The sequence below is a fragment of the Pyxidicoccus fallax genome (assembly GCF_012933655.1).
Classification (GTDB): domain Bacteria; phylum Myxococcota; class Myxococcia; order Myxococcales; family Myxococcaceae; genus Myxococcus; species Myxococcus fallax.
Window position 1 is genome coordinate 57,672 of sequence record NZ_JABBJJ010000001.1, and the last position, 57,671, is coordinate 115,342.

Genomic DNA, 57,671 nt, shown 5'->3' on the forward strand with positions numbered 1-57,671 from the left:
ACCTCGTCACCGGGCTTGGGCGAACCCTGGTCACCGGCGGGGCGCTCCACGCATTGCGTCTCCTCCACCGGCGGCAGCACCGCCACCGTGCGCCACGAGGAGCCCAGCGGCTGCCGGAAGTGCCCCATGGCCAGCACGAAGCGCGCCTTCGGATCACGCTGCACCCAGCGCGTCACCTTGCGGCCCGGCGGCACCACGACCTCGGCCACCTGCAGCAGGTCCTCCTTCAGGAGCTCCTCGGGCTTGCCCCACAAATCCTTGAAGCCCGCGCGCTCCAGCCGGACGCTGTCCTTGAGCTGGACGATCTGCACCACCGTCGGCAGCGAGCGCCCGCGCGCGTCGGGATTGAGCTGCTCCGACGCATCCACCACGACTTGAAAGGGAGGAGGCGTCTCACACGCCTTGGGCACGCGCTTCGCGCAGCCAGCGCTCCCGCCGAGGACCAGCGCGAGCGCGGTGACCACACCCCACCGAAGACTCCGGACGGCTGTCCCCCCCGTCGCGGCGCCCGTGTGTCTTTGCGCCAACATCCACATTCCTTGGAAAGAGCGCCCGTAACGCCGAGCGGTTACGTGCAAAGCGTAAACTGCCAGACACGGCGGATGCGTTTCAAGCCACCCCCCATCACGCCTGCCTGGCTGGTCCTAGTTTTCCGAGATCTTCGAGCCCTTGATGATGACGTCACCGCTGGCGGTGACCTCAATCTTGGCGCCCTTGATGACGACGTCGCCGTTCTTCTTCACCTGCAGGGTGGCGGAGCCGACCTTGAGGGTGAACTGGTCCTGCGCGACGAGAGAGATTTCCTTCGCTGACAGGGTATAGGCGTCCTTGGCGGCGTGGTTGACCTTGCCGCCCACGCTGACGAGGAGGTCCTTTTCGACCTTGAGCGTGCGGGACTTGCCGACCTCTTCGGAGAGGTCACCACCGACCTGGAGGGTGCGTGAGCCCTTCACGGTCTCTGACTTCTTGGCGCCCACGACCTCGACCTTCGCCCCGCCGACCTGCTCCGCCTTCAGGCCACCGACGAGCTCGTTGAAGGCGGCGCCGACGGTGAGCGCGAGCGCGCCGCCGACGTTGACCATCTTCCCCAGGCCCACCGTCTCCGCGGAGGCCAGGGCCACGCTGAGGCTCTGGTTGCCGCTGACGCTGATGGACTGGTCTCCCGCCACGGCCTCGGTGTGATTGCCCGCCACGGTGGTGGAGCGGTTGCCGGTGACGGCCAGCGTCTGGTTGCCCTGGACGGTGCTGTCGTCGTTCTTCTTCACCTCGAGGGACTGGTTGCCCTCGATGGTGCGCGAGCGGTCCTTCTTGACGAGGAGCGTCTCGTTGCCGCGGACCTCCTGCGTCTTGTCGTTCTCGACGACGATGTTGAAGTCCTTCTGCGCGTGCAGATAGACGAGCTCGCTGCCGGCGGCGTCCTCGAAGCGCAGCTCGTTGGAGCCGTTGCCGCCGGGACTGGAGCTGGAGCGCAGGGTGCTCTGCGTCTTGCTGCCGGGCAGGTCGATGGGGGGCGGGTTCTGCCCGTTGTAGACGCTGCCGGTGACGATGGGCCGGTCCGGGTCGCCCTCGAGGAACTCGACGACGACTTCATGGCCGATGCGCGGCAGGTACAGCGCGCCCCAGCCCGGGCCCGCCCACGCCTGGCTGACGCGAATCCAGCACGAGCTCTTGTCGTTCTGCTTGCCCTCGCGGTCCCAATGGAACTGGACCTTGATGCGGCCGTGCTCGTCGGTATGGATTTCCTCGCCGGCGGGGCCCACCACCATGGCCGTCTGGGCGCCGGGAATCACCGGGCGGGGCGTCACGCGGGGCGGGCGGAAGGGCACGTCCGCGGGCTGGCAGAGGAACTCGTTGCGGTACTCCTCGCGGTTGCGCAGCGCGCCCTGCTCGATGCTGAGCACCTCGGACTGGTGGCCCACGTGCCGCACGGAGATGGGCAGGTACTTGCGGTTGAGTGCCTCGTCGGGGTGGTCGGCCAGCTCGAAGGTGTAGCCCACGCAGACGCGGCGGCTGTAGCTGGCGCCCGTCACCGTCTCCGCGCGGGCGCGCAGCTCCTCCAGCCGCACCTTGGCCAGGCTGCGGCCGGTGCCCGGCTCCTCGTAGCGGCCGGGGTAGTCATAGATTTCCAGCGCGGCCTCGCCGCCCTCGGCCTCCGAGCTGGTGCCGAGGTCCTGGGCGGGGCGCAGGAAGTTGTAGTCGCGCAGCGCGACGGCGCCGGGCTGCACCTCGGTGCGGGCCACCAGCTCGTGTACGTACTCCTGCGAGACGACCATGCCGCTGCGCTCGCGGAAGATGAGCTTGGGCTCGCCCTGCATGGCGGGGTTGGCCGAGGCGCCGTCACCCAGCACCATGGAGTGGGTGTCCTCACCGTGCTCGAAGAAGTAGAAGATGCCCTCCTCCTCCAGGAGGCGGGCGACGAAGTCCAGGTCCGACTCGCGGTACTGCACGCAGTACTCGCGGGTGGGGTAGTCGCCGTTGAGCGCGAGCCGGTGCTCCACCTTCGCCTCGTCCAGCACCTTGTGGACGATCTGCGGAACGGTCATCTCCTGGAAGATGCGGCTCTTGCGGCGGTGCCGGAGCGTCCAGAGCAGGGGAACGATGGTGGCGCGGTAGCGGCGGCGCTCGGGGCCGCTGCCCTCGTCCCAGCGGGACATGCGCGAGATGATGCCGGTGAAGAAGCGCGCGGTGCCGTCACCGAGCATGATGGTGAGGCGCGCGTCCTTGCCCAGGAGGGACTTCTCGTCCACCTCCACGTCGGGCCGCGCGGCCAGGGCCACCTCCACGGCGTAGGGCTGGGACAGCGTCTCCTCGCCGTCGAAGCCGAGCACCGCGAGCTCTCCGGAAGTGAAGGGCCCTGCCTGGAACTCGAACTCGGCCTGATTGGCGAGCAAGGCGGCGTTCGCGATCATCTTGAGTCCCCCAAAGCAAGGCCCCGCGAAAAGGACGGGGTCCGTGAGTGGTACGTGAGCATGCCACGAATTGGGCTATCAGGGAGGCCTGACACGAAATTTTCATCGGCACTGAGAAGCAGCCGGGCGAATTCGAAGGGGGGGACTGCCGGAAGGGGTGGGGTTTCGGTGTAGAGTGGAAAAGGGGGGCCGGCTTGAAACCGTGGGTAGCTCCGGGGTACCCAGACGGCTTCCACCCGGGGAGAATCATGAAGAGACGAGTGCTCCTGCACCGCGGGCTCGCGCTGGCGATGGCGCTGATGTCCTCGGCCGCCATGGCCCAGACGGTGCTTCCCAACTTCGAATTGGAGCGGTTGGAGCTGAACCCGGGTGCGGAGGGCTCCCTGCTCGTGGGCATGGGTGAGCTGCTACCCGCGGGCGACTACCGCGTCTCGCTGGTGGCGGCGTACGCGCACAGCCCGCTGCTGCTGGATTTGGACGGCGAGGTCTTCACCATCGTCGGCGGACGCGCGACGACGCACGCGGCGGTGGCCTACGCGCCCACGGATTGGCTGCAGGTGATGCTGCAGATTCCGCTGGCGTTCCAGACCACCGGGGACCTGGGAGACACGGGCTACGCCGCGCCTTCCTCCTTCGGATTGGGAACGCCCACGGCCGCGGCGCGGGTGGGGCTGATGACCCAGGACGAGCAGGGTGGCGTCGACCTGGCGATGGAGCTGGGGGCGGGGCTGCCGGTGGGCAGCGCGGCGATGCTGGCGCGGGACAACGGCATGCTCCGGCTGGCGCCGAAGCTGATGGTGGGCCGCCACTTCGGCTTCATCCGCGCGGGCCTGGAGGTGGGCTTCGTGCGGCGGCTGCGCCAGCGCATCACCCGCGAGGCCCAGGTCTCCCAGGACCAGATTGGCAACGAGGTGCGGGTGGGCGCGGCCATCGCCACCACGGGCCGGCGGATGCGCTGGGAGCTGAACGTGCGCGGCATGGTGCCGCTGACGGATCAGCCGGGCGCCGCGGAGCTGCTACCCGGGGTGCGCTACCTCGTGAATCCCTCCTTCGAGATGTTCGCGATGGCGGGCGTGGGCGTGGGCTCGGCGCCGGGCACGCCGCTGTTCCGGATGATGGTGGGCGGGGCCTTTGGTGACGCGACGCCGCGGCGTGGGCCGGGGGAGTCCTCGGTCAACTGCGAGCCGGGGCTGCCCCACACGCTCGAGGAATGTCCCGACATGGACGAGGACGGCGACGGCGTGCGCAACATCGCGGACCGGTGCCCCATGGTGCCCGGCGACGTGGCGCGCAAGGGCTGCTCCGCCCAGGACACGGATGCCGACGGCCTGGAGGACATGCTGGATGCCTGTCCGTTCGAGCCGGGCCTGGCGGCGAACCAGGGCTGCCCGCTGCGGGACGCGGACAAGGACGAGACGCCGGACGAGACGGACAGCTGCCCGAACGACCCGGGGCCGGCGGACAACCGGGGCTGCCCGGTGCGCGACACGGACAAGGACGGCATCGACAACGACAAGGACGAGTGCCCGAACGAGGCCGGTCCGGTCGAGCGCAATGGCTGCCCCGAGTCGGACACGGACAAGGACGGCGTGCCCAACCGCATCGACAGCTGCGCGACCGAGGCGGGCGACCCGAGCAACAAGGGCTGCCCCGGTCACGTGCAGCCGCTGGTGCAGATCGACGTCGGCGAGCTGAAGCTGACCAGCAAGGTGTTCTTCGTGCCGGACCAGGCCCGCATCGACCTTGCCCGCTCGCGCGACGTGCTGGACTGGGTGGCGCGCGTCATCAAGGAGCACCCGGAGATGCCGCTCGTCGTGGTGGGCGCGCACACGGACAACCGGGGCGTTCCGGACAACAACCGCCGGATGTCGCAGGCCCGCGCGGAAGCGGTGCGCCAGTACCTCATCAGCAAGGGCGTCCCCGCCGAGCGTCTGCAGGCGCAGGGCTACGGACAGGACCGCCCCATCGACACCAACATCACCTCCATCGGCCGTGAGAACAACCGCCGCGTGGAGTTCACCATCGTGGACCCGGAGCAGGAGAAGGCGGGTAGCCCCAAGCGCTAGCTGGGGGCCCCGGTCCAGGAGAGCGGATTTATGAGAGCGGTGCTCAAGAAGGCTCTGGTGTCCATGGGACTCGCCCTGGGAGCGGCCACGCTCGCGGTGGCCGCGCCCGACGTGTTCCATATTGGCGACGGACAGGATGGTAGCGACGAGCTGAGCAGCACGGATGTCATCAACGCCTATGCCCAGCTCATGTCCGTGAGCGCGGACGGCAAGGTGCTCGACGTCTCCACCAAGACGGGGTTCGCCGCAAACGACCTGGTCATGGTGATCCAGATGACGGGGCTGTCGCCGGCGCCAGCAGCTGGCAGCAGCCCGGTGACGCTGGGGGAGAGTGGGGTAGGCACCTGGGAGCTGGCGCGGGTGCAGACCGTGAGCACCACGGCGAATCAGCTCACCCTCACCGAGGGACTCGTCAATGCCTTCCCCGCCACGGGCGTCCAGGTCGTCAAGGTGCCTGAGTACCAGGACCTCACGATTCCAGCGGGCGTGACCATCGCACCTCCGGCCTGGAATGGCTCGGTTGGCGGCGTCCTGGCGTTCCTGGTCTCCGGCCAGTTCACCAATAACGGCGTGATTGATGCGACCGGGAAGGGGTTCCGCGGTGGGGCCTCTGGTGCGGGAGCCTCGGGTGGAGGCACGCATTGCACCGTGGAAGATGAGGCAGGTACGGGCCCCAAGAAGGGCGAGGGCGTCAGCAACTTTTCCGGCGGCACCGCCTATGGAGCCAACGAGGGACGCGGCAACCTGGCCAATGGCGGTGGCGCTGGTGTCTGTTCCTCTCGCGGAGGTGGCGGTGGTGGCAACGCGGGGCGGGGAGGGAACGGAAGAAGCTCCGAGTCGGCCGAGGCGGCACTCGGTGGCGCGGTCCTGACCTATTCGCAGCCTGGCAGGCTGGTGATGGGAGGTGGCGGTGGCGCCGGGCACGGGACCGCCAGCTCAGGTTCCAATGTCGGCGGTCCGGGCGGCGCTGGTGGCGGCATCGTCTTCATCCGCGCGGGACAGCTTGAGGGAACCGGCTCCATCCTGGCCTCGGGTTCGAGTGGTGAGGATGGCACCACCGGCAGTGGTGGCGGCGGTGGTGGCGCAGGCGGCTCCATCCAGGTGCGGATCGCCGGCTTCGCTGAGTGCAGCGCCATCCGGGCCGAAGGTGGACTGGGAGGAAACCAGGGCCCGGACGCGGGCAACACGACTGGTGGCCAGGGTGCCGGTGGCTCGGTGCTGTTCCAGGCCGGTCATGTGGTGGGCACCTGCGCGCTCTCCACGGATGCGGGCTCGGTCGCGGCGAGCGGCTCGACCACCGTGCTGGATGGCGGGCTCACCCAGCTCGCGCCGCCCGTGGTGACGTCGCCCGGGAGCGGCCAGCTCATCAACACCCTGACTCCCACCGTGCAGGGAACGGCGCCCGGTTCGTCCAACGTGGTGATCTATCTGGTGGACGGAGGCACGCTCTCGGGCGGGAGCCGGACGGCCAACGGTAACGCCCCGGCAGACGGAACCTTCGGCGTGCCGTTGACGCTGCCCGACTCCGGGACCTACGTCATCCAGGCGGCCGCCGAGCGTGATGGCGTGCAGAGCCTGAAGAGCCCGTTGACGACGTTCACCGTCGACGTGAACCGGCCGGTGGTCTCCATCCTGGGCCCTACCGGCACCCCGGGCCCCACCTCGACGCGGAACCCGATCGGGAGCTTCGGCTTCACGTCGACAGAGACGATGCGGCAGTACGAGTGCCAGCTCGCGCTTCGCGACGCGGGCATCACGGACGCCGGGTTCGCCGTGTGCCAGCCGTTGACCACGTTCGACGCGGGTAGCGCTGGAGGCCGCTTCACGGTGTGGGTCCGGGGAACGGACCTGGCCGGCAACACCAACAGCCCACTGGCGTTCCATGACTGGACCGTGGACACCCTCGCCCCGAACGCTCCGGTGATCACCTCGCCGGACGCGGGGGACTACCTCAAGTCGGATGCCTCGGTCCCCGTCGTGGGTCGGGCCGATACGGACAGCACCGTACTGGTCTACCTCGACGGCATCCCGAATCCGAGCGCAGTCGCGGTGCAGGCGGATGGCGGCTGGTCCCGCCTGCTGGACAACCCGGGCAACGGCTTCCACATCGTCACGGCCACGGCGTCCGACAACGTGGGCAACACCAGCGTGTTCTCCAACTCGGTGTTCTTCCTGGTGGATGGCACTGCCCCCAACGCGCCGGTGTTCGTCACCCCGGCGGCGGACGCCAGGCTCAACACCCGGGACGCGGGCATCACAGGACTGGCGGAGCCGGACAGCGTGGTCACCGTGCAGGTCCGCGAGTTCGGCTCCTCGACTGTGGTCGCCACCCGCTCGGGGACGGCGAATGCCCAGGGAAGCTGGGAGGTGGTTGCCGTCACGCCCCCCCAGGCGACTCCGCCTTCCGAGGGTGTGGAGTACGAGGCCACGGCGGTCGCCATGGACCGTGCAGGCAACCCCAGCGCGGTCTCGGCGGGGCGGCGCTTCCACGTGGACCTGGCGCCGCCGAGCATCACCCAGGTGACCGGCCCCGCGAACCCCACCAACGGCCTGGAGGCGCGGTTCACCTTCACGGCCTCCGAGCCGGTGCAGTCCTTCGAGTGCCAGCTCGGGAGCGCGGCCGCGGAGCCCTGCGCGACCCCGTACTCGCTCCAGCTCGCGTCTCCGGGAGACTACACCCTCATCGTGCGGGCCATCGACTTGGCCGGCAATCGGACCGTCGATGCCGGAGTGCGCAGCTACACCTGGACGGTGGACCGGGGGCCGCCCGACGCGCCCGACATCCGTACTCCCGACGCCGGGGTCTTCACGCGCGACACGCGGCCCGTCATCAGCGGCACCGCGGAGAGCGACAGTCGCGTCCAGGTCTATTTCAATGGCGCGCCCCTGCTGGCGGCGGATGCCGGCAGTGGTACCCCCGGCCCCTGGTCCGTCCAGCCCGCGACGCCGCTGAGCGAGGGCTTCTACCTGCTCACCGCGACGGCCACGGATCCCGCGGGCAACACCGGGCCATTCAGCTCGACCGTGTCCTTCACGGTGGACACCACGGCGCCCGGCACGCCCGTGGTGACGTCCCCCGCGAGGCAGGCACATGTGAACAGCGCGAGCCCCACGCTGACGGGAACGGCGGAGCCCCACTCCGTGGTCGCCGTGCGGTTGAACGGTCAGGATGCCGGAACCGTCACCGTGAGCGATGCCGGCACCTGGACGTTGCCGCTCGCCGGGCTGTCGAACACGGAGCAGAGCATCCGGGCGACGGCCACCGACCGGGCGGGCAACACGAGCCCCGAGACCGACCCCGCTCACGCATTCACCGTCGACATCCTGCCTCCGGGCATGCCGGCCTGGGCCTCGGGACTGGCCGGCTCGTACCTGGCGACGCGATCTCCTGTCCTTCGGGGCACAGCGTCCGAACCGGGGCTCGACATCCTCGTTTCGGTGAATGATGCCGGGGTGGGCACCGCGACGGTGGATGATGCCGGCACGTGGAGCATCTACGTGCCGGGGCCGCTCGCGGAGACGGAGCACTCGGCGAGCGCCGTGGCCCGGGACCGGGCTGGCAACCTGAGCGATGCCGGCGTCGTGCGGTTCAACGTGGACGTGCAGCCGCCGGACACGGAGATCCTCCGGGGCCCGCCTCAGGACACCAGCCTGGCCACGGTGGACTTCGACGTCCGCTCGTCGGACCCGGAGGTGTCTGAGTTCCAGTGCAGCAAGAACCGGGCGGCGTTCACCAACTGCAACGCGACGCTGAAGCCGGATGCCGGCACGGGCGTCTACTCCGTCACGATGTCGGGGTTCGAGGTGAGTGACGCGGGCGTGACGCCGCAGGAAGTGATGATCCGCGCCGTCGACAGGGCGATGAACGTGGACGACACACCCGACAGCTACTCGTGGCGAATGGTCTCGGGCACGCTGACGGTGGGTATCGGCCTCGAGCCGGATGAGTTCGTCAGCGGCACCGAGGTCGTGTACTCCTTCACCTCGCAGCGGCCGGGGGCGGGGTTCAGGGGCACGCTGACCAACGTCACCACGAGCGAGGTGACGAACTTCTTCACCGGCATGGGCGTCGATACCCAGGTGTTCAGCGGCCTGTTCGAAGGCGAGTACGAGCTGAGGGTCCGCGCGACGGACGGCACGAACGAGACCACGGAGCACACGGCCCGCCGGTTCACGGTGGACCGTACGGCGCCCCCGGCCGCGACTGACATCGAGCCGTTGGAGGGCGCGTTCGTGAAGGCGGGAGGCTCGTTCTCAGGGCGGGCCGAGCCCAGGGCCACGGTGGAGATCAGCATCCCGGGCACGCAGGGCGAGACGGTGCTGAAGGTTCCCGTGCAGAACAGCGGAAGCTGGTCGATCCCGTTCGGCGAGGTGATGGAGGAGGGGGTGAACACCGTCACCATCACCGTGGTTGACCGGGCGTCGAACCGCTCTGCCCTCTCGGTGGACCGGACCTTCACCTTCGACAAGACCTCGCCCCAGCTCACCCAGTTCACGATGCCGGCGGCCGTGACGTCGGACACCACGCCGGATTTCGTCGTCTCCGCTTCGGAGCCGGTGAACTTCGCCTGCACGCTGAACAGCGTGGCGGTTGACTGCGCTGCGCCGGACTGGACTGGCAATCACTCCTTCACGCTCTCGGCGGACAGGCCCCTGGGCGAAGCCATCCACTCGATGACCCTGACGCTGAGAGATCGAGCGGGCAATGAGAACATGACGCCCATCTTCTACTCGTGGCAGGTCGACTTCTCGCCGCCGACAGCGACCATCGAACAAGGACCCGTCGCGCATACCCGCGCGGAGTCCGCGACGTTCCGGTTCCGCACGACCGAGCCCCCCGGGACGTTCGTGTGCGAGCTCGACGGCAATGCGATTCCCTGCACCAGGGACCTGATGGTGCCGACCCCGGAGGAGCGCCGGTACACGCTGAGGGTGGCGGCGCGGGACCAGGCCCAGAACCTGGGTTCCTTCTCGGACCTCTACACGTGGGAGGTGGACCGGACCGCGCCCCAGGGCACCATCGTGGAATCTCCGGCGGAAGGTGCGCCGATCCGCAACGCGGCCGCGACGTTCTCCGGCCGGGCCGAGGCCAACAGCGTGGTGTCCGTGCTGGTGGATGACGTCAAGCTCCCGGGGGAGGCCGTCGCCGACGCGCAGGGGAAGTGGACGTTCGTCGCGCAGGAGCCGCTGCAGCTCGCGCAGGGGCTGCACGTGGTTCAGGCGCGTGCCACGGACGCGGCGAAGAACGACGGCCCGCCTTCGGAGGGGCGGACGTTCCTGTTCGATACGGAGGCACCGACGACGGTCATCGAGTCGGGCCCCGCGGAAGGGGAGCGGGTGCGCTCCGTGGCCGTCGCCTTCCGGTTCTCTTCCGAGCCGGACGCGACCTTCCAGTGCACCGTGGACGGCGCGGAGGTCGAATGCGGCCAGGACCTGAATATCAATACGTCCGAGGAGCGCTTCTACACCCTGAAGGTCCAGGCCGTGGACGTGGCGGGCAACGTGGATCCGGTTGGCGTGACGCGCAGGTGGCGCGTGTACCTGGGCAACGACCTGCGGACGCGGGGTGGCGGGTTGAGCTGCGCCAGCACCGCGGCCGGAGGGACGCCCGCCGTCTTCCTGGCCCTGGGAGTGCTCGCCCTGCTGGCAGCCCGGCGGCGCCGGTGAGCTCCGGGTGGGGCGCCTCCTTCGGGGATGGAGGCCGCCCCACCAACCGTTGTCGGAATGTGTGCTTGCGTCAGCGAGGGAGTTCGGCTACTTGTCTCCCCGCTTCCGGCCGTCTGCGCGATTAGCTCAGCTGGATAGAGCGTTGGCCTCCGGAGCCAAAGGCCAGAGGTTCGAATCCTCTATCGCGCGCAATGCAAAGCCCCGGAATCGTTGGGAGTTCCTCCCACCGGTTCCGGGGCTTCGCTGTTCCTGAGGTCTGGCTGTGAGCCGTGCGCGGCGGCCCCCCCCCCGGGCTGCTGCCCTTGTGAGCCAACCATTCGGTCCCGTATGCGGGGCCTCCGGTATCGCCGCCCCTGCAGAAGGGGCGGCATCACCGGAGGATTCCCCGATGAAGGCTGCTCCCCAGAAGGCCACTCCCCAGCACGTCGAGACGCAGCAGGTGCCCCAGCAGCTCATCCCGACGGTCCGCGACTGGGTGGGGTCGCCGACGGTTGACCTGGTCAATGTGATTGTCCTCATTGCCCTCGGACTGGTGGCGTTCGTGTGCTTCCTGCTCTACCGCGAGCTGTCGAGGCCACGCGGTTCGCGGCGCGGCCGGTGAAGGGGGGCGCCGGACGCACAACGACAAGAACTGACATCACCGGGTGATGAAGGTCAGGGGCGAATCCCAGGGGGACGAGGGGATACGCCCCGGGTCACGAAGGACAAACCCCTCGAATCCTCTCTCTCGCGCGTCCGCCTATCGCCCAGCGGTTCCACCCGGAAGTCCGGGCGCGAAATCCGAGCCTGCCTGCCCTTGTGCTTCACCTCTCGTGTTGGGTATTCGCCATGGCGCGCTGGTGGAGGAATTTCTGATGAGAGGTCGTTCAGGAGCTTTTTCGGTAGCCCTGGTCCTGTGGATGCTGGCCTGGGGATGCGGCGGTGGAAGTTCGCCGGACAACACGCCAGATCCGGTGCCTGACGCCGGGACGCGGGTGGATGCCGGCACGGGTGACGCCGGCACCGAAGATGCCGGTCCGACGCTCCAGACGCCAGGAGTCCCCACGGCGGTCACCGCCACCGCGGGCGATGGCCAGGCCACGGTGAGATGGACGGCGCCTGCGAACGGTGGCAGCCCCATCACCAGCTATACGGTCACCACGCTGTTCCTGGACTCGCAGCTCAAGACCCAGAACACCACCGAGACGCAGGTCACGGTGACGGGGCTGACCAACGGCATGCCCTATTCCTTCACGGTGAGCGCGACGAACGCGCTGGGCACCAGCGGCACGTCGCAGCCTTCGAATGTCGTGACGCCCCGGACGGTTCCAGCGGCTCCTACCGGAGTCACTGCCACGCCCGCCAACCGGAGCCTGGTGGTGACGTGGAGCGCCCCGGTCGAGACGGGCGGCAGCGTCATCACCGGCTACACCGTGACGGTGCAGCCCGGGAATCACTCGCAGGAGGTGTCCGCGAACGAGACCCGGGCCACCGTGACGGGGCTGACGAATGGGACGGAGTACACGGTCACCGTGGCGGCCAGGAACGAGGCCGGAGCGGGGCCGGCCTCCAGCCCTGTGTCCGCCACGCCGCTCGCGGTGCCTTCCGCGCCCACGGCCGTGCAGGCCACTCCGGGCAACAGGCAGGTGGCGCTCACGTGGAGCGCGCCCGCCGATGATGGCGGCAGTCCCCTGACGGGCTACACCATCCACGTGTCGGCTGGCGGAGTCCTCGTGCGCACCGAGTCCTCTACGACGACGAGCTTCACGGTGCTGGGGCTGATCAACGGCACCGCGTATTCCTTCCACGTGACGGCCACCAACGGCACCGGAGCCGGCCTGGCGTCCGAGCCCGTGTTCGCCACGCCCAGGACGGTGCCCGGCGCACCCACGCAGGTCCGGGCGACCGCGGGCAACAGGTCGGCGCTGGTCGAGTGGAGCGCGCCGGATGACAACGGCGGCAGTGACGTCACCGGCTATACGCTCACCGTCGAAGCAGGTGGCACCGTGGTGGAGACGCGGGAGACCTCCGCCACGAGCCTCACCGTGACGGGGCTGACCAACGGGACGACCTATCGCTTCACCGTGACGGCGACGAACGGCGTGGGGACGGGCGCGGCTTCCTCCCCCGTCTCCGCGGTGCCCCAGTCGCTCCCCGGCGCTCCGACGGGCCTGGCGGTGAGCCCTGGCAACACGCAGGTGTCGCTGACCTGGACGGCGCCCCAGGACAACGGTGGCAACCCCCTCACCGGCTACGTGGTGACGGTGCGCAGCGGCGGCGCGGTGGTGAGGACGCAGGACGCCACCACGACGAACGCCACGGTGACGGGCCTGACCAACGGCACGGCCTACAGCTTCACCGTGTCCGCCACGACGTCGGTCGGCACGGGCCTGCCCTCGGAGCCGGTGAGCGCCACGCCTCGCACCGTGCCGGGAGCGCCCACGCAGCTGCAGGCCACCGCGGGCGAGGGTCAGGTGACAGTGAGCTGGACGGCCCCCGCGAACGGTGGCAGCGCCATCACCGGCTACACCGTCCTGGCGCAGCCCGGTGACCGTACGGTCCAGGTGGCTGGGAACCAGACCCAGGCCACGGTGACGGGGCTGACGAATGGCACCGCGTACACCTTCACCGTGACCGCCACCAACGTGGCCGGCACGGGCGCCGCGTCCACCTCGGTGAGCGCCACGCCGCGCACGGTGCCGGCCGCGCCGACGAACCTGGAGGCCACCCCTGGCGCCGCCCAGGTGTCCCTCACCTGGTTCGCTCCGTCCAACAACGGCGGTAGCGCCGTGACGGGCTATGTGGTGACCGTGCGCAACGGCGGCACGGTGGTGGGCACGCAGACCTCCTCCACGAGGAGCGCCACGGTGACGGGGCTGACGAATGGCACCGCGTACACCTTCACCGTGGCCGCCACCAACGTGGCGGGCACGGGCGCGGCCTCCACTCCCGTGAACGCGACACCGCGCACGGTGCCGGCCGCGCCCTCGGGGCTGGCCGCGACTCCGGACAACGGCCAGGTGTCGCTGACGTGGGCGGCGCCCACGGACAACGGCGGCAGCCCCGTCACGGGGTACACCGTGACGGCGCGACAGGGGGCCACGGTGGTGGGCACGCAGACGTCCGCTACGACGAGCGCCACGGTGACGGGGCTGACCAACGGCACCGCGTACACCTTCACCGTGGCCGCCACCAACGTGGCGGGCACGGGCGCCGTGTCCACCTCGGTGAGCGCCACGCCGCGCACGGTGCCGCGTGAGCCGACGAACGTCGTGGCGACCGGGGGCAACCGGCAGGTGTCGCTGACGTGGAGCGCGCCCACGGACAATGGCGGCAGCCCGGTGACGGGCTACGTGGTGAGTATCCATCAGGGCACCACCGTGGTGAGGACGCAGTCGTTCACCACGACGAGCGCCACGGTGACGGGGCTGACCAACGGGGTGAACTACGACGTCACGGTCGCGGCCACCAACGCCGCCGGCACGGGCTGGGAGAGCCTGAAGGTCGCCTTCATTCCGCGGACCGTGCCGGGAGCGCCGGCCAACGTGGTGGCCTCTCCCGGCAATGGAGGCGTGACGCTGACGTGGAGCGAGCCCGCCGACACGGGGGGCAGCGGCATCGGCGGCTACACCGTACGCGTCCGCCAGGGCGGGTCGGTCCTCAGCACGCAGACCACCTCCGCGATGAACCTCTGGGTGTCGGGGCTCACCAATGGCACGGCCTACAACTTCACCGTGTCCGCCGCGAACTCCGTCGGCAACGGGCCAGAGTCCACCGCCGTGATTGCCACGCCGCGCACGGTGCCCGGCGTGCCCACGAACCTGAGGGCCACTTCGGGCAATTCGCAGGTGGCCCTGGCCTGGAACGCGCCGGCGGACAACGGCGGCAACGCCATCACCGGCTACGCGGTGACGGTGCGCCATGGCGGCAGCAACGCCGTGGTGGCCACCCCGACGTTCACCGCGACGAGCGGCACCGTCACCGGACTCACCAATGGCACCAGCTACACCTTCACGGTGGCGGCGATGAACGAGGCGGGGACCGGCGCGGCCACCGCGGCCCTGACGGCGACGCCCGCGATCGCGCCCGGGCCGCCCCTGAATGTCCGGGCCGCCGTTTTCGGGGGGACCGTGGCCATCCGGTGGGCAGCTCCGCTGACCGATGGCGGCTCTCCCATCACCGAGTACGTGGTGACCGTCTCTCCGGGAGGGACGACCCACCGGGTGCCGGCTCCAGCGACCGGGACCAGCCTCGTGGGCCTTCCGCTGGCCTCCGGGTACCTGCTGAGCGTGCGCGCCCTCAATGCCGCGGGGCAGGGGCCGGCCGCCTCGACCGCGACGACGTTCGAGCTCGCGTGTGAGGAGACCGGCTTCCCGGGGCTGTCGCTGACCTCGGCCCTCGACGCCGATACGCTCCTGGTGCACGACGTGAGCGGGGACGGGCGGGCGGACGTCATCCTCGCGACGAACGAGCGCCCGGACGTGCCGGTCCTCCAGGTGCGGCAGGGCGCGGGTCGCGGCCGGCTGCAGGGGGGCGTGAACTACCCGATGCCCATCGTCGCGGACCGGCTGCTGCTGGGCGACCTCAACGGGGATGGGCGTCAGGACGTGGTGGCGGGCAGCTCCATCACCGTCAGCCCCACCCTCGTGACGCGGCTGGCCCAGCAGGGCGGCACGCTGAGCGCGGCCGTGACGACGGAGGCCTCCTCCGGCCCGCGCAACCTCGCGCTGGGTGAGTTCACGGGAGATGGCCGGCTGGACCTGGTCATGAGCCCGGCGAACACCAACGGGCAGCTCTGGGTGCTGCCGGGTCGCGGAGATGGCACCTTCCAGGCGCACATCGCCTCCACGGCGACCGGCGTGGGCGTCAACTTCGGCGTGGGGGACTTCAACCGCGACGGGCGGGCGGACGTCGTGTTCTCCGGCGGAGGCCGCATCGTCGTGATGCTGGGAGATGGGCAGGGGCACCTGACCGCCGCGAGCACCTCCTACACCGCGGGCAGCACCGATGCGCCGATGGCCATCGGCGACTTCAACGCGGATGGCGCCCCGGACGTGGCAGTGCTCAACAGCACCCAGCGGACCGTGGACGTGCTGCTGAACAACGGAGATGCCACCTTCCGGGCGGTCGTGAGGTACTCCGTCGGGAGTGTCGCGGCGACCGCGCTGACCCTGGGGGACTTCAACCGGGATGGTTCGCCGGACGTGGCCGTCATCAACAGCGGCTCCGCCTCGTTCGCCGTGCTGCGCGGCAGGGCGAATGGCACCTTCGATGCCGCGGTTGCCTACGTGGGCATGGCGGGACTCATTCGCCACGGGGTGGGGGACATCGACGGTGACGGCTTCCCCGACATCGCGATGCTTCGCGCCTCGGCGTCCTCCTTCGCGATGACGGATGCCCTCGACATCGCCTGGGGGCGGGCGGACGGCACCCTGGAGCGGCCCGCGCTCTCCTACGGCCCGGCGGCGTTCTCCTCCGCGGTGGGCGATTTCGACATGGATGGGCGCATGGACATGGTGTCGGCGAACGGCTCGACGGTGAACGTCTGGAAGGGCAATGGCGACGGGACGCTGACGAGCGCCCCCGCCCTGACGGGCCCGGCCACCAGCACCGGAGTCACCCTCAATGACCTCAACAGGGACGGCCGGGCGGACGTGGTCGTGAGCAACGGGTCGGCGAACTCCATTTCCGTGTTCCTGGCGCAAGCCAACGGGACGTTCGGTGCCCGGGTGGACCACGCGGCGGGAGGCTTCGTCGTCGACGGAGCCATTGGCGTCGGCGACATCAATGCGGACGGGCTGAAGGACCTCGCCGTGCCCACCGTTTCCTCCGGGACGGCCCAGATCTCCCTCTTCCTGGGAACGGCGGCGGGAGGTTTCGCGCCGGTGGCGGTCCATCCGGCGGGGTCCGCCGTCAACTTCGTCGAGATGGCCGACGTGAACGGAGATGGACGCGCCGACGTCATCGGGCGGAACAGCAACAGCGCCACGGTGGTCCTGAAGCTGGGCCGCGCCGATGGCACGCTGGAGGCCTCCCAGCTCATTCCCGCGGGAATCAACGCGCGGAGCCTGACGGTGGGCGACTACGACGGGAACGGGCGGCCGGACCTGGCCGTCTCCGATACCAGCAGCCTGCGCATCCTCCCGAACACTGGCAATGGCACCTTTGGCGCGGCCATCGTGAGCGCCGAGCCCGTGGGCCAGCTGGGACGCGTGGCGGGTGACATCAACGGGGACGGTCGCATCGACCTGGTCAGCTTCACCGACACGGCGAACAATGGAGGCGGACGCGTGTGGATCCTCCTCGGTCTGGGGGATGGGACGTTCGCTACGACGGGGGACACCTTCCCGTCGAGCACGACGTCCACCAGCGCCTCGATGTTCCTGGCCGACATGAACGGCGACAGCAGCCCGGACCTGGTCGGCTCCAACACCACGCACGGCGTCTTCGTCCTGCCCCAGGCCTGCTTCTGATGGTCAGCCCCATGGGGTGATGAGGGCCGGATGCTCCACGCGGGCATCCGGCCTTCTTCATTTCAGGCCCACGCCCCGTTCACGCCTGCGGCTGCTCCGCGGGCTGAGGCAGGTGGAAGCGCACCGTGCGCACGCGGCGGGGTGACGAGTCCAGCACCTCCAGCTCCAGGCCGCCGTCGGCCTTCAGCCGCGTGCCCGGCTCCGGAATGGCGCCACCCGCCAGGGCAATGCACAGGCCCGCCACCGTCGAGTAATCCTGGTCCTCGTCCAGCTCCAGGCCCAGCTCGCGGTTGACGTCGCGCAGGGACGCCGAGGCCAGCACCACCGCGGTGGTGGGGCCCTCGCGCCGCACCAGTTCCTCCGGTGTCTCGGACTCGCTGAGGATGTCTCCGACGAGCTCCTCCACCAGGTCCTCCACCGTCACCAGCCCCACCACGCCGCCGCGCTCGTCCACCACGACGGCCAGCTGCATGCGCCGCCGCTGGAGTTCCTTCAGCGCGTCCATGGCGCGCATCGTCTCCACGAGGAAGAAGGGTGGCCGCATCACGTCTTCGAGGACGATGAGGTTGCCCTCCCACGCCACGCCGAGCAGGTCCTTGGCGATGACGTAGCCGACGATGTTGTCCGGCGTCCCCTCGTAGATGGGCATGCGCGAGTGGCCGTGCTCCAGCAGCACCTGGCGGATTTCGTCCGCGTTCGCGTGCCGCCGCAGGGCGACGATGTGCTCGCGCGGCACCATCAGCTCGCCCACCGTCAGCTCGCCCATCTCGAAGGCCCGCGAGGCAATCTCCCCCGCGTGAGGGTCCAGCGTGCCCTGCTTCGCCGCTTCCTCCACCAGCTGCTGCAGCTCCTCCGCGGACAGGCGCCCTTCCGTGAAGTTCGTCCTGTCACCGAACAGGCGCAGCACCACGTTGGAGCTGGCCGTGAGGAACCACACCACCGGCCGCATCAGCCAGGACAGCCCATGCAGGGGCCGGCCGATGAGGAGCGCGTACCGCTCGCCGGCCCGCAGGGCGAGCGACTTGGGGACCAGCTCCCCGAGCACCAGTGACAGATACGAGACGAACGCCACCACCACCGCGAGGGCGACGTCGTCCGCCTGCTGCTCGGGGACGCCCAGGCCCGCCAGCACGCCTCCCAAGCGGGCGGCGATGCTCGCGCCACCGAAGGCCGCCGCCGTGGCACCGATGACGGTGATGCCAATCTGGACCGTGGCGAGGAAGCGCTCGGGGTCACCCCGCAGCTTCTCCACGGCCTTCGCCGAGGCGCTGCCCTCGTCAATCAGCTCCCGCAGCCGTGTGCGCCGCAGGGAGATCACCGCCAGCTCCGCCCCGGCGAAGACACCGTTGGCGAGAACCAGCAGCAGGATGACGACGAGCTCGGTGACGATAATGGCCCTCCTCTCAGGGGCCCTCTACCCTAACCGCAACCGGCCGGCTGCTCACTCCCCAAGTGACTGCAAGAGGAGCGACAGTTGGTCCCGGCTGGCGCCTTTTGGCAGGTAGTAGTGGGGGCCGGACAGAAGGGCGCTGCCTACGTCCTGTGCCGCCGCCGACGTGAGGAACACGATGCGGGGGTGCGGGCCGCGTGGCAGCCGCTCCACCACCTCCAGGCCGCTCATCCCCGGCATGTTGAGGTCCAGCAGCATGACGCCGTAGCGGTCCCCGCGCCTCAGCGTTTCCAGGGCTTCCTGTCCATCCGCGGCCTCGGTCGTCTCGTAGCCCAGGTCCTCCAGACTGAGGCGGAGAAACTCCCGCCAGTCCGCGTCGTCATCGACGACCAGGACCCTTCGCGTGCCTTCGTCCGTTGCGAGTCTCGCCAATAATCCTCCCCCGACAGGAGGTGAACGCCGCTCAAGTCCGTCCTCATTCGCGGCGGGCGGTAGAACGGCGCCCGACGGGCAAGCGGGCGGACAGGCGCTAGAACAGCGCGATGCCGAGCTGGGCGACGAGGTACTGCAGCGCCGGCCGCACGTTATGGGCCGCCGAGCGGGGCTGCTCGGGCACCGCCGAGCGCCTCCACTCTGGCTCTCCCAGCAGGCGGCCGGCCTCGTGTCGGAACACCCGGAAGCGGCCCAGCTCCGTGGAGCTGCCCGCGTTGTAGACGCGCAACAGCCGGCCCCCGGCGCCTTCCAACACCCGCTCGCGCGGCTGGTGCCGGTGCCCGTGCAGCACCAGGTCGCACCGGCCCCGCAGGCGCGTGAGCCACTCGGCGCCCAGGGACAGCTCCGCCGCGTGGGGCCAGCCCAGCAGCGTGGCCAGCCGCTCCGGGAAGCTCTCCTCGGGCAGCGGCAACACGTGGTGGTGCACCAGCACCGCCGCCACCGCGTCCTTCGGTGCGGCCTCCAGCGCCGCGTCCACCGCGTCCAGCTCCGCGTGGGACAGCGTGCCGTGGCTGTTGAAGTAGTTCCGGTTGTGCGGCCCCGTGGAGTCCACGCACACCAGGAAGAGGCCCGGCGTCTCCACGGTGCGAACCTTGTTTCCCTCCATCCACCCGGCGCCGACATCGTCGCTGGGCCGGTCGTGGTTGCCGGGGATGAAGGTGAGGCGCCCGGTGTCCAGGAAGGGCGAGAAGATTTCGCGGAAGCGGCGGTACTCCGCCTTCGCTCCCTGGTGCGTCAGGTCTCCCGTCACCACCACGTGGTCCACGTCGTCGGCGAGGAGCGCGTCCACGAGCGCGCGCGCCGAGGCGTCGCTCTCGGGGCTCAGGTCCAGGTGCAGATCCGACAAGTGCGCCAGCGTGCGGAGGGCCATGCCCAGGAGATAGGCATTGTTCGCGTCCGCATCAGGGCTTGACGGTGAATGAAGTGCAAGACGTGTGCAACAGCCACGCGTCAGCTCGCGAGATCACCCGCGAACAGCTCGTCGCTCGCGTCGAGCGCGGGCCGCGAGGAAGGGGAGGGCGCGTGGAGCGGCACCAGCCGGGTGCCCGGGGCGACGCGCAGTTTCGTGCCGCGCCAGTCCACCGTGCGGAAGAAGAGGCCGTGCCACCACGCGGCGAACAACAGCACGTCCTTGACGAGCACCGCGGGCACCGCGTCCCACGACACCGACTCCGGACGCAGCGCGCGAAAGGCGGCGAGGTCCACCACCACCTTGCCCAGCACCACCAGGCTAGCCACGGTGCCCGTGGTTGGCGAGGGGTCCACCAGCGCGCCCAACAGCGCCAGCGGCACCGGGTTGAGCAGCGACTGCGCCACGTACGTGGACCCGGACACCGCCGTGCGGTGGATGACACTCCAGCGCAGGTAGCGCTGGAAGAAGGCGTTGACGCCCTTCTTCAGTGACACGTTGAACACCGGCGTGCGCGCCACCACCACGCGGCGGCCCAGCTTGCGCGTCACCCACTGGCCGATGACGTAGTCCTCCGCCAACACGTTGCGCACGGAGTAGAAGCCGCCCAGCGCGTCCACGTCCTCGCGGCGCAGCGCCATGGACTTGCCCACGACGATGTCCTGGTTGGCGAAGCGCTTGGCGGCAATCATCCCCGCCGCCGCGCTCGCGGCCAGGTAGAGGTTGTCCAACAGCGAACCGAAGGTCCGCTCACCGATGCCCGCCACCGGGTGCGTCACGCAGCCCACCGTGGGGTCCGCGAAGCCCGCGGCAATCTCTTCCAGGTAGTCCGGCCCCACGCGCGTGTTGCTGTCGCTGATGACGAGGATGTCGTGGCGCGCGCGGTCCGCCAGGGTGATGAGCTGGTTCACCTTCGGGTTCAGCCCCGGCTCGCCCACCTGCAACTCCAGGCGCATGACGCGCGGCCACCGGGCCACCGCCGCTCGCGCCACCGCGTAGGCGGCGTCGCGGGTGTCCTTCACGCCCAGCACCACCTCGTACTCGCCCGCGTAGTCCAGCCGGGCGAACTGCTCCAGGTTGGCCTCCAGGTCGTCATCCACGCCGCACAGCGGCTTGAGGATGGAGATGCCGGGCCGGGGCGCACCGGAGGGCAGCAGCGCGGGCGGCTCGCTCCGGTGCCGGAGCACGAGGACGTACTGGATGATGAGGGCGATGAGGCCGAAGAGGGCGGCGAAGAGCAGGAGGCCAGAGGCGAGCAACATTCGCGGGCAGTCCCAGAAGTCGGCGCGCGGCAATCGCGCGACCTGGGAGACACGCTAGAGAGGGCCTGAGACAGGCCCGCGAAGCGCTCGCGGCACACGGGCCAATTCGTCGTGACGGCCCGGTGAAGTCGTGCCTGCCTACTCGGGCAGGTTGCGGCTGCGCGGGTGGCGGATGTCCTTGCCGCGCACCATGTAGACCACCATCTCCGCCACGTTCATCGCGTGGTCACCGATGCGCTCCAGGTGCTTGGCGATGAACATCAGCGCGGTGGCCCGGCGGATGTTCTTCGAGTCCTCCATCATGTACGCGAGGAGCTCGTTGAAGATCTTCAGGAAGAGGGCATCCAGCAGGTCATCGCCCTGGAGCACCTCCTCCGCCTTGGCCACGTCGCCGGAGACGAACGCGTCCAGCGCCTTCTTCACCTGCTGCTGCGCCAGCTCCGCCAGCCGCGGCGTGTCCACGTAGGGCGCCAGCGGGGGGACCTGGTTCAGGTCCATGGAGCGCTCGGCGATGTTGACGGCCAGGTCGCCGATGCGCTCCAGGTCGGTGACGATCTTCAGCGCGGTGGTGATGAGGCGCAAATCGCTGGCGGCCGGCTGGCGCAGCGCGAGGATGCGCCGGCACAGCTCGTCGATCTCCACCTCCAGGCGGTTGACGTCCTTGTCCGCCGCGACGACCTTCTCCGCGAGCGGGCTGTCGCGCTCGGTGAGGGCCTTCATGCTCTGCGCGATGAGGTTCTCCACCTTCGCCCCCATCGCGAGGAGCTTCTCGCGCAGGTCCCTCAGGTCCTGCTCGAAGGCCTTGTCCGTATGGGTCGCCGGCATCTCCCGTGTCCCTTCTTCCGCTCGCACGCTCACCCGAACTTCCCGGTGACGTAGTCCTCGGTGCGCTTCTCACGCGGGTTGGTGAAGATCTGCTCAGTAGGGCCGCATTCCACCAGCTCGCCCATGTAGAAGAAAGCCGTCCTGTCCGACACGCGGGCGGCCTGCTGCATGTTGTGGGTGACGATGGCGATGGTGTACTGCGCCTTCAGCTCGTGGATGAGCTCTTCGATTTTCGCGGTGGCGATGGGGTCCAGCGCGCTCGCCGGCTCGTCCATCAGCAGCACCTCGGGCTCCACGGCCATGGCGCGGGCGATACACAGGCGCTGCTGCTGGCCGCCGGACAGGCCCAGGGCGCTCTCGTTGAGGCGGTCCTTCACCTCGTCCCACAGGGCGGCGCCGCGCAGGGACTTCTCCACGCGGGTGTTGAGCTCGTTCTTGTCCTTCATCCCCCCCACGCGCAGGCCGTAGGCGACGTTCTCGAAGATGCTCTTGGGGAAGGGGTTGGACTTCTGGAACACCATGCCCACGCGGCGGCGCAGGTCCACGACGTCCACGCTGCGGTCGTAGATGTCCATGGAGTCCAGGAGGATGGTCCCGGTGTGGTTGGTGCCCGGGATGAGGTCGTTCATCCGGTTGAGCGTGCGCAGGAAGGTGGACTTGCCGCAGCCGGAGGGGCCGATGAGGGCCGTCACCTGCCGCTCGAGGATGGCCAGGGAAATCTTGCTGATGGCCGTCTTGGTGCCGTAGCGGAGGGTCAGCTCCCGCGCCTCCATCTTCGAGCGCGGGGGAGAGTGCTGGAGGGACATGGCGTACCGTCAGTGGGCGCCGGCGGCCTTGCGGCGCGTGCGCGTCCGGATGATGACCGCGACGAGGTTGAGGGCGAAGGTGAGCAGCAGCAGCACCAGCACCGTCGCATACAGCAGCGGGCGGGTGGCCTCCACGTCCGGGGACTGGGTGGCCAGCACGTACGTGTGGTAGCCCAGGTGCATGAACTGGGAGTTGAGCCTGCTGGGCAGGTCCGGGAGGAAGTAGGCGGCGCCGGTGAAGAGGATGGGGGCCACTTCGCCCGCGCCGCGGGAGATGGCCAGCACGGCGCCGGTGAGGATGCCCGGCAGCGCGCCCGGCAGCACCACCCGCGCCAGCGTCTGGGACTGGGTGGCGCCCAGCGCGAGGCTGGCGGTGCGGTGGTCCATGGGCACCGCGCGCAGCGCCTCCTCCGTGGAGACGATGACCACCGGCAGCGTCAGCACCGCCAGCGTGAGCGACGCCCAGAGGATGCCCGGCTGCGCCCAGTACAGCTCCTCGTGGCCCAGCATGCGGTCCATGCCCTTGCCCACGAAGAGGATGAAGAAGCCCAGTCCGAAGAGGCCGAAGACGATGGACGGCACGCCCGCGAGGTTGACGACGGCCACGCGCACCCAGCGCGCGAAGCGGGAGTTCGGCGGGGCGTACTCGTGCAGGTAGACGGCCGTCAGCACGCCCACCGGCATCACCGCCAGCGTCATCAGCAGGGTGAGGGCCGCGGTGCCGATGATGGCGGGAAAGATGCCGCCGCCCATCATCCCGTCCGAGGGCGGCTGGCTGAGGAACGTCCAGGTGACGTGGCTGGCGCCGTTGGCGATGACGTCCAGGAGGATGAGGGCCAGCATGGCCACCATCAGGAACGCGGCCAGTCCGGTGAGTGAGGTGAGGGCCAGCCCCACCGCGCGGCGCGAGGCGTGTGTCACGAGGCGCTCCCGGTCAGCTTCTTGACGACCCGCTTCGTCCACGTGGAAGCCAGCATGTTGAGGACGAAGGTGAAGAGGAACAGCTGCACGCCGATGAAGAACAGGAGGGAGTAGTGCGTGCTGCCCACCACCACCTCACCCATCTCCGCGGCAATGGTGGCCGACAGCGAGCGCACCGAGTCACCGAGGTTGGCGGAGACGATGGCCGCGTTTCCGGAGGCCATGAGGATGATCATCGTCTCGCCGATGGCGCGGCCGAAGCCCAGCACGCACGCGGCGAGGATGCCGGGGGCCGCGGCGGGGAGCACCACCTTCCAGGCCGTCTCCCAGGGCGTGGCGCCCAGCGCGAGCGACGCCTCGCGGTAGCTGCGCGGTACCGCCGTCAGCGAGTCCTCCGCGACGGTGAAGATGACGGGGACGATGGCCAGCGCCAGGCCCAGGCCGGCCACCACCGCGTTGAGCCGGGTGTTCAGGCCGAGGGTGTCCTGGAGGAAGGTGGCCATCACCATCAGCGCGAAGAAGCCCAGCACCACGGAGGGGATGCCGGCCAGCAGCTCGATGACGGGCTTGAGCAGCTCGCGCAGCCGGCGCGGCGCGAACTCCGCCGCGTACAGCGCGCCGAAGACGCCCACCGGCACGGCCACCAGCATGGAGACGGCGGTGGTCTTCAGCGTGCCGATGAACAGCGGAATCATGCTGACCTTCGGGACGCCCGAGACGGGCTGCCACACGAAGGCCGGCGGGCGGTTCTGACGAACCACCTGCGGCAGGAACATCTTGGAGAGGCTGGCCTCGTGGCGGGCCTCGGCCTCCGTGAAGAGCGCCAGGGCCTCCTTGGCCACGAAGACGAGGATGAGGACGAGGGCGGCGATGCCCGTGAAGGCCATCAGCGTGATGAAGCCCGCGATGGCCTTCTCCCGGAGCTGCCGGCGCCGCGCTTCGGGAGAGAGGCGCGGCACTGGAATGGTTTCCGCGAGACCCTGCTGCATGACCGCCTGTCTATCCATGGTGAGCCAGGGCCTCTCGTGACATTCGTGTGACGGACGCGCTACTTCACGGGGAAGTAGCCGACCTTGTTGACGATGGCCTGCCCCTCGGGGGACAGGGCGAAGTCGATGAAGGCCTTGACCTCGCCGGCCGGCTTGTTGCGCAGGTAGAAGAAGAGGTTGCGCGACAGGGGGTACTTGCCGGACTTGATGTTCTCGGCGCTGGCGGCGATCTCCTCGTTGCCCTGCTTCACCTTCAGCTCCTTGATGCCCTTGGCGTAGGCGGCGCCGCCGTAGCCGATGCCGTACTTCTCCTTGGCGACGGCGTTCACCACCGCGGCGGTGCCGGGCAGCGTCTGGGCGGAGGCGACGTAGTCCTCACCCTTCAGCACGTGCTCCTTCACGAACACATAGGTGCCGGAGGAGTTCTCTCGGGAGTAGACGACGATGGGGGCGTCCGGGCCGCCAACGTCCTTCCAGTTGGTGATGTCGCCCAGGTAGATGTCGCGCAGCTGCTCCACGGTGAGGGAGGTCACCGGGTTGCCCTCGCTGACGTAGAAGGTGACGCCGTCCTTGGCGACGGGGATTTCCACGGCGTCGGCCTTGTACTGGGCGCGCAGCTTGTCCTTCTCCGCGGGCTTGATGTCGCGGCTGGACATGGCGATGTCGGTGGTGCCGTTCTGCAGGGCGGCCATGCCGGTGCCGGAGCCGCCGCCGGTGACCTGCACCTTGGTGGCGGCGTTCTTCTTCATGAACTCCTCGGCCCAGCGCTGCCCGAGGATGACCATGGTGTCCGAGCCCTTGACGGTGACGGTGCCCGCCTGGGCGGCGACCGGAAGGGCCACCATCAGCACCGCGACGAGCGACTTGAGGAAGGTCTTCATGAGTGCGGCATCTCCGAGGTGAGGCAACGTGGCGGAAGTCCCCGGGCCGGTGTGGCGCGGGCCCCGGTGCTCCCGGGGTTCAAAGTTGGGCGCGCTTCTACGGGCCGTCTGTGACCCTCTCGCGGCTTCAACGTGACATTGGCGTAACGAAGTCACCGGGAGTCACTCGGCGGCGGGACTCATGATGCGGTAGCCGACGCCGCGCACCGTCTCCAGCAGGGTGCGCGCGGGGCCCAGCTTGTCGCGCAGGCGCATGACGTGGGTGTCGATGGTGCGCGTCTCCAGGGACGAGGACAGGCCCCAGACCTCCTCGAGGAGCTGCTCGCGCGTCTGCACGCGCCCCAGCCTGGACATCAAGTGTTCGAGCAGGCGGAACTCGAGCGCCGTCAGCGCCACTTCCTTGTCCTCGACATAGAAGCGGTGCGCGGCGACGTCGAGCTTCAGCGGCCCGAGCGCCAGCGGGGCGGCGCGGTCCTGGGTGGGGCCGCTGCGGCGGAGGATGGCCTTGAGGCGCAGCACCAGCTCGCGCACGCTGAAGGGCTTCACCACGTAGTCGTCCGCGCCCACCTCGAAGCCGCGGATGCGGTCCGACTCCTCGCCCTTGGCGGTGAGCATGACGATGAGCACCCCGCGAGAGGAGGCGTTCGCCCGCAGGTGCCGGCACACGTCGATGCCCGACATGTCCGGCAGCATCAGGTCCAGGAGGACGAGCTCGGGGGGACGCTCGCGCGCCGCGGCCAGCGCCGTCTCTCCGGTGAAGGCCAGGTGGGTGCTGAAGCCCGCGCCCCGGAGGTTGAAGTCAATCAGCTCGGCGAGGTCGCGCTCGTCGTCGACGATGAGTACGTGGGACATGGCGGGGTCGCACTGTGCGCGGCCCTGTTTTCACGGGGGTGACGCGTTTGAAACAACTTGGTGAGGTCCAGGAGGCGGCAGCCGGGGAGGGCCCTGTCGGATGGGGCGTGAAGGTGCTCCCAGGTCGGTGTAGATAACCCCACACACGCCCATGGAGCCCCCACAGACACCCCCATCGACTCCACCGATTCCGTCGCTGGCCCCCACGCCCGGCGAGCTGGCGCACGCGCAGAAGCGGGGCGGGCGCTCCGCGCTGCTCGGCCTGGCGCTGGTGGGGGTGGTGGCGCTGACGAGCCCGGTGCTCGGCTACCTGGAGGACGTGCGCAACGCGCGCGAGGAGCTGCTGACCCACCTGTCGAGCACGGCCCGGGTGCAGGCGGAGGCGCTGAGCGTCCACCTGGGGGTGCTGGAGGCGGAGCTGGCGCGCGTGTCGGGGCACCCCTCGCTCTTCCCGGAGGACGGCATCTCCCCGGCGGAGCAGGCGCTGCTGGAGAGCGCCTTCTACCACTCGTCCCTCTTCTCCGAGGGCGTGGCCCTGCTGGGTCCCGACGGCGAGCGGCTGTGGAGCAGCCCTCCGTCGATGTCGCTCGGGGACTCGCCGCTGACGAGCCGGCCATGGTTCCGCCGGATGGTGGACAAGCACGAGCCGGAAATCGACCTGCTCGAGCGCGAGGGCGGGCCGCTGGTGGTGGCGGTGCCGATGATGACGGCGGGGCGGCTGCGCGGGGTGCTCGTGGGCGAGGTGCGGGCCGGCGCGCTGCCCACGCGGACCACCGCGGACACCACGCAGCTGCTGATGGACGCGCGCGGCCGGTTCCTCTTGCCGGCGTCGCAGGGGAGCGGCCCGCCGGAGACGCTGGAGCGGCTGCGGGAGATGGCGCAGAAGCCGGGGCCGCTGGCCCTGGCGGGCACGCAGATTGTCGGCGCGGTGGCGTGGGTGGGGGACAGCGGGCTGCGGCTGCTGGTGCTGGAGGCGGAGACGACCACGGCGGACCTGCGCACGCGCTTCCTGCGGCAGCTCGCCTTCCACATCGTCCTGCTCAGCAGCACGCTGGTGCTGCTCATCCTCCTCCTGCGCCACTCATACCGCTCGCTGCTGGCGGCCGAGGAGCGGCTGCGCCGGCAGGAGACGATGGCGGCGCTGGGCACGGCCGCGGCGCTCATCGCCCACGAGGTGAAGAACGCGCTCAACGGCATCCAGGCGGCGCTGTCCGTGCTGCGGCACACGGCCGCCGGCAGCGAGCTGCCCGTCAAGGCGCTGCGCTCGCAGGTGGAGCGGCTGGGGCACCTGGCGCGCTCGCTGTTGTCCTTCGGCTCGCCCCGGGCCGCGATGCGCCGCTCGTGTGAGCTGCGGCTGCTGGTGCAGGACGCGCTGCAGGCGGTGAGCCTGCTGCCCGAGTCCGAGGCGGTGGAAATCAAGACGGCCCTGACGGAGGGGTTGATGGTGCAGGGGGACGCGGCGCTGCTGGTGTCGGCCATCGACAACCTGGTGCGCAACGCGGTGGAGGCGGGCGCGGTGGCGCGTGACACGGGCCTGCGGCCCGCGCCGTGGGTGTCGGTGACGTTGACGCGGGAGGACAACATGGGCGTGCTGGTGGTGGAGGACAACGCGGGGGGCGTGGACCCGACACTGGAGCCCCGGCTGTGGGAGCCGTTCGCCACGGGGCGGGCGAAGGGCATCGGCCTGGGGTTGCCCATGGCCCGTGCCTCCGTGGAAGCTCACGGTGGAAGCCTGACCTATCAGCGCCGTCCGCAGGGCAGCCGCTTCATGTTGCGGCTCCCGCTGGAGCGAAGCCCATGAGTACGCACCTGCTGCTGGTGGACGACGACCGCACCTTCGCCGCGCTGGCCGCGTCCGTGCTGCGCCAGGAGGGCTTCCGGGTGACGATGGCCCACTCGCTCCACGACGCGCGCGCGGCGCTGGCCCGCGAGGCGCCGGACGTGGTGGTGCTGGACCGCCGCCTGCCGGACGGGGACGGCATCAGCTTCCTGCCGGAGTTGCGCACCCAGTTCCCGGACACCGCCGTGCTGCTGGTGACGGCGCACGGCGACATCGCCAGCGCGGTGGAGGCCATCAAGGCGGGCGCGCGCGACTACCTCTCCAAGCCGGTGGAGCTGGACGACCTGGTGCTGCGCGCGCGCCGGGCCGCGGAGAACCTCCAGCTGCACGAGCGGCTGCGGCAGGCGGAGAGCGAGCTGGGCGGACGGCGCCGGCTGCTGCGCCCGCGCTCGTCCTCCATGGCCGCCTCGCTGCAGATGCTGGAGCGCATCGCCACGTCGCCGCGCAGCACGGTGCTGCTGCTGGGGGAGACGGGCGTGGGCAAGGAAGTGCTCGCGCGGCACCTGCACGCGCTGCAGTCGGGGCAGGGGCCCTTCGTCCACATCAACTGCGCCGCGCTGCCGGCCACCATGGTGGAGAGCGAGCTGTTCGGCCACGAGCGAGGGGCCTTCACCGACGCGCGCGTGGCCCGGCGCGGACTGGTGGAGGTGGCCAACAACGGCGTGCTCTTCCTCGACGAGGTGGGCGAGCTGCCGCTCGGGCTCCAGGCGAAGCTGCTCACCTTCCTGGACCAGGGGGCCTTCCGCCGGCTGGGCGGTACCGCCGAGCTGCACAGCACCGCGCGCATCGTCGCGGCCACCAACCGCGACCTCACCCGCGAGGTGGCCGAGGGGCGCTTCCGCGAGGACCTCTACTTCCGGCTGAGCGTCTTCCGGGTGGACATCCCGCCCCTTCGCGAACGGCGCGAGGACGTGCTGCCCATGGCCGAGTCGCTGGTGGGGGAGCTGTGCGCCGAGCTGGGCCGCCGGCCGGTGGGCTTCTCGCCCGCCGCCCGCAGACGGCTGGAGACCTACCCCTTCCCGGGCAACGTGCGCGAGCTGCGCAACGTGCTGGAGCGCGCGCTGGTGCTGGAGCCGGGGCCCGCCCTGGAGCTGCAGTCGCTGGAGCCACGGGGCGCCACCGGGCCGGCCGCGCCGGACCCGGACGCCTTCGTGGTGCCGGGCCCGCCCCGCCCGCTGGAAGAGGTGGAGCGGCTCTACGCCCGCCACGTGCTCGCTCGCATGGAGGGCCGGAGGATGGAAGCCGCCAAGGCGCTCGGCCTCTCGTATCCCACCTTCCTCCGCCGCCTGGGCGAAGAGTAGGCATTCAAGATTCTTTAAGCCCCCCGGCGCGGGGACTTCAAAAGCCTTTCATCTTCACCTCTCCGTCACACGGCTGACGGCGCCTCTCCCTCTGGGACACATCGCGGCACGCATGTTGCTCAGGCACCGGGGCACTGCGTGCGCCAGGTCATGGCGCCCTCTCGTGGAGGTGTGATGGAGAAGGCGAAGAATCCTGGGAAGGCGATGACTCCGTGGCAGGTGCTCGCCACGGACCTGCCTGCATCCCTGGTGGTCTTTCTGGTGGCGTTGCCCCTGTGCATGGGCATCGCTCTCGCGTCCGGTGCCCCCATCCTGTCCGGCCTGATTGCCGGCGTCGTGGGCGGCGTGGTGGTGGGTCTGTTCGGTGGCGCGCCGCTGCAGGTGAGCGGTCCCGCGGCCGGTCTGGCCGTGATGGTGTTCGGCTTCATCCAGACGCTGGGGCTGGCCGCGACGTGCGCGGCGGTGGCCGCGGCCGGCGTGCTGCAGATGATTTTCGGCGGGCTGAAGGTGGCTCGCGCGGCGCTGGCCATCTCGCCCGCCGTCATTCACGGCATGTTGGCGGGCATCGGCATCCTCATCGTCCTGGGCCAGCTGCACATCGTCCTGGGCGGCGCTCCGCAGTCGAGCGCGTGGCAGAACATCAAGGAGCTGCCGGGGCAGATCGCCAACCTGCATGGGGCGGCGACGCTGCTGGGCCTGCTGACCATCGGCATCCTGGTGGTGTGGCAGGTCATTCCGGTGAAGAAGCTCAAGGCCATTCCGGGCCCGCTGGTGGCCGTGCTGGGCGCCACCGCGGTGGCGGCGCTGTGGGGCGCGGACGTGGCGCGCGTGGACCTGCCGGACAACGTGTTCGCCAGCTTCCAGGCCCCGAAGCTGCCGGAGAACTGGGGCCCGTTCGCGGCCGCGGTCCTCTCACTGGCGCTGGTGGCCAGCGCCGAGTCGCTGCTGTGCGCGGTGGCCACGGACAAGATGCACACGGGCCCGCGCGCCAACCTGGACCGCGAGCTGTTCGCGCAGGGCATGGCGAACACGGTGTCCGGGCTCGCCGGCGGCCTGCCCATCACCGGCGTCATCGTGCGCAGCGCGGCGAACACCGCGGCCGGCGCGAAGACGCGCGCCTCGGCCGTCCTGCACGGCGTGTGGCTGCTCCTGTTCGTCACGCTGCTGGGCTCCGTCGCGCGGCTGGTGCCGCTGACGGTGCTGGCGGGCCTGCTGGTCGTCGTGGGCGTGAAGCTGGTGAACATGCACCACATCCGCGAGCTGAACCGCCGCGGTGAGCTGGTCGTCTACCTCGTCACGGTGGGCGGCGTCGTCGGCATCAACCTGCTGGCGGGCATCGGCCTCGGCCTGCTGGTGGCGATGCTGCGCCTCCTGTGGCACCTGGGCAGCGTCAAGGTGGACGTGCGCCAGGCGGGTGAGACGTACCAGGTCCGCGTGTCGGGCGCGCTCACCTTCGTGGGCGTCCCCAAGCTGTCCACGGCGCTGGCGCAGGTGCCGGCGGGCTCGAAGGTGGAGCTGGACCTCTCGCTGGAGACGCTGGACCACTCCGGCCACGAGGCGCTGGAGAGCTGGGCCGACACCCACCGCAAGACGGGTGGCACGGTCTACATGGAGTCGCTCGAGGACATCTGGAGCCGCAGTGGAACCCGTAGGACGTCCGGCGCGGTGCTGGGCGCGCAGGTCTCGTCCAACAATCTCGTTTCGGGAGGTGCGCAGTGAAGAAGCTCATCCGTGGTCTGCTTGATTTCCAGCTCAACGCGCGTCCGGGTTACCGGGACGTGTTCACGAAGCTCGCCAAGGGTCAGTCTCCGGACTGCCTGTTCATCTCGTGCGCCGACAGCCGCGTGGTGCCCAACCTGCTCGTGTCCACGGACCCGGGCGACCTGTTCGTGGTGCGCAACGTGGGCAACCTCGTGCCGCCGTCGGACGCCCACGGCCACTCCACGGGTGACCAGTCCGAGCCCGCGGCGCTGGAGTTCTCGCTGAAGCACCTGCCGGTGGAGGACATCGTCGTGTGCGGCCACTCCAGCTGCGGCGCGATGAAGGCCGTGCTGGCGGGCGGCGTGGGCCCGGAGACGCCGAACCTGGCGCACTGGCTCACGCACGGCCAGGCCGCCCTGCGCACCCTGCGCGACGGCAGCACCGTGGGCGAGGGGCTGCCCGAGTACGACCGGCTGTCGCAGCTCAACGTCCTGCAGCAGCTGGAGCACATCAAGACGTACCCCCTCGTGAAGGAGCGGCTCGAGGCGGGCACCATCCGCCTGCACGCGTGGTGGTTCGACATCGCCGCGGCCCAGGTCCACGCCTGGCGTCCGGCGCTGGGCCGCTTCGTCCCCATGGACGAGCTGGTGGGTGAGGCGCTGCTGCGGGAGCTGGGCGGCGCGCCGGCCCCGGGCGGCGACGAGCACACGCACAATGGCGTCACGCTGCGGCTGACCGCGGCGGCTGGCGGACGCTGAACAAAAGGAAGCAGGCAGGCGAGGGGGCGGCGGAATACGCCGCCCTCTCTTGTTGGAAAAAGCCCCCGGGAGAGGAAGGATGGGAGCGTCCTTGCGATGACTCCCTTCCTCTTCACGCTCGTCGTCCTGTGCATCTCCATGGGAGCGGGGCTGGTGGGCTCGCTGCTGGGTATCGGCGGCGGGCTCATCCTCATCCCCGTGCTCACGCTGGGGCTGGGGGTGGACATCCGCTACGCGGTCGGGGCGTCCATCATCTCCGTCATCGCCACCTCCAGCGGGGCGGCGGCCGCGTACGTCCGGGAGCGGATGGCCAACATGCGCGTGGCCATGTTCCTGGAGCTGGCCACCACCGCGGGGGCGCTCTCCGGGGCGTTCCTCTCCGGGCTCGTGGGCGGGCGCGGGGTGTACCTCGTCTTCGGCGCCGTCATGGCGTACTCGGCGCTGGTCATGCTCAAGCGCATGGGCGCGCGCGAGGAGGCGCCGGTGCCCGCGGACGCGCTGGCGGACCGGCTGGGGCTGCACGGCAGCTACTGGGATGAGGCCCTGGGCCGCGAGGTGCCCTACCGCGTCACCCGGCCGGTGGCGGGGCTGGGATTGATGTACGTGGCGGGCACGGTGAGCGGGCTGCTGGGCATCGGCTCGGGGGCGCTGAAGGTGCCGGCCATGGACCTGGCCATGCGGCTGCCGCTGAAGGTGTCCACGGCCACCAGCAACTTCATGATTGGCGTGACGGCGGCGGCCAGCGCGGGCGTGTACTTCGCGCGCGGGCAGATAGACCCCTTCATCGCCGGCCCGGTGTGCGTGGGCGTCACGCTGGGCGCGTGGCTGGGCTCGCGGCACCTGATGGGGCGGGTGAACAACACCTGGCTGCGCGGCCTCTTCGTGGTCGTGCTGCTGTGGGTGGCCTGGGAGATGCTGCGCAAGGGGTGGGTGTCATGAGCGGGGAGCGGGAGCCGGTGTCGCGCGAGGAGTCCTCCACGGTGGCGGCGGTGCAGGAGGAGGCGGAGGCCGTCGCGCTCGTCCCGGAGCTGCTCATCAGCGACCTCTTGCGCTACGGCGTGCTCCTGAGCCTGTCGCTGGTGACGCTGGGCACGCTGGTGACGTTCCTCCGCCACCCGGACTACCTCGTCTCGTCGGAGGCGCTGCAGCGGCTCACGGCGCCGCACCCGGTGCCGCACGGCCTGCGGGACGTGGTGGTGGGGGCCATGGCCGCGCGCGGGCAGTCCTTCGTCATGGCGGGGCTGCTGGTGATGATGGCGGTGCCGGTGATGCGGGTGGGCCTGTCGCTGCTCATCTTCCGGCAGCAGCGAGACACCGTCTACGTGGCCATCACCACCGCGGTGCTGGCCCTGCTGGGCCTGTCCTTCCTCCTCGGCGCGGCGGAGTAGCGCCTCAGCGCCGCGAGTCTCCGGGGCGGCGGATGGGCCGGCCCGGGCTGGCCCACCACGTGAGCGTGTAGCCACCGCCCGACAGCGGCCTCAGGGCCAGGGCCATGCCCTTGCGCAGCTTGTCGGGCAGCTCCTCGCCCTCCAGCGCGAGCGCGCCGGCGCGCTCCAGGGACGGGTTGTGCCCCACCAGCGCCCAGCCCGGCCCCAGCTGGCGGGCCAGCTTGAGGATGCGCTTGTGCGCGCCCTTCCTGGGAAGCAGGGCGGGGTGGACCTCCACGCTGGACAGGCCGAAGGCCTCGGCCAGCAGCTCCGCCGTCTGCACGGCGCGCACCAGCGGGCTGGTGACGATGCCCGTCAGCGGCGTGAGGCGCGCCAGCCTGCGCGCGTGGTGGCGGAAGGCGGCGCGGCCCTCGGAGGTGAGGGCCCGGGCCTCGTCGCCCAGGACGTGCGAGTCCTCGGCCACGGCGTGGCGGACGAGCAGCAACGGCAGTTCGCGGGGGGACATCATGGCGGCGGTGAATCACACCGCCCGGCGCCGCGCGCAAGCAACGGCACGGCGACAATGGCCAGATGCGAACGGCTACCCGTCCAGGTCGGTGACCGAGTCCATCGGCAGCGGGGTGGCGTCCGTCACGGTGCCGTCCATGTCCGTGGGCAGGCTGCCGGGGTCCACTTCCGGAGGCGGCCGGGCCCCATCGAGCGGGGCGGCGAGGCTGTTGCGCGAGGTGGCGCCGGGCGGCGGGCGCAGCACGGGGCCCACCGGCGGGGGCAGGCCGGAGTGGCGGCGCGCGGCCTCCAGCAGCGCGTTGTGGTGGCGGTAGCGCGCCTCCACCAGCTTGTGGATGAGCAGCGGGCCGCCGGGCACGCGGCGCGCGGTGAGCGCCTGGGTGGCCTTGCGCACCGGGTAGCGCACGCGGCGGATCTGCACCCGCCAGCCCTTGGGCGTGAAGGTGAAGACGCCGTAGGCGGGGCGCAAATCCCCGTCGCGGGGAATGCCGGCGCTGGCCACGTCGGCGATGAGCATGCGGCCCACGCGGCGGCGGTAGGGGAAGTGCAGGTGCCCGAAGGCGCACGCGGCCGCGTCCAGGTGGCTGAAGAAGCGGCGCACCGCCACGTCATCCAGCGTGGGGTCCAGCGACTCCTCGAGGTTGCGCGGGTTGGCGTGGCAGACGAAGAGGTCCTGTCCCTTGCGCGGCGTGTAGCGCACGGAGAAGGGCAGGGCGCCCAGCTTCTCCAGCAGCGCGGCACCCAATTGGTCCCGCGTCCAGCGCAGCAGCTCCGTCTTCCAGTGGTCCCGCTCGCGGTAGGCCCCGCCCAGGTAGTTGCCCGCGAGGTAGCAGTCGGTGTTGCCCATCAGCACCGAGTCGCAGCGGTCGAAGAGGAGGTCCACCGTCTCGCGCGGGTGGGCGCCGCGCAGCGCGAGGTCTCCCGCCGCGACGATGTAGTCGGGCGCCACCGAGCGAGTGATGTCCTCGAGGACGGCCTCGCAGGCAGGAAGATTGCCGTGGATGTCCGCGAGGATGGCGACCCGCATGGTCGCCCCATCCTATCCCGTTGCCGCCTTCGCGGCAGTGGCCTGGGGTAGAAAAATGGTGAAGGTGCTGCCCACGTTCGGCTGGCTCTCCACCCGGACTTCCCCGTTCATGGCCTGGAGCAGGTGCTTGACGATGGAAAGCCCCAGCCCCGTACCGCCCATGTCCCGGCTGCGACCCTTGTCCACCCGGTAGAAGCGCTCGAAAATACGGGAGAGGTGCTTGGGCTCGATGCCCAGGCCGGTGTCCTTCACCCGCACCACGCACCGGCCGTCCTCGCACGCGCCGTATACGTCCACCCGCCCGCCGGCCGGCGTGTACTTCACCGCGTTGTCCAGCAGGTTGAGGAGCACCTGCTCCACCGCGCGTGAATCTCCCACCGCCCGCAGGTCCGGTGGGACGTGCAGTGAAACGACCTGGTTCTTCCCCTCGGCCTTGGGACGCACCGTGTCGGCGGCCCGGGCGGCGGAATCCGCCAGGGACACGTCGGTGAGCGTCAGGCGCACCTCTCGAGACTCCAGGCGCGACAGCTCCAGCAGTTCCTCCACCAGCTCGGACAGCCGCTCGGACTGACGATGGATGATTTCCACCATCTTCGGCGCCATGACGCGGTCATTGAGGGCGCCGCCCTGGAGTGTCTCCGCGTAGCCGCGGATGGCGGTAATCGGCGTGCGCAGCTCGTGGGACACGTTGGCCACGAAGTCCTTGCGCACCTTCTCCAGACGGCGCAGCTCGGTGACGTCGTGGAAGACGGCGGCGCTGCCCGGCAAGTCCCGGCCCAGCGGCGTCACCCGGATGGCGAGCGTGCGGGGGAACAGGCCCTCCAGCGTCAGCTCCAGCCGCGTGGAGGCGCCCTCGCGGCAGGCGCGCATGACGGCGTCGTTGAGGACGTCGTCACGCACGAGCGCCAGCGGGCGCTGGCCGATGATGGTGCCGGCGGCGGGCTGGAGCAGCTCGCGGAGCGCGTCGTTGTGGCGCACCACGGTGCCCTCGGCGTCCGTCACCCAGATGCCCTCGGCCATGCCGTCCAGCACGGCGGTGAGGGTGCGCGCCTCCTGCGTGAGGACGGCGTTGCGCTCGGTGAGGCGGGTGTGGAGCGTGTCGATGGCGCCCTCGAGGGAGGCCACCTCCTCCAGCCGCTCCGGGTCCGGCGCCGGCGCGCCCAGGCCGCCCTCGGCGCGGCCGCGCGTGTGGCGGGCCAGCGTGTCGAGCTGCCGCTGGAGGGCGCCGCGGCTGACCCCCAGGGCCATGAGCGAGCCCGCGAGGGTGACGAGCGCGGCGGCCAGCGCGGCGCCGGGCGTGTCCAGCACGGCGACGAGCACCGCCACCACGGCGGCCGGCATCAGCAGGGGCAGCAGAGTGGAGCGCAGGGGCATGGCGGGCTCTACTGCTGCGGGCTGAGCTTGTAGCCCACGCCGCGCACCGTCTCGATGATGTCGCCCGCGGGGCCCAGCTTCTCGCGCAGCCGCTTGATGTGGGTGTCCACGGTGCGGGTGTGGATCTCCGCCTGGATGCCCCACACGTCGGACAGGAGCACCTCACGCGTCTGCACGCGGTCGCTGCGCTCCAGGAGCGTGCGCAAGAGGCGGAACTCCAGGGCGGTGAGCACGATTTCCTCGCCCTTCACGCGCACCTGGTGGCGCGAGGTGTCCAGGGAGATGTCCCCGGCGGACAGCACCGCCGCCGGGCCTTCCTCCGCGTCCGAGCGGCGCAGCACCGCCTTGACGCGCAGGAGGAGCTCGCGGACGGAGAAGGGCTTCACGACGTAGTCGTCCGCGCCGAGCTCCAGGCCCTGGACACGGTCGGACTCCTGGCCCTTGGCGCTGACGATGATGACGGCCGTCTTGCGCAGCTCCGGGTCTTGCTTGAGCATCCGCAGGACCTCGCCGCCCGCGATGTCCGGCAGCATCAGGTCCAGCAGCACCAGGTCCGGCGGCTGCGCCCGGGCCTTGGCCATGCCGCCCGCGCCGGTGTTCGCCGTCTCCGTTTCGAAGCCCGCGGCCCGCAGGTTGTATTCGACGAGGCCGGCGAGGTCCTGCTCGTCCTCGATGATCAGGATGCGCGACATGGATGGAGTCCTCTCGATGTCCAGTCCGCCCGGGGAGGGCCGGGCGGCTCACAATCCTCGTCGGTCAGTGCCCGGGACGCGGCGGCGCGCGCCGCGGGGTTCCCGGCATTGACCGCTGGGAGATAGTTGTCCGCCACGCGCCCGGCGCTCAGGCGCGGGCGGGGTGCCGGGTGCGTCGGGTCGGGCCGCGAGAGGACGGGCAGGGGCTCGGAGGGACGCGTCCGCCCCGGGAGGCCACCGAGGCCCACCACCGGAAAGAGGACCGCCCCGCGCGACCAACACTGCTGCCCGTGCATCAAATCGACCCTATCAAAGCGTTATTCGGAGGATCCACGAAGGGCACGCCACGGCGCGTGACGGAGGGGTGACATCTTCGTGGCGGCGTTGGAACCGGGCGTGTTGACGGTCGAGGGCCCGCCCTCTATGTTGCCCGCCCCTTTTGCTGGAAGTTACGTAAATGCGCGTAAAGATTGAACAAATCAAGGAGACGGGGCTGCAGCTCAACGAGCCCATCGGTCTCGGCCTGCTCGGTGACGTGCTGGGCGGAGCGGCGTCCGGCGAGGACACCGGCTTCCGGCCCACGAAGCCGTCCACCCTGAAGGCGTCGCTGCGCAAGGTGAGCGGCGGGGTGCTGCTGGAGGGCCAGTTCACGGCCCACGTGGCCAGCGAGTGCAAGCGCTGCCTCGGCCCCCTGGAGCTGAACGTGCCGGTGTCCTTCACGCTCAACCTCGTGCCGGAGTCGCTGGTCACCGGGGAGGACTACCTGAAGGACGGCGACACCGAGGGCTCCATGGAGAAGAAGGAGCACGTGCAGGGCGAGTCCGGCGGCTCCTTCAAGCTGGAGGACGCGGACGAGGAGGTCTTCGACGGGAAGACCATCGACCTGGACCCCATCGTGCGCGAGCAGCTGCTGCTGGCCCTGCCGATGAGCGCGGTCTGCCGTGAGGACTGCAAGGGCCTGTGCCCGCAGTGCGGCATCAACCGCAACGAGGCGAAGTGCAACTGCGACGTGAAGCCGGTGGATCCGCGCCTGGCGCCGCTGAAGAACATCAAGCTCAGCAACTGATGCCGGGCTGCGGACCCGGCCGCGCCGAAGGAGGGCGGGGCCGGAAACGACAAGGGCCGCGACCTCCGGAAGTGGAGGCGCGGCCCTGGTGCTTTCAGGTGCTGAAAGGCGGCGTCAGGCCTGGGCCTGGGGAACCACCTCACGGCCCTTGTAGTGGCCGCAGGCGCTGCAGGCGCGGTGAGGCATCACCGGCTCCTTGCAGTTCGGGCACTTGGACACCTGCACGGCGCTGCGCAGGTTGTTGTTGGCCGCGCGGCGGCGGTCGCGACGCATCTTGGAAGTACGCTTCTTGGGGACACCCACGGCTCACCTCTATATCGACGCCAACCCGGAGCGGCGGAACCGGCCGGATCGGTTGAGTCCAATGTCTCAAGCGCTGTGCCGGGGTCCCCGGCGTCCTGCGCAACACTCTCTGAACCACACCGGACCGGAGCGGTCGCACGAAGGCTCCCGTACTCCATGTCCGGCTTCGGAAGGCGGCGGACCCTAGCGGCTCGGCGCCTCCGAGTCAATGCACCATTACGTGCACAGAACGCACTATCGAGTGCGATCTGGGCAGGTCGCGGGCTGATACCACATGGCGGTACCTCCCGGGGGCGCGGGGTGACAACGCCCGGAGGGGAAAGCCCATTTCTTCCACTTCTCGGGTGGTTAACGCGCCAAGAGGGGACCGCCACCAGCCAGGGCAGCCAGTCGTTGCCCGCCTGGGGGCTTCCTGGTCTGCTCCGCCGCCGCCATGCCCCACCTGTCGGGGCAGGTTGGAAACCCTCCCTGATGGAACGCGGGCACACACGGAGCTGGCGGGAATGAGGCTGGTGCTGGATGCCATGGGCGGCGATCACGCCCCGGGGGCCCCGGTGGAGGGGGCGCTGCTCTTCGCCCGGGCGCACCCCGACCACGAGGTGCTCCTGGTCGGCGACCGCGAGCGCATGGTCCCCCTGCTGGGGCGCGGCCGGCCGCCGTCCAACCTCCACCTCCACCACGCCTCGGAGGTGGTGGAGATGGATGACCACGCCTCCTCGGCCTTCCGCCGCAAGCGCGACTCGTCCCTGCGGGTGGGCTTCGAGCTGGTGCGGGACGGGAAGGCGGACGCGCTGGTGTCCGCGGGCAACTCCGGCGCCGTCATGGCGGGTGGGCTGCTGACGCTGGGGCGGCTGCCCGGGGTGGAGCGGCCGGCCATCGCCACGCTCTTCCCCGCCCTCAAGGGAGGTGGCCGCTGCCTGCTCCTGGACGCGGGGGCCAACGTGGACTGCCGCCCCACGCACCTGGCCCAGTTCGGCGTCATGGGCGAGGCGTACGTGCGCTCCCGCCTGGGCGTGGCCCGGCCCCGGGTGGCGGTGCTCTCCAATGGAGAGGAGGCCTCCAAGGGCACGCCGCTGACGCGCGAGGCCAGTGAGCTGCTGCGCCGCTCCGACCTGGACTTCGTGGGCTACGTGGAGGGCAAGGACCTCTTCTCCGGCGACGTGCAGGTGGTCGTCACCGACGGCTTCACCGGCAACATCGTCCTCAAGACGTCCGAGGGCGTGGGCATGGGCGTCATCGGCCTGCTGCGGCAGGCCATCGAGAAGCGGGGAGGGCTGCCGGAGAAGCTGGGGGCGCTGCTGCTCCAGCCCGCGCTGGCGGGACTTCGTCGGGTAGTGGACTACGCGGAGTACGGCGGCGCCCCCCTGCTGGGCATCCAGGGCGTCGGCATCGTGGCGCATGGCCGCTCCACGCCGCGGGCCCTCTACAACGCGCTGGGCGCCGCCCTGGCCACGGCCCGGGGCGGACTGCAGGAAGAGCTGACGCGATGCATTGAGCGGGCCAGTGTCTGGCTCCCTACCCACCAGAAGGGAAAAAAGGCGACAGACGAGGCCGTTTCCGATTAGAGAGGCGCCCCCGGGCGTTGGGTTCCGACGGACGAAATCTCCCTCTGGAGAACCCTCGTGGCATGTACGCAGATCATCGGAACCGGCTCCTATGCCCCCTCCCGGGTCATCACCAACCAGGAGCTGGAGCAACGCGTCGAGACGTCGGACGCCTGGATTCGTGAGCGCACCGGCATCCAGGAGCGGCGGCAGGCCGCCCCGGACGAGGCCACCAGCGACATGGCGGTGCAGGCGGCCCGGCGCGCGCTGGACATGGCCGGCGTGGCCCCGGAAGAGCTGGACCTCATCGTCGTGGGCACCATCACCGCGGACATGCCCATGCCGTCGTGCGCGGCCTTCGTGCAGGCGAAGCTGGGCGCGCGGCGGGCCTTCGCGTTCGACGTGGGCGCCGCGTGCGCCGGCTCCCTCTACGCCATGAGCGTGGCGGACCAGTTCGTGCGCTCCGGGCAGGTGCGGCGGGCGCTCGTCATCGGCGCGGAGCTGCTCACCCGGGTGGTGGACTGGGAGGACCGCAACACCAGCGTCCTCTTCGGAGACGGGGCGGGCGCCATGGTGCTCTCGCCGTCGCCCACGCCGGAGGACGGGCGGGGCATCCTCTCCACGCACCTGCACTCGGACGGGACGCTGGCGGAGCTGCTCACCATCCCCGGCGGCGGCTCGCGCACGCCCATGACGGAGGAGGCGGTGCGGGCGAAGCTGAACACGCTCAAGATGAACGGGCGCGAGGTCTTCCGCGTCGCGGTGCGCTCGCTGGTGGAGGCCACCCAGGAGGCGCTGGCGGCGCACGGGCTGACGCCGGGGCAGGTGGACCACGTCATCGCCCACCAGGCCAACGCCCGCATCCTGGAGGCCGCGCTGGAGCGGCTGGAGATTCCCCGAGACAAGTGCTGGCTGAACCTGCACAAGTACGGCAACACGTCGTCGGCGTCGCTGCCCATGACGCTGGACGAGGCGCATCGCGCCGGAAGGCTGAAGCGCGGAGACGTCATCGCGATGATGGCCATCGGCGCGGGCATGACGTGGGGCAGCGCGGTGGTGCGCTGGTAGGGCAGCAGCAACCGAAAATTTCAGGAGGCGGAGACCCACATGGCGAAGGTCGCGTTCGTGTTCCCCGGGCAGGGCAGCCAGGCCGTGGGGATGGGCAAGGACCTCTACGAGAAGTTCCCCGAGGCCCGGGCCGTCTTCGAGGCCGTGGACGAGGCGCTGGGGGAGAAGCTCTCCACCCTCTGCTTCGAGGGGCCCGAGGACGCCCTGAAGCTGACGGCCAACACCCAGCCGGCCATCCTCACCGTGTCGGTGGCGGCCCACGCCGTCTTCTCCAAGCGCGGCCCGGCGCCGGCCTTCGTGGCGGGGCACTCGCTGGGCGAGTACTCCGCGCTGGTGGCCGCCGGCGCCATGGCCCTGGGCGACGCGGCCCGGGCGGTGCGCGCGCGCGGCACCTTCATGCAGGAGGCGGTGCCCGCGGGCGTGGGCGCCATGGCCGCGATTCTCGGCCTGGAGCCCCAGAAGGTGAAGGCGGCCTGCGACGCGGCGGCCGAGGGGCAGGTGGTGGCCCCCGCCAACTACAACTCGCCCGAGCAGACGGTCATCGCCGGCAACGCGCAGGCGGTGGAGCGCGCCGGGGCGAAGTGCAAGGAGGCCGGCGCCAAGCGCGTCATGCCCCTGCCCGTGTCCGCCCCCTTCCACTGCGGCCTCATGGACCCGGTGAAGCCGCGGCTGGCCGAGGTGCTGGGCCGGGTGTCCATCCAGGCGCCCTCCGTGCCGGTGGTCACCAACGTGGAGGCCCGCCCCAACTCGGACGCCTCGCGGGTGGTGCCGCTCCTCTTGGAGCAGGTCAGCTCGCCGGTGCGCTGGATTGAGTGCGTGGAGGCGCTGAAGGCCGAGGGCGTCACACGGGTGGTGGAGCTGGGGCCGGGCAAGGTGCTGTGCGGCCTGGTCAAGCGCATCACCAAGGACATCGAGACGTTCAACGTGGAGGACGCCGCGGGCCTGGAGAAGGTCCTCGCGGCGCTGGGGTGAACGCAATGAGCGGCTTCAAGGACAAGGTGGTGCTGGTGACGGGTGGCTCGCGCGGCATCGGCCGGGCGTGCGCGCTGGCCTTCGCGAAGGCGGGCGCGTCCACCGTGGTCATCAGCTACGCGGGCAACGAGGCGGCGGCCCAGGAGACGGTGGGCATGCTCCAGGCGGCCGGCGCCAAGGCGGAGGCCCTCAAGTTCGACGTGGCGGACACCGCCGCGTGCTCCAGCGCCGTGGAGGGCATCGTCAAGACGCACGGCCGGCTGGACGTGCTCGTCAACAACGCGGGCGTGGCCGTGGACGGCCTCGTCATGCGGGTGAAGGACGAGGACTGGGACAAGCAGCTGGACACCAACCTCAAGGGCGCCTTCGCCCTCATCCGCGCCGCCAGCCGCCCCATGATGAAGCAGCGGGGCGGGGCCATCATCAACATCAGCTCCGTGGTGGGCGAGATGGGGAATGGTGGACAGGTGGCCTACTCGGCCTCCAAGGCGGGGCTCATCGGCCTGACGAAGTCCGTGGCCAAGGAGCTGGCCAGCCGGAACATCCGGGTCAACGCCGTCACCCCCGGCTTCATCGGGACGGACATGGTCAGCCACCTCGATGACGAGCTGCGCCAGAAGATGCTGGGGGGCATTCCCCTGGGCCGGCTCGGCAACCCGGAGGAGGTGGCCGGGGCCGTCCTCTTCCTCGCCAGCGACGCCGCGTCCTACATCACCGGGGAGTCCCTGAAGGTCAACGGCGGCATGTACATGTAACCCAAGGTTGGATTGCCGCCGGGCGTGGGATATACCGCGCCGGCTTTCGAATAGGCCCCGGGAAGGTGCCGGGGTCCAATCTGGTTTTTGGAGGGTTCTACACTTATGTCGACGTCAGCCATTGAGACCAAGGTCAAGTCCATCATCGCCGACCAGCTCGGGGTGGGAGAGGACGAGATCAAGCCCGAGTCCTCCTTCATCGAGGACCTTGGCGCGGACAGCCTCGACATCGTGGAGCTCGTGATGGCGATGGAGGAGGAGTTCGAGGTCGAGATTCCCGACGAGGAGGCCGAGAACATCAAGACCGTCGGCGACGCCATCAACTACATCAACACCCACAAGAAGTAGGCAGCACCAGGGCGTGCCGGGGTGCGGGGTGACGCCGCGTGATGCGTGGCGTCCCCGGTGTCCCCTGAGGCGCCAGCGGAGAGGATCGTGTCGAACCGTCGAGTCGTCGTCACCGGTACCGGGATCATCTCGGCACTGGGAACTGGAACCGAGAAGAACTGGCAGGCGATGCTCGCCGGCAAGTCGGGCATTGGTCTGGTGTCGCGCTTCGACCCGGGAAAAATCGACGCGCGCATCGCTGGCGAGGTGAAGGACTTCGAGCCGGAGCAGTTCATCGACAGGCGCGAAGTGCGCCGGATGGACCTGTACGCCCAGTACGCCCTGGCCGCCGCGGAGATGGCGGTCAAGGAGTCGGGGCTGCCCATCGGCCCGGATGCGCCCCACGGCTACGCGCCGGAGAAGGTGGGCGTCATCGTGGGCTCGGGCATCGGTGGCATCTCCTCGCTCGAGGAGCAGCACCGCAAGGGCCTGGAGAAGGGGTTCGACCGTCTGTCGCCCTTCTTCATCATCCAGATGATCGTCAACATGGCGCCCGGCCTCATCTCCATGCGGTACAACTGCAAGGGCCCCAACTGGGCCCCGGTGTCCGCATGCGCCACCAGCGCCCACGCCATTGGCGAGGCCTGGAAGTCCATCAAGCTGGGCGAGACGGACGCGGCCATCGCCGGCGGCGCCGAGGCGGCCATCACCCCGCTGGGGCTGGGTGGCTTCTCGGTGATGAAGGCGCTGTCCACGCGCAATGATGACCCGGCCGGCGCCAGCCGTCCCTTCGACAAGGACCGTGACGGCTTCGTCATGGGCGAGGGCGCGGGCATGCTGGTGCTGGAGGAGATGGAGGCCGCGAAGAAGCGCGGCGCCAAGATCCTCGCGGAGCTGGTGGGCTACGGGGCCAACTCGGACGCCTACCACGTCACCCAGCCGGCGCCCGAGGGCGAGGGCGCGGCGCGCTGCATGCGGCTCGCGCTCCAGTCCGCGGGGATGAACCCGGAGGAGGTGGGCTACATCAACGCCCACGGCACCTCCACCCCGTTCAACGACGCGAACGAGACCAAGGCCATCAAGGCGGTGTTCGGCGACCACGCGCGCAAGCTCGCGGTGTCGTCCACCAAGTCCATGACGGGCCACATGCTCGGCGCGGCCGGTGGCGCGGAGGGCGTGGTGAGCGCGCTGGTGCTGTCGCGCAACATGCTGCCGCCCACCATCAACCAGCAGACGCCGGACCCGGACTGCGACCTGGACTACGTGCCCAACCAGGCGCGCGAGGCCCGGGTGAACGCGGTCATGAGCAACTCGTTCGGCTTTGGCGGCACCAACGCGGTGCTGCTGTTCAAGCGGTTCTAGGCCTCGGCCGGAACCGGCATCAGGGAGGCCCGCGTGAAGATCATTCTGGCATCCGACCACGCGGGCCTCGAGCTCCGCCAGGAGCTCGTCGCCGCGCTGAAGGAGCGGGGCGTGGCCCACGACGACGTGGGCCCCGTCACGCGGGACTCGGTGGACTACCCGGACTTCGCCAGGCGGGTGGCGCGCGCGGTGGCGGACGGGGAGTACACCCTGGGCGTGCTGGTGTGCGGCACCGGCATCGGCATGAGCATCGTCGCCAACAAGCACAAGGGCGTGCGCGCGGCCCTGTGCACCACCGAGTTCGAGGCCCGCATGGCCCGGGCTCACAACGACGCCAACGTGCTGTGCCTGGGCCAGCGCGTGGTGGGGGCCGGCGTGGGCCGCGCCATCCTCGAGGCGTTCCTCAGCACCCCCTTCGAGGGCGGCCGCCACGAGCGGCGCGTCCAGATGATCCGCGAGGCCGAGTCCCAGGGCTAGCGGCCCCGCCGTACCCGTTTTTCGCCGAGGGAATCCGCCATGGAGAACACCCGCACGCTGGCCGACGTGGACCCGGAGATTGCCCGGACCCTCCGCGAGGAGACGCAGCGTCAGGAAGAGGGGCTGGAGCTCATCGCCTCGGAGAACTTCGTGTCTCCGGCGGTGATGGAGGCGGTGGGCTCGGTGCTCACCAACAAGTACGCGGAGGGCTACCCCGGCAAGCGCTACTACGGCGGCTGCGAGGTGGTGGACGTCGCGGAGACCCTCGCCATCAACCGCGCGAAGGAGCTGTTCGGCGCGGACGCGGCCAACGTGCAGGCGCACTCCGGCAGCCAGGCCAACATGGGCGCCTTCATGGCGCTGATGAAGCCGGGTGACACCATGCTGTCGCTGGACCTGAACTCCGGCGGCCACCTCACGCACGGCGCGGCCTTCAACTTCTCCGGCAAGCTCTACAAGGTCGTCCACTACGGCCTGACGCGCGACACGGAGACCATCGACTTCGCCCAGGTGGAGGCGCTGGCCAAGGAGCACAAGCCCAAGGTCATCGTCGTGGGCGCAAGCGCGTACCCGCGTACGCTCGACTTCGCGAAGTTCCGCGAGATCGCCGACGCGGTGGGCGCGGCGATGCTGGTGGACATGGCGCACATCGCGGGCCTGGTGGCCGCGGGCGTGCACCCGTCGCCGGTGCCCTACGCGGAGATCGTCACCAGCACCACGCACAAGACGCTGCGCGGCCCGCGCGGCGGTCTGGTGCTGAGCCGCGAGCCGTTCGCGAAGACCATCAACAGCCAGATCTTCCCCGGCATCCAGGGCGGCCCGCTGATGCACGTCATCGCCGGCAAGGCGGTGGCCTTCAAGGAGGCCCTGTCGCCGGAGTTCAAGGCGTACCAGAAGCAGATCGTCGCCAACGCGCAGGCGCTGGCGGAGGCGCTGAAGGGCGCGGGCCTGCGGCTGTGCTCGGGCGGCACGGACAACCACCTGATGCTGGTGGACCTGCGCCCCAAGAAGCTCACGGGCAAGGTGGCCGAGGAGGTGCTCGGCAAGGCCGGCATCACCGTGAACAAGAACATGATTCCGTTCGACCCGGAGAAGCCGATGGTGACGTCCGGCGTCCGGGTGGGCACGCCGGCGATTACGACGCGCGGCATGCGCGAGGCGGAGATGGCCGTGGTGGGCCGGCTCATCGGCGAGGCGCTGGACGCGGCGCAGGACGACGCGGCCCTGGCGCGCATCAAGGGCAAGGTGAAGGAGCTGTCCCAGGGCTTCCCGCTGTACGCGTCGCGCCTGAAGAAGTAGAGCGCCCTCCATCGCCTCATGCGCTGCCCCTTCTGCCAGGACGCCGAGAACAAGGTCATCGACTCGCGCGAGTCTCACGAGGGCTCCGTCATCCGGCGGCGCCGCGAGTGCCTGGCCTGCAAGCGGCGCTTCACCACGTACGAGCGGGTGGAGGAGCTCTACCCGCTCATCGTGAAGAAGGACGGGCGGCGCGAGGCGTTCGACCGCGAGAAGATCGTCAGCGGCCTGAAGAAGGCCTGCGAGAAGCGGCCCGTCTCCGCGGACCAGATTGAGGAGACGGTCGTCGCGATTGAACGGCGGCTGCAGGGGATGGGGGAGAAGGAAGTGCCCTCGTCCGTCATCGGCGAGGAGGTCATGCGCCGGCTGCAGCAGCTTGACGAAGTGGCGTATGTTCGTTTCGCCTCGGTGTACCGCAGCTTCCGCGACATCGCGGAGTTCATGCACGAGCTGAAGGACCTGCTGGAAGCCGAGGAGCGGGAGCGCAAGGCGAAGCCTCCGACTTCGCCGGGCAAGGACGGCTGAGAGGGAACATGCGGCTGCTGACGCGGGCACGGTTGGAGGCAACGAGGGCGCCCCGCGCGAAGCGGGCGGCGGACTTCGACCGGGCGGTGGCAGAGTTCTTCATGCGCATCGCGCTGGAGGAGGCCGCCAAGGGCCTGGGCCGCACCAGCCCCAACCCGGTGGTGGGCGCGGTGCTGGTGAAGGGCGGGCGCATCATCGCTCGCGGCTACCACAAGAAGGCGGGCACCGCGCACGCCGAGGTGGTGGCGCTGGAGGCGGCGGGCGCGAAGGCGAAGGGCGCGGACCTCTACACGACGCTGGAGCCGTGCGACCACTACGGGCGCACGCCGCCGTGCAGCCTGGCCATTCTGGAAGCCGGGGTGCGCCGGGTCATCAGCGCGTCCTCGGACCCGAACCCCAAGGTGAGCGGCAAGGGCATCGCCCGGATGCGGCGCGGTGGGGTGAAGGTGCTCACCGGCGTCCTCGCGGACGAGGCCGACAAGCTCAACCGGCCCTTCTTCAAGGTCATGCGCACGGGCCTGCCGTGGGTGACGCTGAAGGCCGCCGTCACGCTGGACGGGAAGCTGGCCACGGCCACCGGAGACTCGCGCTGGGTGACGGGCGAGTCGGCGCGGGCCTGGGTGCACCGGCTGCGCGACTCGGTGGACGTCATCCTCGTGGGCGCCAACACGGTGCGGAAGGATGACCCGAAGCTGACCACGCGGCTGCCGGGTGGCGGCGGCAAGGACCCGCTGCGCGTCGTGGTGGACAGCCACCTGCGCCTGTCGCCGGGGTACACGGTCTTCACGCAGCGCAGCCCCGCGCGCACGGTGATTGCCACGCTGGAGGACCCGGAGGGCCGCAAGGCGCGGCGCTTCCTCGCCCAGGGCGTGGAGGTGTGGCAGGTGCGCCAGAAGAACGACCGGGTGGACCTGAAGGCGCTCTTGCGCCGCATCGCCAAGAGCGGCCTCAACCACGTGCTGGTGGAGGGCGGAGCGGAGCTGTACGGTTCCTTCCTGCGCGAGCACCTGGCGGACGCGCTGGCCCTGTTCCTCGCGCCCAAGCTGATTGGCGCCCCCGGCCTGTCCTGGGCGGGCGACCTGGGCGTGAAGGAGATGGCCCAGGCCGTGGCCGTGAAGGACCTCACCTTCGAGCGCTACGGCGAGGACATGCTGCTCCAGGCGCTGCTGTAGGCCCCGGGCACCCGGCGGCCGGGTTCGTTATAAGGCCCCCATGTTCACCGGGCTCATTCAGGACCTTGGCAGGGTGGAGCGCGTCATCCCCGGCGGGATGACGGACCTCTGGATTCGCACGTCGCTCGGGGCGGAGAAGTTCGACCTGGGCGAGTCCATCGCCGTGGACGGCGCGTGCCTCACCGTGGTGGAGCGCTCCGGCGACACCTTCAAGGTGCAGGCCGCCCCCGAGACGCTCCGCCGCACCACCCTGGGCGCCGTGCGGCCGGGCGACCGGGTGAATCTGGAGCGCGCCCTCGCCCTGGGCGACCGGCTGGGCGGGCACCTGGTCTCCGGCCACGTGGACGCCGTCAGCGAGGTGCTGGAGACCTACCCCGAGGGCGGCTCGTGGGTGATGGTCTTCCGGCTGCCCGAGGAGCTGGCCCCCTACTTCATCGAGAAGGGCTCGGTGGCCATCGACGGCATCAGTCTCACCGTGAACACCGTGGAGGCGGACCGCTTCCGCGTCCAGCTCATCCCCGAGACGCAGGAGCGCACCACCCTCCGGGGCAAGCCGGTGGGGGCCCGCGTCAACCTGGAGGCGGACCAGATTGGGAAGTACGTCGCCCGGCTGTTCGCGCTCCAACGGGGGCAGGGGGCCCCCGGGGGCGGAGGCCTGACGGCGGCGGCTGTCCGGGCGGCGGGCTTCGGGACACCGTAGTCCGCGACGCCGGGACGCGGGTTGGTGTAGGAAGCGCGGCATGCCTCGCTATTTCGAAGGTGACTTCCTCCCCCCCAAGGGCCGCTTCGCCATCTGTGTGGCCCGCTTCAACGGCTTCATCACCGAGGAGCTGGCCAAGGGGGCCGTGGACACCCTGGTGCGCCATGGCGTCGCGGACACGGACATCGACGTGTACCGCTGCCCCGGCACCTATGAGCTGCCCGGCCTCACCCGCCGCGTGACGGAGTCCCGCCAGTACGTGGGCGTCATCACCCTGGGCGCCGTCATCCGCGGTGGCACCCCCCACTTCGACTACGTCGCCGGCGAGTGCGCCAAGGGCATCGGCTCGGTGGCCTTCGCCGCCGCCGCGGGCGCTCCGCCCACCGCCGTCACCTTCGGCGTGCTGACGACGGATACGGTGGAGCAGGCCATCGACCGGGCGGGCGTGAAGGCGGGCAACAAGGGAGCGGAAGCCACGCTGGCCTGCATCGAGATGGTCAACCTGTACGCGAAGATGGCGGCGACGGACGGAAGGAAGGCGTAGTCCATGGGCGCTCGGAGAACGGGACGCGAGCGGGCGCTGCAGGCGCTCTATCAGCTGGAGATGGCCACCAGCACCACGGTGGCCGAGGCCCTGGAGTCCGCCTGGAGCGCCTCCGAGGAGCCCAAGCGGGACCCGGACGCGGTGAAGTTCGCCCGCGAGCTGGTGGAGGGCGTGCAGTCCCACCGCGAGGAAATCGACCAGCTCATCGAGCGGCACAGCCACAACTGGCGGCTGGACCGCATGTCCCGCATCGACCGGAACGTGCTCCGCCTGGGCATCTTCGAGCTGAAGTACCGCCCCGACATCCCCCGCAAGGTCACCATCAACGAGGCCGTCGAGCTGGGGAAGAACTTCGGCACCGAGGAGTCCAGCGCCTTCGTCAACGGCCTGCTGGACCGCGTGGCCGTGGCGCTCAACAAGCCCTGAGTTCCTTCACCCCACCCGCGAGGCCCGCGCCTTGAGCCAGACGACGACGCACGACATCGGGATGGAGGGGCTGGACTCGCTCGGCGAGGTCGACGCCCTCTGCCTCTTCGTGGCCGAGGACGACCGGCCCCTGCCTTCCTCCGCCGGCTACGTGGACTGGCGCCTGTGCGGCGCGCTGTCGCGAGTGCTGAAGAACGGCTTCTTCACCGGCGCCAAGGATGACTGGCTGCTCCTGCCCTCGGACGGGAAGCTGACGGTGCCCCGCATCTTCGTGGTGGGGCTGGGCTCCCGGAAGGCGCTGAACGCGGGCGCGCTGAGCGAGGCCCTGGCCAGCGCGGGCAAGGTGCTGTCCCGGGCGAAGGTGGACTCGGTGGCGCTGGAGGTTCCGGCCGGGGCGGGGACGGAGGACTCGGCGAGGGCGGAGGCCTTCCAGAAGGGCTTCCTGCCGGCGTTCAAGGGCGGACGGGTGGCGGTCCTGGCGGACAAGGGGCTCGTCCGACTCCTGCCAGGGCGCAAGGGGTGACGCGCAGCGGGCGGCCGGGCGTTCTGTTAGCATGCGTCGTCCGGGGCGTGCGCACATGCGTGTCAAGGTGTTGATTGTCGAAGACTCCAAGGCGTCGCGCGAGTACATCGCCGCGATGGTGGAGGGCGTGGAGGGCATCGAGGCGGTGGTGACCTCGAGCGGCTTCGAGGCGCTGAAGCTGCTGCCGCGCCACCGGTTCGAGCTCATCATCACCGACATCAACATGCCCGACATCAACGGGCTGGAGCTCATCAACTTCGTCAAGAAGAACCCCAACTACCGGGACGTGCCGCTGTTCATCATCACCACCGAGGGCCGCGAGCAGGACCGGGACCGTGGCCTCGCGCTGGGCGCGGCGGAGTACCTCGTCAAACCCTTCGAGCCCGGCAGCCTGGAAGAGCTGCTGCGCCGGTACCTGAAGCTGCCGTGAATCCCGGGAGCAAGGCGCTGGCCGAGTTCGTGGCCGAGGCGACCGAAATCCTCGACGCCCTGGGCAAGGACCTGCTCGTGCTCGACGAGCGGCGCGGCCAGGAGGCCGATCCGGACCTGGTCAACGGCATCTTCCGCGCGGCCCACTCGCTCAAGGGGTTGTCCGGGCTGTTCGGCCAGGAGCGCATCTCCCGGCTGGCGCACGGGACGGAGGAGCTGCTCGACCGGCTGCGGCTGGGCAAGCTGCGGCTGGACGACACGGCGCTGGACTCGCTGATTGAAGCGCTGGACGCGTTCCAGGCGCTGCTGGCCGAGGCGGCGCGGGGCGCGGAGTCCGAGCCGCTCACCCGGCGCGTGGAGGAGATGACGGCGCGGCTGGCCCAGCTGGGCTCGCCTCCGGCCTCGGCGGAGGAGGACCCGCTGGACCGGCTGGAGCTGGACCCGCAGGTGCGCTCCGTCTTCACCGAGTACGAGGAGCATCGGCTCCGGGAGAACGTGCGGCGCGGGGTGTCGCTGTGGCGCGTGCGCGCCGCGTTCGACCTGTCCGACTTCGACAAGGGGCTGGCGGAACTCAACGCGCGCCTGAAGCCCCTGGGCGAGGTCATCAGCACGCTGCCGTCCGCGCGGCCCGGTGGGGCGCACGGCATCGCCTTCGACCTCATCTTCGGCGCGCAGACCACCACCGAGCAGCTCGAGGCCGGACTCCAGGGCACGCCCGCGGAGCTGTCCCCGCTGGTGGTGCAGCCGGCCACCCATGCCGCGGCCCAGGCGCTCGTCCGCGCGGCGGAGCCCGTCACGGCCGCGGCGTTGACGCGCGTGGATTCACCGGCCGCTCCGGCGAAGAAGGGTGGGAAGAAGAAGGGCGGCCGGGCCGCTTCCGCCAGCACGGCGGCTCCGGCCCAGCAGCCGCTGCTGCCCGCCTCGACGGAGGGCGGGGAGTCCACCTCCGATGGAGCCGTGGCCCCCGGCGACGCGCTGGTGCCGGTGTCCGCGTCCGGCCTCCAGGCGAGCGGCGGCACGCCGGTGACGTACCTGCCCGGGACGGGCGTGGCGCAGCGAGTGCGCACGGTGGTGACGGAGGCACCGGGCACCTCCACGGTGGTCGCGTCACCGGTGCGTCCGGACGGGGACACGTCGCTGCGCTCGCTGACGCAGACGGTGCGCGTGGACATCGGCAAGCTGGACGGGCTCATCAACATGGTGGGCGAGCTGCTGCTCATCAAGGCCAACCTCCAGCGACTGGCCGAGTCCGCGCGGCAGGACGGCGCCGTGGCGCTGTCCAAGCTGTTCGGCCAGGAGCTGGCGCGCGAGACACGGGGCCTGGAGCGCAAGCTGGAGGCGCTCCAGGAGGGCCTGCTCGAAGCGCGCATGGTTCCCGTGGGCCAGGTGTTCGACAAGCTGGCCCGGCTCGTGCGCCGCATCGCCCGCGAGGCCGGAAAGGAAATCGAGTTCGTCATCGGTGGCGGCGAGGTGGAGCTGGACAAGCTCATCGTCGAGGAGCTGAGCGACCCGCTGATGCACCTCATCCGCAACGCCATCGACCACGGCGTGGAGTCGCCCGAGGCGCGGCTCGCGGCTGGCAAGCCCCGGCGCGCGGTGGTGGCGCTGCGCGCGGAGCAGAAGGGCAACCACGTCGTCATCGAGGTGAGCGACGACGGCGCCGGCATCGACGAGCAGCGCGTGCGCGAGGTGGCCCTCACCCGCGGCCTCATCACCTTCGCCCAGGCGCAGGAGATGAGCCGGCGCGAGCTGCTCAACCTCATCTTCCTGCCCGGCTTCTCCACCGCCCGCAGCGTGTCCGAGCTGTCCGGCCGCGGCGTGGGCCTGGACGTGGTGAAGAACAACCTGGGCAACCTGTCCGGCATCATCGACGTGTGGAGCGAGCGCGGAAAGGGCACCGCCTTCCACCTCACGCTGCCCGTCACCCTGGCCATCATCCGCGCGCTGGTGGTGGGCGTGAGCGGCCGCACCTACGCGGTGCCGCTCAACAGCGTGCTGGAAATCCTCTCCGTGCAGCCCAGGGACATCCGCACCGTGGAGCGGCGCGAGGTGCTCGACCTGCGCGGGCAGACGCTGCCCTTCATGCGGCTGGCGCGGATGTTCGCCCTGCCGGAGCGGCCGGTGAACCGCTACTTCGTGGTGGTGGTGGGGCTGGCGCAGGAGCGGCTGGGCATCGCCGTGGACGAGCTGCACGGCCAGCAGGACATCGTCACCAAGCCCCTGGGAGGACGGCTGCAGTCCATCCGGGGCATCTCCGGCGCCACGGACCTGGGCAACCGGCGCACCGTGCTGGTGCTCGACGTGGCGGCCCTGCTGGAGGAGGGCATGGCCCTGGAGCGGCGACGGGCCTGAGACCCGCCCCGTCCGGTGCTATCCTTGGCAGCCGTGTCCAGGTTCGCTGAGCTGCTCGACGACTTCTTCTACCGCCCGGACGAGGACGTCGCCGGCCTGCAGGACTTCGCCGCCGGCAGCGACGGCACGCAGGCGTCCGTCCCGGAAGAGGTGCCCGAGGAGTACCTCGCCTTCCGCCTGGAGGGGGAGTGCTACGCGGTGCCCATCCGCATCGTGCGCGAAATCTCCAAGGTGCCCCCGCTGACGGAGATTCCCCGCGCGGAACCCCACCTGCTCGGCGTCATGAACCTGCGCGGTGAGCTGCTGCCCGTCTACGACATCAAGGTCCGGCTGCGGCTGGCCGAGCGGCCGCCCGTGGTCGCCGGCCCCGAGGCCCCGCCGCCGCCGCGTGACGCCCGAATCCTGGTGGTGCGCACGGAGTCCGGCCCGGCGGGGGTATGGGTGGACACCGTGGCGGGCGTGGTGAAGCTGAAGCCGTCCATGCTGGAGCCGGCGCCGCCGGGGCTGCGCTCGGGAGACAGGGACTGCGTGGTGGGCATCGGCCGGCGCGGGCCCAACCTGTACATCCTCCTCGACTCGGAACAGGCGCTGGAGCCATGAAGGACCCCGTCAACCTCCTGGCGCGCCGGCCGCGCGCGGTGCTGGACGCGCCCGCCCAGGAAGCGGACACGCTGGTGCAGCTGTGCGCCTTCTTCGTGGGCAACGAGGAATACGTGCTGGACATCATGCGAGTGGAGGAAATCCTCCCGCCCCAGCGCGTCACGCCCATTCCGCACGCCCCTTCGTTCGTGGAGGGCGTGTTGCACCTCCGAGGTATCATCCTCCCGGTGGTGGACCTGCGGCGCCGGCTGCAGGGGCAGGAGACGCCGGAGACGCCGAAGACGCGGCTCCTGGTCTGCCGGTTGGGGACGCGGCGCGTGGCGGTGCGGGTGGACCGGGTGGCGGAGGTGCTGCGGGTGCGCCGCGGGGACATCAAGCCCGCGCCCTCGCTGGTGGTGGCGGGGCGCTCGCCCTTCGTGGTGGGTGTATGCGGGCCGCCGGACCGGCTGCGGCTGTTGTTGGATTTGAAGGCGCTGCTGCGCGCGGAGCTGGAGCGCGAGTCGTCACGCAAGCCGGAGTGAGCACGAAAGGGGTGCACGGGTGGAGAACCGGGACATGGAGCAGCACCGCCGCATCCTCGGCATCCTCTTCATCGTGACGAGCGCGCTCACGCTGCTGCTGGGGCTGGGCTTCGGCGCCTTCATGGCGCTCATGGGCAACCTGTCGTACCCGCACGGCACGGGGGACGAAGACGGGCGCATGAGCCTCTTCCTCGTGGCCGCGGGCGTCGCCGGCTGCACCTTCCTGCTGGGGCTGCCGGGCATCATCACCGGCGTCGGCCTGCTGAAGCGCCAGCGCTGGTCGAAGACGTTGGCGCTGGTGCTGGGCATCCTGTCCCTTCCCAGCTTCCCCCTGGGGACGGTGCTCGGCATCTACGCGCTCTGGTTCTACTCTCAGCCCGGCTCCAACCTGGTCTTCGAATGAATCCCCTGCCCGAGTTCCCGGAGGAAGAGGCGCGCTACCGGGCGCTCCAGGAGCTGGACCCGCGCACGGCGGGGGCCCTGGAGGTGCTCGTCGCCGGCCTGCATGACGAGAGCTGGCGCGTGCGGCACGTGGCGGCCGAGGCGCTGAAGCGGCTGCCGTCCTCCGGCAGTGTCGCCGAGCGCCTCATCCGCGTGCTGGACGAGCGCGGCCAGACGGGCGCGCGCAACGCGGCGGCGGAGGCCCTGGCCGGCCTGGGGGGCGCGGCGCTGGGCCCGCTGGTGCGGCTCCTGGCGCATCCGGACCCGGACCAGCGCAAGTTCGCGGCGGACATCCTCGGGCAGCTCGGGCTGCGCGCCGCGGAGCAGCCGCTCGTCGAGGCGCTGGGAGACCCGGACCTCAACGTGCGCGTCGCCGTGTCCGAGGCGCTGGGCCGGGTGGGCGGTGACGGCGCGGCCCTGGCGCTCCAGGGGCTGCTGGCGGACCCGGAGCCGCTGCTGCGGCTGTCCGCGCTGGAGGGTCTGACCCTGCTGCGCCGTCCTCCGCCGCTTCCGGTGGTGCTGGCCCTGCTGGAGGACGCGCGGCTGCAGCGCAGCGCCTTCCGGGTACTCGGGCTCGTTCCGCAGGTGGTGGCGACGGAGCGCATCTGCCAGGGGCTGGCGTCGCCGTTGCGCTCGGTGCGCGAGGCCGCGCTGGGTGCGCTGGGCACGCAGACGTCGGTGGCGGAGACGGTGCGGCGCGGGGAAATCGAGGCGGTGGTGCGCGCGGCGTTGCGGCGGCTGCCGGACGCGGCGGCGCGGCTGGCCCAGGCGCTGGAAGCGGACGACGTGACGGTGCGCGCGGGCGCGCTGGTGGCGGTGGCCGCGCTGGGCGAGGCGTCGCTCGCGGTGCCGGTGGCGGAGGCGGCGCGGGAGGACCGGCTGCTGCGCGAGGTGCTCCACACGCTGGGCCGGCTGGGGCCGGAGGGCGGGCGCGCGCTGCTCGCCCACATGGCGGACCTGTCCCTGCCGGCGCGCGCGGCGGCCGTCGAGTCGCTGGTGGATTTGGTGGACGCGTCCTCCGTGACGGCGCTGTGCGCGCTGCTGGAGTGGGCGGAGGAGGACCTGCGCGCGCTGGTGGTGCGGGCGCTGGGGCGCACGGGCTCGCCGGAGGCGGTGCGGCCGCTGGTGGACCTGCTGGTGGACCGGACGCTGGCGGGCGCCGCGACGCGGGCGCTGGGGGTGCTCGCGGGCAGCTGCCGGACGGCGGTGCTGGACGTGCTGGAGGACGCGGTGATGCGCCGGGCGACTCCGGCGGCGGTGGCGGCGCTGGCGCGGGTGGGCGGAGCGCCCGCGCTGCCCGTGCTGCGGCTGTTGGCGCGCGACGTGGAGCCCCCCTGGCGCGCGGCGGCGGTGGCGGCGGCGGGCGAGGTGGACGGGCTCGCGGGCCGGGAGTTGTCCCGCGCGGCGCTGGCGGACGAGGCGGCGCCGGTGCGCGTCGCGGGAGTGCGGGCGATGGGACGGATGGGTGGAGCGGAGGCGGGGGCGCTGCTGCGGCCCGCGCTGCATGACGAGGACCCCAGCGTGCGCCTCGCCGCCGTGGAGGCGGTGGGCGAGTGCGGGGCGGTGGAGCGGGCGGCGGACCTGGAGGCGCTGGTGCGCCACCCGGACGGCGCGCTGGCGGTGGCCGCGGTGCGCGCGCTGGCTCGGCTGGGGCTGGCCGGGCCCCGTGTCCTGCGAGAAGCCGCGGGCCATCCGGACGCGGAGGTGGTGAAGGCGGCGCTGTCCGCGGGCGCGATGTCCGCGCGGGGGGTGGAGCTGGCGTTGTCGCTCCTGGGCCACGCGCGCTGGGACGTGCGCGCGGCGGCGGCCCGGGTGCTGGGAGATTCGGGCGGTCCGGAGTGCCTGGACGCCGCCCGCCGAGCGCTGGAGGCGGAATCGGACGCCCTGGCCCGGCAGACCCTGTCCGACGCGGTGGAGCGCCTGTCCCGGCGCTGAAGGAGAGACCGCGTGCCTCGCTTCGACGACAGCCGGCCGGAGATGACGGTGGAGGAGTTCCGCCTCCTCAGGGACCACGTCTACTCGCACTGCGGCATCCTGGTTCACGAGGACATGAAGTTCGTCATGGAGCGCCGCCTGTGGCCCCGGCTGGAGGCGCTCGGCCTGCCGGACTTCGGCGCGTACCACCGCTACCTGCGCTACGACGCCCAGCGGCACGCGGAGCTGGAGGCGGCCGTCGAGTCGCTCACCACGCACGAGACGTACTTCTTCCGCGAGCCCTCGCAGCTCAAGGCCTTCTGCGACGAGCTGCTGCCGCTCCTGGAGAAGCGCAACGCGCGCACGCGCCGGCTGCGGCTGTGGTCGGCGGGGTGCTCGTCCGGAGAGGAGGCCTACACACTGGCCATGCTCCTCAAGGACAGCCGCCGCTTCGACGACTGGGACGTGGAGGTGTACGGCACGGACATCTCGCGGCGCGTGCTGGCCCTGGCGCGGCGCGCGGAGTACGGGCCGTCCGCGCTGCGCGCCACGTCCGCGGACCTGCTGGAGCGCTTCTTCGTGCCGGCGGGCAACAACCGCGTGCGCGTGCGCGACGAGGTGCGCGCCTGGGTGTCCTTCGGGCACCACAACCTGCTGGACGAGACGGGGAGCCAGCTCGTGCCGCGCATGGACGTCGTGTTCTGCCGCAACGTGATGATCTACTTCGACCAGGCGGCGCGCCGCCGGGTGTTGCGCATCGTCCGGGACCGGCTGGTGCCCGGGGGCTACCTCCTGCTGGGCCACTCGGAGAACCTGTTGAACCTGGGCGCGGACTTCGAGCTGGTGCACCTGCGCGGCGACCTGGTGTACCGCCGGCCGGAGCTGCCGGGCCTCCTGGGCGGGGAGGGACGATGAGCGCGCGCGACTCCATCAACGTGCTGGTCATCGACGACTCGGCGCACAACCGGCACACCCTCAGCACGCTCCTGGAGTCGGCCCCGGACGTGCGGGTGCTGGACCGCGCGGCCGACGGCGAGGAGGGGCTGAAGAAGGTCCTGGAGCTGAAGCCGGACGTGGTGACGTTGGATTTGGAGATGCCGAAGCTGGGGGGCTACACCTTCCTCCGGCTGCTGATGCGCACGGCGCCCACGCCCGTCATCGTCATCTCCAGCTACGCGCACAAGTCGGACGTCTTCAAGGCGTTGGAGCTGGGCGCGTTCGACTTCATCGCCAAGCCGCCGCGAGGCACGCGCGAGGCGCTGGAGGGCCTGCGCGGCGAGCTGCTCGACAAGGTGCGCGCGGCGCGGCACGTGCGCCCCGGACAGCGGCACGCGGCGCCGGGCG

General features: G+C 70.7%; 50 protein-coding genes and 1 tRNA gene (2 of these 51 cut by a window edge). 34 read left to right on the forward strand and 17 right to left on the reverse strand.

Annotated elements, in window-relative coordinates:
- On the reverse strand, window positions 1–464 hold the 5' portion of the coding sequence (gene tssJ / locus HG543_RS00230; protein ID WP_169342581.1) for a type VI secretion system lipoprotein TssJ. Its footprint begins 115 nt before the window's first position; only the first 464 of its 579 coding nucleotides appear in the window; its start codon is at window positions 462–464; the stop codon falls past the left edge of the window.
- Between the two features lie 180 nt (window positions 465–644).
- On the reverse strand, window positions 645–2,909 hold the full coding sequence (locus HG543_RS00235) for a type VI secretion system Vgr family protein (protein ID WP_169342582.1): 2,265 nt from the start codon (window positions 2,907–2,909) through the stop codon (window positions 645–647).
- A gap of 248 nt (window positions 2,910–3,157) precedes the next feature.
- Between HG543_RS00235 and HG543_RS00240 the strand changes: the two genes are divergently transcribed.
- The 5 genes from HG543_RS00240 to HG543_RS00260 all read left to right on the forward strand — a co-directional run bounded on the left by HG543_RS00240 (window position 3,158) and on the right by HG543_RS00260 (window position 17,094).
- Window positions 3,158–4,975 carry an OmpA family protein gene (locus HG543_RS00240; RefSeq protein WP_169342583.1) on the forward strand — a complete coding sequence of 606 codons (1,818 nt, stop codon included), beginning with the start codon at window positions 3,158–3,160 and terminating at the stop codon, window positions 4,973–4,975.
- Window positions 4,976–5,005: 30 nt separating this feature from the next.
- Window positions 5,006–10,642: an adventurous gliding motility protein AgmC gene (gene agmC, locus HG543_RS00245; protein ID WP_169342584.1), complete on the forward strand. Its 5,637-nt coding sequence runs from the start codon at window positions 5,006–5,008 to the stop codon at window positions 10,640–10,642.
- 115 nt (window positions 10,643–10,757) lie between these two features.
- Window positions 10,758–10,831, forward strand: a tRNA-Arg gene (locus tag HG543_RS00250).
- A gap of 199 nt (window positions 10,832–11,030) precedes the next feature.
- Complete coding sequence (locus HG543_RS00255) at window positions 11,031–11,243, forward strand: hypothetical protein (protein WP_169342585.1); 213 nt, start codon at window positions 11,031–11,033, stop codon at window positions 11,241–11,243.
- Window positions 11,244–11,595: 352 nt separating this feature from the next.
- Window positions 11,596–17,094 (forward strand): fibronectin type III domain-containing protein, encoded by a 5,499-nt coding sequence (locus HG543_RS00260; RefSeq protein ID WP_169342586.1) that lies wholly within the window; start codon window positions 11,596–11,598, stop codon window positions 17,092–17,094.
- A 79-nt stretch (window positions 17,095–17,173) separates the two neighbouring features.
- On the opposite strand, the gene HG543_RS00265 is transcribed toward HG543_RS00260, so the two are convergent.
- The 10 genes from HG543_RS00265 to HG543_RS00310 all read right to left on the reverse strand — a co-directional run bounded on the left by HG543_RS00265 (window position 17,174) and on the right by HG543_RS00310 (window position 26,422).
- Window positions 17,174–18,457, reverse strand: a complete 1,284-nt coding sequence (locus tag HG543_RS00265) for a hemolysin family protein (protein WP_169342639.1) — start codon at window positions 18,455–18,457, stop codon at window positions 17,174–17,176.
- Between the two features lie 78 nt (window positions 18,458–18,535).
- On the reverse strand, window positions 18,536–18,916 hold the full coding sequence (locus HG543_RS00270; RefSeq protein ID WP_169342587.1) for a response regulator: 381 nt from the start codon (window positions 18,914–18,916) through the stop codon (window positions 18,536–18,538).
- Between the two features lie 97 nt (window positions 18,917–19,013).
- A complete protein-coding gene (locus HG543_RS00275) occupies window positions 19,014–19,847 on the reverse strand; it encodes a metallophosphoesterase family protein (protein WP_169342588.1) in 834 nt (277 codons plus the stop codon).
- A gap of 80 nt (window positions 19,848–19,927) precedes the next feature.
- Window positions 19,928–21,148 carry a glycosyltransferase gene (locus tag HG543_RS00280; RefSeq protein WP_169342589.1) on the reverse strand — a complete coding sequence of 407 codons (1,221 nt, stop codon included), beginning with the start codon at window positions 21,146–21,148 and terminating at the stop codon, window positions 19,928–19,930.
- A gap of 138 nt (window positions 21,149–21,286) precedes the next feature.
- On the reverse strand, window positions 21,287–21,973 hold the full coding sequence (phoU, locus tag HG543_RS00285; protein WP_169342590.1) for a phosphate signaling complex protein PhoU: 687 nt from the start codon (window positions 21,971–21,973) through the stop codon (window positions 21,287–21,289).
- 29 nt (window positions 21,974–22,002) lie between these two features.
- Window positions 22,003–22,746 carry a phosphate ABC transporter ATP-binding protein PstB gene (gene pstB / locus HG543_RS00290; protein ID WP_169342640.1) on the reverse strand — a complete coding sequence of 248 codons (744 nt, stop codon included), beginning with the start codon at window positions 22,744–22,746 and terminating at the stop codon, window positions 22,003–22,005.
- Window positions 22,747–22,788: 42 nt separating this feature from the next.
- Window positions 22,789–23,700: a phosphate ABC transporter permease PstA gene (pstA, locus tag HG543_RS00295; RefSeq protein WP_169342591.1), complete on the reverse strand. Its 912-nt coding sequence runs from the start codon at window positions 23,698–23,700 to the stop codon at window positions 22,789–22,791.
- Window positions 23,697–24,707, reverse strand: a complete 1,011-nt coding sequence (gene pstC, locus HG543_RS00300) for a phosphate ABC transporter permease subunit PstC (RefSeq protein ID WP_169342592.1) — start codon at window positions 24,705–24,707, stop codon at window positions 23,697–23,699. Before pstC ends, pstA begins: the two co-directional genes overlap by 4 nt.
- 41 nt (window positions 24,708–24,748) lie before the next feature.
- Window positions 24,749–25,570 (reverse strand): phosphate ABC transporter substrate-binding protein, encoded by an 822-nt coding sequence (locus HG543_RS00305; RefSeq protein WP_169342593.1) that lies wholly within the window; start codon window positions 25,568–25,570, stop codon window positions 24,749–24,751.
- 162 nt (window positions 25,571–25,732) lie between these two features.
- Window positions 25,733–26,422, reverse strand: a complete 690-nt coding sequence (locus HG543_RS00310; protein ID WP_169342594.1) for a response regulator — start codon at window positions 26,420–26,422, stop codon at window positions 25,733–25,735.
- A gap of 151 nt (window positions 26,423–26,573) precedes the next feature.
- Between HG543_RS00310 and HG543_RS00315 the strand changes: the two genes are divergently transcribed.
- From HG543_RS00315 to HG543_RS00340, 6 genes are all read left to right on the forward strand, one after another.
- Window positions 26,574–28,223, forward strand: a complete 1,650-nt coding sequence (locus HG543_RS00315; protein WP_169342595.1) for a sensor histidine kinase — start codon at window positions 26,574–26,576, stop codon at window positions 28,221–28,223.
- Entirely contained in the window at window positions 28,220–29,563 is a 1,344-nt protein-coding gene (locus tag HG543_RS00320) for a sigma-54-dependent transcriptional regulator (RefSeq protein ID WP_169342596.1), read from the forward strand. Before HG543_RS00315 ends, HG543_RS00320 begins: the two co-directional genes overlap by 4 nt.
- A gap of 174 nt (window positions 29,564–29,737) precedes the next feature.
- Entirely contained in the window at window positions 29,738–31,282 is a 1,545-nt protein-coding gene (locus HG543_RS00325; RefSeq protein ID WP_169342597.1) for a SulP family inorganic anion transporter, read from the forward strand.
- Entirely contained in the window at window positions 31,279–32,022 is a 744-nt protein-coding gene (locus HG543_RS00330; RefSeq protein WP_169342598.1) for a carbonic anhydrase, read from the forward strand. The genes HG543_RS00325 and HG543_RS00330 overlap by 4 nt, the downstream gene beginning before the upstream one ends.
- Window positions 32,023–32,118: 96 nt before the next feature.
- The gene (locus tag HG543_RS00335; RefSeq protein ID WP_169342599.1) at window positions 32,119–32,961 is read left to right on the forward strand and encodes a sulfite exporter TauE/SafE family protein; all 843 of its coding nucleotides are present in this window, start codon (window positions 32,119–32,121) and stop codon (window positions 32,959–32,961) included.
- Entirely contained in the window at window positions 32,958–33,410 is a 453-nt protein-coding gene (locus HG543_RS00340) for a DUF1634 domain-containing protein (RefSeq protein WP_169342600.1), read from the forward strand. The genes HG543_RS00335 and HG543_RS00340 overlap by 4 nt, the downstream gene beginning before the upstream one ends.
- A 4-nt stretch (window positions 33,411–33,414) precedes the next feature.
- Here the strand turns inward: HG543_RS00340 and HG543_RS00345 are convergent, their stop codons facing one another.
- The 4 genes from HG543_RS00345 to HG543_RS00360 form a co-directional block, all read right to left on the reverse strand.
- Entirely contained in the window at window positions 33,415–33,915 is a 501-nt protein-coding gene (locus tag HG543_RS00345; protein ID WP_169342641.1) for a histidine phosphatase family protein, read from the reverse strand.
- Window positions 33,916–33,990: 75 nt separating this feature from the next.
- Window positions 33,991–34,944, reverse strand: a complete 954-nt coding sequence (locus HG543_RS00350; RefSeq protein ID WP_169342601.1) for a metallophosphoesterase family protein — start codon at window positions 34,942–34,944, stop codon at window positions 33,991–33,993.
- 12 nt (window positions 34,945–34,956) lie between these two features.
- Window positions 34,957–36,318 (reverse strand): sensor histidine kinase, encoded by a 1,362-nt coding sequence (locus HG543_RS00355; protein ID WP_169342602.1) that lies wholly within the window; start codon window positions 36,316–36,318, stop codon window positions 34,957–34,959.
- Between the two features lie 8 nt (window positions 36,319–36,326).
- Window positions 36,327–37,010 carry a response regulator gene (locus HG543_RS00360; protein ID WP_169342603.1) on the reverse strand — a complete coding sequence of 228 codons (684 nt, stop codon included), beginning with the start codon at window positions 37,008–37,010 and terminating at the stop codon, window positions 36,327–36,329.
- Between the two features lie 457 nt (window positions 37,011–37,467).
- Between HG543_RS00360 and HG543_RS00365 the strand changes: the two genes are divergently transcribed.
- Window positions 37,468–38,076 (forward strand): YceD family protein, encoded by a 609-nt coding sequence (locus HG543_RS00365; protein ID WP_169342604.1) that lies wholly within the window; start codon window positions 37,468–37,470, stop codon window positions 38,074–38,076.
- 114 nt (window positions 38,077–38,190) lie between these two features.
- Here HG543_RS00365 and rpmF read toward each other — a convergent pair whose 3' ends face one another.
- Window positions 38,191–38,379, reverse strand: coding sequence for a 50S ribosomal protein L32 (gene rpmF / locus HG543_RS00370; protein ID WP_169342605.1), 189 nt, complete (start codon window positions 38,377–38,379; stop codon window positions 38,191–38,193).
- 503 nt (window positions 38,380–38,882) lie between these two features.
- Here rpmF and plsX point away from each other — a divergent pair.
- The 22 genes from plsX to HG543_RS00480 all read left to right on the forward strand — a co-directional run.
- A complete protein-coding gene (gene plsX / locus HG543_RS00375) occupies window positions 38,883–39,944 on the forward strand; it encodes a phosphate acyltransferase PlsX (protein WP_169342606.1) in 1,062 nt (353 codons plus the stop codon).
- A gap of 57 nt (window positions 39,945–40,001) precedes the next feature.
- Window positions 40,002–40,991 (forward strand): beta-ketoacyl-ACP synthase 3, encoded by a 990-nt coding sequence (locus HG543_RS00380; RefSeq protein ID WP_169342607.1) that lies wholly within the window; start codon window positions 40,002–40,004, stop codon window positions 40,989–40,991.
- Between the two features lie 39 nt (window positions 40,992–41,030).
- Entirely contained in the window at window positions 41,031–41,963 is a 933-nt protein-coding gene (gene fabD / locus HG543_RS00385; protein ID WP_169342608.1) for an ACP S-malonyltransferase, read from the forward strand.
- A 5-nt stretch (window positions 41,964–41,968) separates the two neighbouring features.
- Window positions 41,969–42,718 (forward strand): 3-oxoacyl-[acyl-carrier-protein] reductase, encoded by a 750-nt coding sequence (gene fabG, locus HG543_RS00390; RefSeq protein WP_169342609.1) that lies wholly within the window; start codon window positions 41,969–41,971, stop codon window positions 42,716–42,718.
- A gap of 105 nt (window positions 42,719–42,823) precedes the next feature.
- A complete protein-coding gene (gene acpP, locus HG543_RS00395; protein WP_169342610.1) occupies window positions 42,824–43,066 on the forward strand; it encodes an acyl carrier protein in 243 nt (80 codons plus the stop codon).
- Window positions 43,067–43,153: 87 nt separating this feature from the next.
- Window positions 43,154–44,407: a beta-ketoacyl-ACP synthase II gene (gene fabF, locus HG543_RS00400; RefSeq protein ID WP_169342611.1), complete on the forward strand. Its 1,254-nt coding sequence runs from the start codon at window positions 43,154–43,156 to the stop codon at window positions 44,405–44,407.
- A gap of 33 nt (window positions 44,408–44,440) precedes the next feature.
- Window positions 44,441–44,884, forward strand: a complete 444-nt coding sequence (gene rpiB, locus HG543_RS00405; RefSeq protein ID WP_169342612.1) for a ribose 5-phosphate isomerase B — start codon at window positions 44,441–44,443, stop codon at window positions 44,882–44,884.
- A 39-nt stretch (window positions 44,885–44,923) separates the two neighbouring features.
- Window positions 44,924–46,183, forward strand: a complete 1,260-nt coding sequence (gene glyA / locus HG543_RS00410) for a serine hydroxymethyltransferase (protein ID WP_169342613.1) — start codon at window positions 44,924–44,926, stop codon at window positions 46,181–46,183.
- A gap of 18 nt (window positions 46,184–46,201) precedes the next feature.
- Complete coding sequence (nrdR, locus tag HG543_RS00415) at window positions 46,202–46,705, forward strand: transcriptional regulator NrdR (RefSeq protein WP_169342614.1); 504 nt, start codon at window positions 46,202–46,204, stop codon at window positions 46,703–46,705.
- A gap of 8 nt (window positions 46,706–46,713) precedes the next feature.
- Window positions 46,714–47,877, forward strand: a complete 1,164-nt coding sequence (gene ribD, locus HG543_RS00420) for a bifunctional diaminohydroxyphosphoribosylaminopyrimidine deaminase/5-amino-6-(5-phosphoribosylamino)uracil reductase RibD (RefSeq protein ID WP_169342615.1) — start codon at window positions 46,714–46,716, stop codon at window positions 47,875–47,877.
- Between the two features lie 40 nt (window positions 47,878–47,917).
- Entirely contained in the window at window positions 47,918–48,577 is a 660-nt protein-coding gene (locus tag HG543_RS00425) for a riboflavin synthase (protein WP_169342616.1), read from the forward strand.
- A 40-nt stretch (window positions 48,578–48,617) separates the two neighbouring features.
- Window positions 48,618–49,121 (forward strand): 6,7-dimethyl-8-ribityllumazine synthase, encoded by a 504-nt coding sequence (gene ribH, locus HG543_RS00430; protein ID WP_169342617.1) that lies wholly within the window; start codon window positions 48,618–48,620, stop codon window positions 49,119–49,121.
- A gap of 3 nt (window positions 49,122–49,124) precedes the next feature.
- The gene (gene nusB, locus HG543_RS00435; RefSeq protein ID WP_169342618.1) at window positions 49,125–49,547 is read left to right on the forward strand and encodes a transcription antitermination factor NusB; all 423 of its coding nucleotides are present in this window, start codon (window positions 49,125–49,127) and stop codon (window positions 49,545–49,547) included.
- Between the two features lie 31 nt (window positions 49,548–49,578).
- Window positions 49,579–50,070: a M17 family peptidase N-terminal domain-containing protein gene (locus HG543_RS00440; protein WP_169342619.1), complete on the forward strand. Its 492-nt coding sequence runs from the start codon at window positions 49,579–49,581 to the stop codon at window positions 50,068–50,070.
- A 55-nt stretch (window positions 50,071–50,125) separates the two neighbouring features.
- Complete coding sequence (locus HG543_RS00445) at window positions 50,126–50,500, forward strand: response regulator (RefSeq protein ID WP_169342620.1); 375 nt, start codon at window positions 50,126–50,128, stop codon at window positions 50,498–50,500.
- Window positions 50,497–52,851, forward strand: a complete 2,355-nt coding sequence (locus HG543_RS00450; protein ID WP_169342621.1) for a chemotaxis protein CheW — start codon at window positions 50,497–50,499, stop codon at window positions 52,849–52,851. The genes HG543_RS00445 and HG543_RS00450 overlap by 4 nt, the downstream gene beginning before the upstream one ends.
- Window positions 52,852–52,884: 33 nt before the next feature.
- On the forward strand, window positions 52,885–53,451 hold the full coding sequence (locus tag HG543_RS00455) for a chemotaxis protein CheW (RefSeq protein WP_169342622.1): 567 nt from the start codon (window positions 52,885–52,887) through the stop codon (window positions 53,449–53,451).
- The gene (locus tag HG543_RS00460) at window positions 53,448–53,972 is read left to right on the forward strand and encodes a chemotaxis protein CheW (protein ID WP_169342623.1); all 525 of its coding nucleotides are present in this window, start codon (window positions 53,448–53,450) and stop codon (window positions 53,970–53,972) included. Before HG543_RS00455 ends, HG543_RS00460 begins: the two co-directional genes overlap by 4 nt.
- Window positions 53,973–54,006: 34 nt before the next feature.
- Window positions 54,007–54,375, forward strand: a complete 369-nt coding sequence (locus HG543_RS00465; RefSeq protein WP_211193634.1) for a hypothetical protein — start codon at window positions 54,007–54,009, stop codon at window positions 54,373–54,375.
- Complete coding sequence (locus HG543_RS00470) at window positions 54,372–56,348, forward strand: HEAT repeat domain-containing protein (protein WP_169342625.1); 1,977 nt, start codon at window positions 54,372–54,374, stop codon at window positions 56,346–56,348. Before HG543_RS00465 ends, HG543_RS00470 begins: the two co-directional genes overlap by 4 nt.
- Window positions 56,349–56,360: 12 nt before the next feature.
- Window positions 56,361–57,242 (forward strand): CheR family methyltransferase, encoded by an 882-nt coding sequence (locus HG543_RS00475; RefSeq protein ID WP_171818372.1) that lies wholly within the window; start codon window positions 56,361–56,363, stop codon window positions 57,240–57,242.
- A protein-coding gene (locus HG543_RS00480) for a protein-glutamate methylesterase/protein-glutamine glutaminase (protein WP_169342626.1) crosses the window boundary here: on the forward strand, window positions 57,239–57,671 show its 5' end (the start). 605 nt of this gene lie beyond the right edge of the window; only the first 433 of its 1,038 coding nucleotides appear in the window; its start codon is at window positions 57,239–57,241; its stop codon lies beyond the right edge, outside the window. The genes HG543_RS00475 and HG543_RS00480 overlap by 4 nt, the downstream gene beginning before the upstream one ends.

Coding starts and splice junctions, on each gene's coding strand:
- HG543_RS00235 (WP_169342582.1), bottom strand. CDS start 2,909: ATGATCGCGAACGCCGCCTTGCTCGCCAATCAGGCCGAGTTCGAGTTC.
- HG543_RS00240 (WP_169342583.1), top strand. CDS start 3,158: ATGAAGAGACGAGTGCTCCTGCACCGCGGGCTCGCGCTGGCGATGGCG.
- agmC (WP_169342584.1), top strand. CDS start 5,006: ATGAGAGCGGTGCTCAAGAAGGCTCTGGTGTCCATGGGACTCGCCCTG.
- HG543_RS00255 (WP_169342585.1), top strand. CDS start 11,031: ATGAAGGCTGCTCCCCAGAAGGCCACTCCCCAGCACGTCGAGACGCAG.
- HG543_RS00275 (WP_169342588.1), bottom strand. CDS start 19,847: ATGGCCCTCCGCACGCTGGCGCACTTGTCGGATCTGCACCTGGACCTG.
- HG543_RS00280 (WP_169342589.1), bottom strand. CDS start 21,148: ATGTTGCTCGCCTCTGGCCTCCTGCTCTTCGCCGCCCTCTTCGGCCTC.
- phoU (WP_169342590.1), bottom strand. CDS start 21,973: ATGCCGGCGACCCATACGGACAAGGCCTTCGAGCAGGACCTGAGGGAC.
- pstB (WP_169342640.1), bottom strand. CDS start 22,746: ATGGAGGCGCGGGAGCTGACCCTCCGCTACGGCACCAAGACGGCCATC.
- pstC (WP_169342592.1), bottom strand. CDS start 24,707: ATGGATAGACAGGCGGTCATGCAGCAGGGTCTCGCGGAAACCATTCCA.
- HG543_RS00305 (WP_169342593.1), bottom strand. CDS start 25,570: ATGAAGACCTTCCTCAAGTCGCTCGTCGCGGTGCTGATGGTGGCCCTT.
- HG543_RS00310 (WP_169342594.1), bottom strand. CDS start 26,422: ATGTCCCACGTACTCATCGTCGACGACGAGCGCGACCTCGCCGAGCTG.
- HG543_RS00315 (WP_169342595.1), top strand. CDS start 26,574: ATGGAGCCCCCACAGACACCCCCATCGACTCCACCGATTCCGTCGCTG.
- HG543_RS00320 (WP_169342596.1), top strand. CDS start 28,220: ATGAGTACGCACCTGCTGCTGGTGGACGACGACCGCACCTTCGCCGCG.
- HG543_RS00325 (WP_169342597.1), top strand. CDS start 29,738: ATGGAGAAGGCGAAGAATCCTGGGAAGGCGATGACTCCGTGGCAGGTG.
- HG543_RS00335 (WP_169342599.1), top strand. CDS start 32,119: ATGACTCCCTTCCTCTTCACGCTCGTCGTCCTGTGCATCTCCATGGGA.
- HG543_RS00340 (WP_169342600.1), top strand. CDS start 32,958: ATGAGCGGGGAGCGGGAGCCGGTGTCGCGCGAGGAGTCCTCCACGGTG.
- HG543_RS00345 (WP_169342641.1), bottom strand. CDS start 33,915: ATGTCCCCCCGCGAACTGCCGTTGCTGCTCGTCCGCCACGCCGTGGCC.
- HG543_RS00350 (WP_169342601.1), bottom strand. CDS start 34,944: ATGCGGGTCGCCATCCTCGCGGACATCCACGGCAATCTTCCTGCCTGC.
- HG543_RS00355 (WP_169342602.1), bottom strand. CDS start 36,318: ATGCCCCTGCGCTCCACTCTGCTGCCCCTGCTGATGCCGGCCGCCGTG.
- HG543_RS00360 (WP_169342603.1), bottom strand. CDS start 37,010: ATGTCGCGCATCCTGATCATCGAGGACGAGCAGGACCTCGCCGGCCTC.
- HG543_RS00365 (WP_169342604.1), top strand. CDS start 37,468: ATGCGCGTAAAGATTGAACAAATCAAGGAGACGGGGCTGCAGCTCAAC.
- plsX (WP_169342606.1), top strand. CDS start 38,883: ATGAGGCTGGTGCTGGATGCCATGGGCGGCGATCACGCCCCGGGGGCC.
- fabD (WP_169342608.1), top strand. CDS start 41,031: ATGGCGAAGGTCGCGTTCGTGTTCCCCGGGCAGGGCAGCCAGGCCGTG.
- fabG (WP_169342609.1), top strand. CDS start 41,969: ATGAGCGGCTTCAAGGACAAGGTGGTGCTGGTGACGGGTGGCTCGCGC.
- acpP (WP_169342610.1), top strand. CDS start 42,824: ATGTCGACGTCAGCCATTGAGACCAAGGTCAAGTCCATCATCGCCGAC.
- glyA (WP_169342613.1), top strand. CDS start 44,924: ATGGAGAACACCCGCACGCTGGCCGACGTGGACCCGGAGATTGCCCGG.
- nrdR (WP_169342614.1), top strand. CDS start 46,202: ATGCGCTGCCCCTTCTGCCAGGACGCCGAGAACAAGGTCATCGACTCG.
- ribD (WP_169342615.1), top strand. CDS start 46,714: ATGCGGCTGCTGACGCGGGCACGGTTGGAGGCAACGAGGGCGCCCCGC.
- HG543_RS00425 (WP_169342616.1), top strand. CDS start 47,918: ATGTTCACCGGGCTCATTCAGGACCTTGGCAGGGTGGAGCGCGTCATC.
- ribH (WP_169342617.1), top strand. CDS start 48,618: ATGCCTCGCTATTTCGAAGGTGACTTCCTCCCCCCCAAGGGCCGCTTC.
- nusB (WP_169342618.1), top strand. CDS start 49,125: ATGGGCGCTCGGAGAACGGGACGCGAGCGGGCGCTGCAGGCGCTCTAT.
- HG543_RS00445 (WP_169342620.1), top strand. CDS start 50,126: ATGCGTGTCAAGGTGTTGATTGTCGAAGACTCCAAGGCGTCGCGCGAG.
- HG543_RS00460 (WP_169342623.1), top strand. CDS start 53,448: ATGAAGGACCCCGTCAACCTCCTGGCGCGCCGGCCGCGCGCGGTGCTG.
- HG543_RS00465 (WP_211193634.1), top strand. CDS start 54,007: ATGGAGCAGCACCGCCGCATCCTCGGCATCCTCTTCATCGTGACGAGC.
- HG543_RS00470 (WP_169342625.1), top strand. CDS start 54,372: ATGAATCCCCTGCCCGAGTTCCCGGAGGAAGAGGCGCGCTACCGGGCG.